The 57,219-nt window shown below is 58.0% G+C and carries 52 protein-coding genes and 1 tRNA gene (1 of these 53 only partly in view); 30 read left to right on the top strand and 23 right to left on the bottom strand.

What is annotated here, in order from left to right; genetic code table 11:
• Positions 1-252, bottom strand: the beginning of a protein-coding gene (locus COA55_RS07570) for an alginate export family protein (protein ID WP_290501248.1). It extends 927 nt beyond the left edge of the window; only the first 252 of its 1,179 coding nucleotides appear in the window; the start codon lies at positions 250-252; the stop codon falls past the left edge of the window.
• 486 nt (positions 253-738) lie between these two features.
• On the opposite strand from COA55_RS07570, the gene COA55_RS07565 reads away from it, so the two are divergent.
• Positions 739-1,893 carry a YbfB/YjiJ family MFS transporter gene (locus COA55_RS07565; protein ID WP_290501247.1) on the top strand — a complete coding sequence of 385 codons (1,155 nt, stop codon included), beginning with the start codon at positions 739-741 and terminating at the stop codon, positions 1,891-1,893.
• A gap of 695 nt (positions 1,894-2,588) precedes the next feature.
• Here the strand turns inward: COA55_RS07565 and COA55_RS07560 are convergent.
• Both COA55_RS07560 and COA55_RS07555 read right to left on the bottom strand, forming a co-directional pair.
• A complete protein-coding gene (locus COA55_RS07560; RefSeq protein WP_290501246.1) occupies positions 2,589-3,587 on the bottom strand; it encodes a DUF2914 domain-containing protein in 999 nt (332 codons plus the stop codon).
• Positions 3,588-3,720: 133 nt separating this feature from the next.
• A complete protein-coding gene (locus COA55_RS07555) occupies positions 3,721-4,653 on the bottom strand; it encodes an IS110 family transposase (protein WP_063519264.1) in 933 nt (310 codons plus the stop codon).
• A gap of 533 nt (positions 4,654-5,186) precedes the next feature.
• Here COA55_RS07555 and COA55_RS07550 point away from each other — a divergent pair.
• Genes COA55_RS07550 through COA55_RS07535 form a run of 4 tightly spaced genes read left to right on the top strand, consistent with a single transcriptional unit; the run spans position 5,187 to position 6,774 of the window.
• On the top strand, positions 5,187-5,540 hold the full coding sequence (locus COA55_RS07550) for a hypothetical protein (RefSeq protein ID WP_063518850.1): 354 nt from the start codon (positions 5,187-5,189) through the stop codon (positions 5,538-5,540).
• Complete coding sequence (locus tag COA55_RS07545) at positions 5,524-5,853, top strand: hypothetical protein (RefSeq protein WP_063518851.1); 330 nt, start codon at positions 5,524-5,526, stop codon at positions 5,851-5,853. The genes COA55_RS07550 and COA55_RS07545 overlap by 17 nt, the downstream gene beginning before the upstream one ends.
• A 1-nt stretch (position 5,854) precedes the next feature.
• Positions 5,855-6,565: a SprT family zinc-dependent metalloprotease gene (locus COA55_RS07540; protein ID WP_290501245.1), complete on the top strand. Its 711-nt coding sequence runs from the start codon at positions 5,855-5,857 to the stop codon at positions 6,563-6,565.
• Positions 6,526-6,774 carry a YhfG family protein gene (locus COA55_RS07535; RefSeq protein WP_290501244.1) on the top strand — a complete coding sequence of 83 codons (249 nt, stop codon included), beginning with the start codon at positions 6,526-6,528 and terminating at the stop codon, positions 6,772-6,774. Before COA55_RS07540 ends, COA55_RS07535 begins: the two co-directional genes overlap by 40 nt.
• 26 nt (positions 6,775-6,800) lie before the next feature.
• Here COA55_RS07535 and ylqF read toward each other — a convergent pair whose 3' ends face one another.
• Positions 6,801-7,883 (bottom strand): ribosome biogenesis GTPase YlqF, encoded by a 1,083-nt coding sequence (ylqF, locus tag COA55_RS07530; RefSeq protein ID WP_290501243.1) that lies wholly within the window; start codon positions 7,881-7,883, stop codon positions 6,801-6,803.
• Positions 7,884-7,945: 62 nt separating this feature from the next.
• Here ylqF and COA55_RS07525 point away from each other — a divergent pair, with 62 nt between their 5' ends.
• From COA55_RS07525 to COA55_RS07470, 12 genes are all read left to right on the top strand, one after another.
• A complete protein-coding gene (locus tag COA55_RS07525; RefSeq protein ID WP_290501242.1) occupies positions 7,946-9,148 on the top strand; it encodes an acyl-CoA dehydrogenase family protein in 1,203 nt (400 codons plus the stop codon).
• A gap of 144 nt (positions 9,149-9,292) precedes the next feature.
• A complete protein-coding gene (locus COA55_RS07520; RefSeq protein ID WP_290501241.1) occupies positions 9,293-10,417 on the top strand; it encodes an acyl-CoA dehydrogenase family protein in 1,125 nt (374 codons plus the stop codon).
• Positions 10,418-10,566: 149 nt separating this feature from the next.
• Complete coding sequence (locus COA55_RS07515) at positions 10,567-11,193, top strand: TetR/AcrR family transcriptional regulator (RefSeq protein ID WP_290501240.1); 627 nt, start codon at positions 10,567-10,569, stop codon at positions 11,191-11,193.
• A gap of 149 nt (positions 11,194-11,342) precedes the next feature.
• The gene (locus COA55_RS07510; protein WP_290501239.1) at positions 11,343-12,233 is read left to right on the top strand and encodes an oxygenase MpaB family protein; all 891 of its coding nucleotides are present in this window, start codon (positions 11,343-11,345) and stop codon (positions 12,231-12,233) included.
• Between the two features lie 11 nt (positions 12,234-12,244).
• A complete protein-coding gene (locus tag COA55_RS07505) occupies positions 12,245-13,915 on the top strand; it encodes an AMP-binding protein (protein ID WP_290501238.1) in 1,671 nt (556 codons plus the stop codon).
• Between the two features lie 32 nt (positions 13,916-13,947).
• Entirely contained in the window at positions 13,948-14,550 is a 603-nt protein-coding gene (locus tag COA55_RS07500) for a lipoprotein insertase outer membrane protein LolB (protein ID WP_290501237.1), read from the top strand.
• Positions 14,477-15,610 (top strand): oxygenase MpaB family protein, encoded by a 1,134-nt coding sequence (locus COA55_RS07495; RefSeq protein ID WP_290501236.1) that lies wholly within the window; start codon positions 14,477-14,479, stop codon positions 15,608-15,610. The genes COA55_RS07500 and COA55_RS07495 overlap by 74 nt, the downstream gene beginning before the upstream one ends.
• The gene (locus COA55_RS07490; RefSeq protein ID WP_290501235.1) at positions 15,610-16,167 is read left to right on the top strand and encodes an FMN-binding protein; all 558 of its coding nucleotides are present in this window, start codon (positions 15,610-15,612) and stop codon (positions 16,165-16,167) included. The genes COA55_RS07495 and COA55_RS07490 overlap by 1 nt, the downstream gene beginning before the upstream one ends.
• A 71-nt stretch (positions 16,168-16,238) precedes the next feature.
• Positions 16,239-18,905: a YdbH domain-containing protein gene (locus COA55_RS07485; RefSeq protein ID WP_290501234.1), complete on the top strand. Its 2,667-nt coding sequence runs from the start codon at positions 16,239-16,241 to the stop codon at positions 18,903-18,905.
• Positions 18,902-19,096: a YnbE family lipoprotein gene (locus COA55_RS07480; RefSeq protein ID WP_363969928.1), complete on the top strand. Its 195-nt coding sequence runs from the start codon at positions 18,902-18,904 to the stop codon at positions 19,094-19,096. Before COA55_RS07485 ends, COA55_RS07480 begins: the two co-directional genes overlap by 4 nt.
• 12 nt (positions 19,097-19,108) lie before the next feature.
• Positions 19,109-19,432, top strand: coding sequence for a YdbL family protein (locus tag COA55_RS07475; RefSeq protein WP_063520372.1), 324 nt, complete (start codon positions 19,109-19,111; stop codon positions 19,430-19,432).
• Between the two features lie 205 nt (positions 19,433-19,637).
• Positions 19,638-20,744 carry an OmpA family protein gene (locus tag COA55_RS07470; RefSeq protein ID WP_290501233.1) on the top strand — a complete coding sequence of 369 codons (1,107 nt, stop codon included), beginning with the start codon at positions 19,638-19,640 and terminating at the stop codon, positions 20,742-20,744.
• A gap of 223 nt (positions 20,745-20,967) precedes the next feature.
• Here the strand turns inward: COA55_RS07470 and recD are convergent, their stop codons facing one another.
• From recD to COA55_RS07450, 4 genes are all read right to left on the bottom strand, one after another.
• Entirely contained in the window at positions 20,968-22,905 is a 1,938-nt protein-coding gene (gene recD / locus COA55_RS07465; RefSeq protein WP_290501232.1) for an exodeoxyribonuclease V subunit alpha, read from the bottom strand.
• 186 nt (positions 22,906-23,091) lie between these two features.
• Positions 23,092-26,685: an exodeoxyribonuclease V subunit beta gene (recB, locus tag COA55_RS07460; RefSeq protein WP_290501231.1), complete on the bottom strand. Its 3,594-nt coding sequence runs from the start codon at positions 26,683-26,685 to the stop codon at positions 23,092-23,094.
• Positions 26,682-30,083, bottom strand: a complete 3,402-nt coding sequence (gene recC, locus COA55_RS07455; protein ID WP_290501230.1) for an exodeoxyribonuclease V subunit gamma — start codon at positions 30,081-30,083, stop codon at positions 26,682-26,684. Before recC ends, recB begins: the two co-directional genes overlap by 4 nt.
• A 256-nt stretch (positions 30,084-30,339) precedes the next feature.
• Positions 30,340-31,041: a LysE family translocator gene (locus COA55_RS07450; RefSeq protein WP_290501229.1), complete on the bottom strand. Its 702-nt coding sequence runs from the start codon at positions 31,039-31,041 to the stop codon at positions 30,340-30,342.
• 154 nt (positions 31,042-31,195) lie between these two features.
• On the opposite strand from COA55_RS07450, the gene COA55_RS07445 reads away from it, so the two are divergent.
• Together COA55_RS07445 and COA55_RS07440 are read left to right on the top strand one after the other, a co-directional pair.
• On the top strand, positions 31,196-31,429 hold the full coding sequence (locus tag COA55_RS07445; protein WP_290501228.1) for a winged helix-turn-helix domain-containing protein: 234 nt from the start codon (positions 31,196-31,198) through the stop codon (positions 31,427-31,429).
• Positions 31,426-32,595: a PLP-dependent aminotransferase family protein gene (locus COA55_RS07440; RefSeq protein WP_290501227.1), complete on the top strand. Its 1,170-nt coding sequence runs from the start codon at positions 31,426-31,428 to the stop codon at positions 32,593-32,595. The genes COA55_RS07445 and COA55_RS07440 overlap by 4 nt, the downstream gene beginning before the upstream one ends.
• Before the next feature lie 158 nt (positions 32,596-32,753).
• Here the strand turns inward: COA55_RS07440 and COA55_RS07435 are convergent, their stop codons facing one another.
• Positions 32,754-33,185 carry a DUF3332 family protein gene (locus COA55_RS07435; protein WP_063520745.1) on the bottom strand — a complete coding sequence of 144 codons (432 nt, stop codon included), beginning with the start codon at positions 33,183-33,185 and terminating at the stop codon, positions 32,754-32,756.
• 229 nt (positions 33,186-33,414) lie between these two features.
• A complete protein-coding gene (locus tag COA55_RS07430) occupies positions 33,415-34,806 on the bottom strand; it encodes a lysine 2,3-aminomutase (protein ID WP_290501226.1) in 1,392 nt (463 codons plus the stop codon).
• Between the two features lie 368 nt (positions 34,807-35,174).
• Between COA55_RS07430 and COA55_RS07425 the strand changes: the two genes are divergently transcribed.
• The gene (locus COA55_RS07425; protein ID WP_290501225.1) at positions 35,175-36,626 is read left to right on the top strand and encodes a phospholipase D-like domain-containing protein; all 1,452 of its coding nucleotides are present in this window, start codon (positions 35,175-35,177) and stop codon (positions 36,624-36,626) included.
• Positions 36,627-36,890: 264 nt separating this feature from the next.
• On the top strand, positions 36,891-37,649 hold the full coding sequence (locus COA55_RS07420; RefSeq protein WP_290501224.1) for an START domain-containing protein: 759 nt from the start codon (positions 36,891-36,893) through the stop codon (positions 37,647-37,649).
• Here COA55_RS07420 and COA55_RS07415 read toward each other — a convergent pair.
• The 3 genes from COA55_RS07415 to COA55_RS07405 all read right to left on the bottom strand — a co-directional run bounded on the left by COA55_RS07415 (position 37,606) and on the right by COA55_RS07405 (position 39,269).
• Entirely contained in the window at positions 37,606-37,782 is a 177-nt protein-coding gene (locus tag COA55_RS07415; RefSeq protein WP_007149801.1) for a PLDc N-terminal domain-containing protein, read from the bottom strand. The genes COA55_RS07420 and COA55_RS07415 overlap by 44 nt on opposite strands.
• Positions 37,783-37,864: 82 nt before the next feature.
• Entirely contained in the window at positions 37,865-39,076 is a 1,212-nt protein-coding gene (locus tag COA55_RS07410) for an MFS transporter (protein ID WP_290501223.1), read from the bottom strand.
• 116 nt (positions 39,077-39,192) lie between these two features.
• Positions 39,193-39,269 (bottom strand) — tRNA-Arg (locus COA55_RS07405).
• A gap of 264 nt (positions 39,270-39,533) precedes the next feature.
• On the opposite strand from COA55_RS07405, the gene arsS reads away from it, so the two are divergent.
• From arsS to COA55_RS07385, 4 genes are all read left to right on the top strand, one after another.
• Positions 39,534-40,490, top strand: a complete 957-nt coding sequence (gene arsS / locus COA55_RS07400; RefSeq protein ID WP_290501222.1) for an arsenosugar biosynthesis radical SAM (seleno)protein ArsS — start codon at positions 39,534-39,536, stop codon at positions 40,488-40,490.
• Complete coding sequence (locus tag COA55_RS07395) at positions 40,487-41,173, top strand: TIGR04283 family arsenosugar biosynthesis glycosyltransferase (RefSeq protein ID WP_063520377.1); 687 nt, start codon at positions 40,487-40,489, stop codon at positions 41,171-41,173. Before arsS ends, COA55_RS07395 begins: the two co-directional genes overlap by 4 nt.
• Positions 41,170-41,796 (top strand): TIGR04282 family arsenosugar biosynthesis glycosyltransferase, encoded by a 627-nt coding sequence (locus COA55_RS07390; RefSeq protein WP_063520376.1) that lies wholly within the window; start codon positions 41,170-41,172, stop codon positions 41,794-41,796. The genes COA55_RS07395 and COA55_RS07390 overlap by 4 nt, the downstream gene beginning before the upstream one ends.
• 110 nt (positions 41,797-41,906) lie before the next feature.
• On the top strand, positions 41,907-42,251 hold the full coding sequence (locus tag COA55_RS07385) for an Hpt domain-containing protein (protein WP_290501221.1): 345 nt from the start codon (positions 41,907-41,909) through the stop codon (positions 42,249-42,251).
• Between the two features lie 605 nt (positions 42,252-42,856).
• On the opposite strand, the gene fdxA is transcribed toward COA55_RS07385, so the two are convergent.
• Both fdxA and mutS read right to left on the bottom strand, forming a co-directional pair.
• Positions 42,857-43,180, bottom strand: a complete 324-nt coding sequence (gene fdxA, locus COA55_RS07380; protein ID WP_063519003.1) for a ferredoxin FdxA — start codon at positions 43,178-43,180, stop codon at positions 42,857-42,859.
• A 342-nt stretch (positions 43,181-43,522) separates the two neighbouring features.
• Positions 43,523-46,108 carry a DNA mismatch repair protein MutS gene (mutS, locus tag COA55_RS07375; protein ID WP_290501220.1) on the bottom strand — a complete coding sequence of 862 codons (2,586 nt, stop codon included), beginning with the start codon at positions 46,106-46,108 and terminating at the stop codon, positions 43,523-43,525.
• A gap of 265 nt (positions 46,109-46,373) precedes the next feature.
• Here mutS and COA55_RS07370 point away from each other — a divergent pair, with 265 nt between their 5' ends.
• The gene (locus COA55_RS07370) at positions 46,374-47,723 is read left to right on the top strand and encodes a site-specific integrase (protein ID WP_290501219.1); all 1,350 of its coding nucleotides are present in this window, start codon (positions 46,374-46,376) and stop codon (positions 47,721-47,723) included.
• Positions 47,724-47,759: 36 nt separating this feature from the next.
• Here COA55_RS07370 and COA55_RS07365 read toward each other — a convergent pair whose 3' ends face one another.
• Positions 47,760-48,464 (bottom strand): hypothetical protein, encoded by a 705-nt coding sequence (locus COA55_RS07365; RefSeq protein WP_290501218.1) that lies wholly within the window; start codon positions 48,462-48,464, stop codon positions 47,760-47,762.
• Positions 48,465-49,051: 587 nt separating this feature from the next.
• Between COA55_RS07365 and COA55_RS07360 the strand changes: the two genes are divergently transcribed.
• The 3 genes from COA55_RS07360 to COA55_RS07355 all read left to right on the top strand — a co-directional run bounded on the left by COA55_RS07360 (position 49,052) and on the right by COA55_RS07355 (position 51,303).
• The gene (locus tag COA55_RS07360; protein ID WP_290501217.1) at positions 49,052-50,161 is read left to right on the top strand and encodes a hypothetical protein; all 1,110 of its coding nucleotides are present in this window, start codon (positions 49,052-49,054) and stop codon (positions 50,159-50,161) included.
• Between the two features lie 192 nt (positions 50,162-50,353).
• A complete protein-coding gene (locus COA55_RS16945) occupies positions 50,354-51,031 on the top strand; it encodes an inovirus Gp2 family protein (RefSeq protein WP_363969913.1) in 678 nt (225 codons plus the stop codon).
• Between the two features lie 68 nt (positions 51,032-51,099).
• Positions 51,100-51,303: an AlpA family transcriptional regulator gene (locus COA55_RS07355; RefSeq protein ID WP_290501216.1), complete on the top strand. Its 204-nt coding sequence runs from the start codon at positions 51,100-51,102 to the stop codon at positions 51,301-51,303.
• 139 nt (positions 51,304-51,442) lie between these two features.
• Here the strand turns inward: COA55_RS07355 and COA55_RS07350 are convergent, their stop codons facing one another.
• On the bottom strand, positions 51,443-52,168 hold the full coding sequence (locus tag COA55_RS07350; protein WP_290501215.1) for a hypothetical protein: 726 nt from the start codon (positions 52,166-52,168) through the stop codon (positions 51,443-51,445).
• 343 nt (positions 52,169-52,511) lie between these two features.
• On the bottom strand, positions 52,512-52,877 hold the full coding sequence (locus COA55_RS07345) for a hypothetical protein (RefSeq protein ID WP_290501214.1): 366 nt from the start codon (positions 52,875-52,877) through the stop codon (positions 52,512-52,514).
• A gap of 224 nt (positions 52,878-53,101) precedes the next feature.
• Between COA55_RS07345 and COA55_RS07340 the strand changes: the two genes are divergently transcribed.
• Positions 53,102-53,341: a helix-turn-helix transcriptional regulator gene (locus COA55_RS07340; protein WP_290501213.1), complete on the top strand. Its 240-nt coding sequence runs from the start codon at positions 53,102-53,104 to the stop codon at positions 53,339-53,341.
• A 24-nt stretch (positions 53,342-53,365) separates the two neighbouring features.
• On the opposite strand, the gene COA55_RS07335 is transcribed toward COA55_RS07340, so the two are convergent.
• From COA55_RS07335 to COA55_RS07315, 5 genes are all read right to left on the bottom strand, one after another.
• Entirely contained in the window at positions 53,366-54,235 is an 870-nt protein-coding gene (locus tag COA55_RS07335; protein ID WP_290501212.1) for a hydrolase or metal-binding protein, read from the bottom strand.
• 72 nt (positions 54,236-54,307) lie between these two features.
• Positions 54,308-55,315 (bottom strand): lambda-exonuclease family protein, encoded by a 1,008-nt coding sequence (locus COA55_RS07330; protein ID WP_290501211.1) that lies wholly within the window; start codon positions 55,313-55,315, stop codon positions 54,308-54,310.
• 91 nt (positions 55,316-55,406) lie between these two features.
• Entirely contained in the window at positions 55,407-55,832 is a 426-nt protein-coding gene (locus tag COA55_RS07325; protein ID WP_290501210.1) for a hypothetical protein, read from the bottom strand.
• Between the two features lie 62 nt (positions 55,833-55,894).
• Positions 55,895-56,863, bottom strand: coding sequence for a DUF932 domain-containing protein (locus tag COA55_RS07320; protein ID WP_290501209.1), 969 nt, complete (start codon positions 56,861-56,863; stop codon positions 55,895-55,897).
• A gap of 46 nt (positions 56,864-56,909) precedes the next feature.
• Positions 56,910-57,219: JAB domain-containing protein (locus COA55_RS07315; RefSeq protein ID WP_290501208.1), on the bottom strand; the 310-nt coding region annotated here is incomplete at its 5' end.

Genomic DNA, 57,219 nt, shown 5'->3' with positions numbered 1-57,219 from the left:
ATCTTCAAACTCCCCCATCACATCAAAACCGTGGAGCTTTCCGCTCTGGTAACCCAGGCGGGTACGCAGGGTCAGCGCCTGGCCGTCTTCAGTGAAGGCATCACTGTTCACTTCTTCATAACGCAGGCGCATGTTCAGCAGCGGTGTGCCGTCTTTCAGCGCCGTAATGAATGCATCGTCTTCCGCGTTGGCGGTTCCCGTAAAGCCCAGCGTGGAGAGAATGACGCCGGCGGCGATGGCAGAATGTTTCATGGTTTTCTTCCTCACCTTAGTGTGTTTTATCGCTCTCGTTTCGGAAAACGCCTATCTTTGAAGGCGGTGTGCTCACGCCTGCCCCCTTTATCCCAGGCATAAAAAAACGCCCATGGAACAACGCCGCCGTTGACGACATTCCATGAGCGTCTTTGCTCAGATTCTTTCGCGATCACCATTGATCGCTAGCAGGATAGCGTGACGAATCATCCTGCTAATGTGCTTACGTTAGGCAAGCGCCATGCCAATTCCTGAAATGCGAAGGAAACAGCCCGCCGGGGAATAAAACAGGCCAAGGCAACTACCTGCAGGTGCCCTCAGATGGTCCAGTGGCACCGGGATAGCGCGCACTGTCTACGACCAATGGGGAATTATCATTCCCGCGAATAGTGAACATCATTCGAAGACTACAGCCGCAACGCGGCCAGCCTGTTAGGCTTGCGTTCTTTTATTGATTCTGCCCCTTGGCGCCCCACTGGAGTCACTGTGACCCACTCTGATTCAGATTCTCTGCGCATCGCCATCGCTGGCGCATTCAGCCTGGTTATTGCCTTGGGCATTGGCCGCTTTCTGTTTACCCCAGCCTTGCCCGACATGATTGCCGAGACCAGCCTCACCGCCATTAGCGGCGGCTACCTGGCAGCGATCAATTATGGGGGCTACCTGGCCGGCGCAATGCTCGCCATGCTGGTTCCCGCCCACCGGGCACGCACGGCTTTCTGGTTGGCCTTATGGGTGAGTGTTATCAGCAGCGGCCTGATGGGGTTAAGCGAGACCTTCACGCCCTGGGCCATCAACCGGTTCCTCGCCGGTGTGGCCAGCGCCATCATTATGGTCAACGGCTCCGCGCTGGTACTGGGCGCCATGCCCAACCATCTGCGTGCCCGGCTGGGCAATATCCACTATGCCGGCATTGGCCTGGGCATCAGCATCGCCGCCCTCACCGTGGCCTTTATTGAAACCCTGCACGGCAGCTATGCCACCATGTGGCTGGCCTGTGGTGCACTGGCGCTGATCCTGCTGCCACTGCTGCGCCGCATACCCGCCCTGCCCCACGCCAAGCACAATCAGCACGAACGGGCGCCGGTGAACCGCTCGGCCCTGGGTTTTCTGATCGCCAGCTACACTTTGGCCGGCTTCGGCTACATCACCAGCACCACCTACCTGCCAGTAATCGCCAAAGCGCAGCTGCCAGGCCTGGACAGCGCCGCGTTCTATACCTGGCTGGCCGTGGGCCTGGCCGCCGTGCCCGCCAACCTGCTGTGGGGCAAGCTCGCCAGCCATGTCAGCGAACGCAACGCGCTCATGGCCGCCCTGGTGGTACAAGCAGTGGGCGTCAGCGCCCCCGCCTGGCTACCCGGCCTCACCGGGCTGGTCGTCAGCGGCCTGCTGGTGGGCGCCACCTTCACCGCCGTGGTCGCACTGAGCATGTACTGCGGCCGCCAACTCGCCCCCCACGCGGCCAGCGCGGCCCTGGGCGCACTGACGGCATGCTATGGGGTCGGGCAGATACTGGGACCCGTGGTGACGGCGCGGTTACTGGAAAGCAGCGGGAGTTTTGCGCCCGGGTTGCTGGGGGCGGCGGCGGCGCTGATTGGAGCGGCGGTGTTGTTGGTGCCGTTGGGGAAGGTGCGGTTTTAGGGTTTTGATCAAGAAGAAGGTGTCCGCTAAAAGGGGGGAACTACAAAACATAACGCCGCGAGCAGCAGCGCGGCTTTTTGCGTCTGCTGCCTTGCCTGGTTAATTGGCGACACACCAGCCTAACCAAAGACCACGATGTGAGCCTGCGAACCAGACTACATTTATGGCACCCGCAAGGACTCAAGCCTTGAAGACACCCCCAACCTGGAATGTGGCCGCCCACAACAAACGGGAAAGCCGAACCACACCCTCTTATTTTTCTAACGGCACCGTAAATTTTGATGGTGGTACCGGCTCAGAATCTCGCTCCGCCATAAATAAAGCAGAGCCATTTAACAGCGTATTCAATCGAACGGTTCGACATATCTTTCTTCGACATAATTCTTTTATGAATTTCGGGGAAAACACAGAAATTCGCAAGACAGTCAGGCTCTTACAGTGAAAACAAGAACTCTTCTCGTCTGAAAAAACTCGAAGAAGCGGCCTATTTCCTGACTTCCCCGATATCACCCCGTTCCGAAACTCACTCTATATCAACCATTTAGCATTTTCTGTAAGCCATATCCTACAAACATATGGCTCGTTCTGTTGAGCACGGCAGTGACTTCAGCTCCTTCGCCTTGCAAGCAAGGCTCCAACGAGGGTTGAGGCGATGGAGGGCTTGGGGGTAAGGGGCGGCTGGGGAGCCGTGGGGCTCAGGGTGTGATGGTGAAGCGCATCACGCCGATGATCTGGTTATCCCCGGTACGCACTTCTACCCGCCAGCGCCCCTCTGATGGCACAGGAATATGGCGCTTGTGAGACCAGGTGCGAAACCCGGATTCGCGGCCACCAAAGACCTTCAAGGGAATGCGGTCCACCTGTTCGCCATCACGAAACCAGTAATGGTAGACCTCCTGCCCCAACCCTAATGGCGCCTTGATGGCGGTGTAGGCATACAAGCCGCCTGCCACTTCGTCGGCACTGAATACTTCACCGCTGACCAGCGGCTTGCGCTCGGCGCGATTGAATGACAAAGCCACGGCGCGTTCCTGCAGCGAAAGGGTCAGCGGTGGCACCAGCGGGGCCAGCCAGCGCGGGGACAACGCGATCAGGCACGAGACCAGAATCAGCCCGAGCCAGCGAAACCATTTTCGCGGCCCGCCAAATCGCCAGAAGCTGGGCAACGCAAACAGGGCCGTGAGCCAGCCCGCCCAAGCCAGTGCCGAATCCGTGCTCCAGTGGAAGATCAGCGGCAACAGCACCAGCAACGCCACAAATAACGCCCAGGCGTGAAAGCCGAAATACAGTGCCCGGTGTCGGGCCAGCCAGAAATAAACCGGGTCGATGATGCTGATGGCCGCCGCACTGACTACCAGGGTGGTGAAGAAAATATATTCCGCGCCACCGGACCATTGCAGCAGCACGAACGGCAGGCTGAAAAAGAACGCCTCTTGATGCACCGCCTGCAACAGCAACTTGAGCATGCCCTGGGGCAGGCCATCAAAGCGGGTACCGATCACCTTGTTCTGCCAGATCCCCTCGGTGAGCAGCAAGAGCCAGCTGAACACCAGCAACCCGGTCAGCACCGCCGCTAACCACGGTTGGCGCTCCACCAGAAAATAGCTGCTCAGGCCCAGCGAAAAGCTGATCAGCGCCCAGACATGGCGAATCTGATAGAGCTTTTCAGTGAGGGTTTGTAGCGTCAGCGGCAAAGTGTGGCTCCGTCGAGGGGTTGCGTCTTCGACGTACTATAGCCCTGTGGGTTCCCGATGGCAGCAAAGGCTCTCTCGTTTCCCGATGGCCACCTGGCACTTGTAGGAGATTCTATGTTGTCCACCCCAGTCTTCATGAGGCAGGGGCCGGCTGATAGTCGGTGCCATTTTTCATGAGCGCGAAGGCGATACGAACGAGTTTGCGCGCCAGGATGACTAACGCTTGGGTAGTTGCCAGCCCTCGATCCAGATAAGCCTGATAGACCCCTGCCCAACGCTTGCTCCGGCGAGCGGCCATGGCCGCGCAGTAAAGCAGCCTGCGAGCTTCTGAGTCCCCTTTCTTGGTCAGTTTTCGCTTGCCGGTTTTGGTGCCTGAGTCTCTCACGTGAACGTCCATCCCCAGGAAGGCCACGAAGGCATCACTGTTCCTGAAGTCGCCCCTTAAGAAGGCCATGACCAGAGCGTAGGCGGTCAGATCGCCCACGCCCTCCAGGGCCTTGCACCGTTGCACCTGTTCGCTGAGCCCAGCGTCTCTTACCGTGTCGCGAAGGTGTTTCTGGATCTGTGCATCCAGCGTGTTGATCTGAGAGATCAACCTCTTCAAGCCCGCTTTGAGTAGCGGCTCTGCACCCAGGCTTTGCTGGATAATGGTTCGCGCCTTGACCAGTGCCGCACGGCGGCGCAGCAGGGTCTGCAGCGTCCGATACGCCTTGGGTGGCGGACTCCAGCGGCGCAAGGCCCCTTTTTCATTTTGCAGATGGCGGGCAAGTAGCTGCGCATCAGAGGCGTCCGTTTTTGCGCGACCCCCTGTGCCCTTGCGGTAATGGTGGAGGCGAGAACCATCAATCACGTAGATGTGGTGGCCTTTACGGTGGGCCAGCTCAATGACATCCATGTGATAAGTGCCAGTGGCCTCGATGGCTATCTCGCAGAGGGAAGGCAGATCCTTGAGCCAAGCCCGAATGGCTTGGGGTGTGTTCTCAATGGAATAGGTCTGGCCCAGGAAATAGATGACCAACTCGGCCTTGGCCACGTCGATGCCGATAATGGAGGGTTCTACTTGCATTGCCACTGAACAGCCCCTTGCGCTAGGTTACACATGCTTGTCGGGGCGCACCTGAACGCTGGCTTGCTAGGTATCGTCGGTCTGAGGTGCAACTCAGCCGATGGATTCTTTATCGGCGTATGAATAGGTGCGGGGTGGGGCCAAATCTCCTACCGTCTGTACCCTTGGGTCAGATGCTCCTTTGGTCCCTCCACCCCGGCAAGTCCTGCATGGTTGCAGGAAGAGCATTCAAACATACAAGCCCCACTTGAGGGGCGAATGTGGTGGAATGAGAGGTCAGTGCTGAACTCGGTTGGGGATGCAATCTCACCCTGTGGGAGCGGTGGTTCCACCGCGATTTTGGGTTTCAAGGAGGCTGCAAGCACAGATGGATCTGGTGCATCGCGGTGGAACCACCGCTCCTACAAGGAAGGTCTGGCTAACTGATTGAAATACAAGGAGCCAAGGATGGCTTTGTATGCTGATGGGCTGTCGCTGACAGTCACAGGCTTGCCGTCATACGCGAATCGCGTATACTTTGGGTCGAGCACCCCATGAAGGCGCTGTTTGTCGAGCTGCCGCCCTTCAGCCGCCACCGGGCGGACTACCTGAAAGACGAGGAATACCGGTTGCTCCAGGCCATGTTGCTGGAATCGCCCCACATGGGGGATGTGATTCAGGGCACGGGCGGGCTGCGCAAGGTGCGCTGGGTGGACAAGCGGCGCGGCAAGGGCAAGCGCGGTGGGGTGCGGATTATCTATTACTGGTACGCCGGTGGCGCACAGTTCTGGTTGTTCACCCTGTATGACAAGGATGAGGCAACCGATTTGACCGCTGACCAGAAGAAAGCCCTCAAGGCGCTGCTGGCGCGCGAGGTGGAGGCGAGAAGCCATGGCAAAGAAGACTGACAACAAGCGCGATATCTTCGGCGAACTGACCGAAGGCTTTGAGGCGTTGCAGGATGCCCGGGAGGGCAAGCAAACCCTGCAGACCACTGAGCTGGAACTGAAAGACCCGCTGGAAATTACCGCTGCAGAAATTCGTTCGCTGCGCGAAAGCCTGAAAGTGTCCCGCCCGATCTTCGCCAACATGCTACGCATGAGTGTGCGCACGCTTGAGCGCTGGGAGCAGGACCGTGGTAAACCGGACCAGGGCTCGACCACCCTGATGCGCCTGATTCAGCGCCACCCGGAAACGCTGGACTGGATCAGAGAGCTATAGCTTGAAGCATCCTGAATTTATCGACGGCAACGGCTTTATTGCCGAAGTGATCCGCACCAGTCGCCGCAAGTCTGCCGATATCCGGGTGGAAGAAGGGGCGGTGTCGGTGGTGGTGCCGGCGGACGTTTCTTTGGAGCGTATTGGCGAATTGCTGGCGGCCAAACGCCGCTGGATCAAGGAAAAGATCGCGCTTCATCAGGAGATGACCCCGCCCAGCAGCAAGCGCTACGTCTCCGGAGAGTCCTTCTCCTACCTTGGCCGCAACTACCGGCTGAAAGTGGAAAAAGGCCTCTTCGCTCCGGTGAAATTGGTGCAGGGGCGTTTGCTGGTGTCCGTGCCCCAGGGCGCGGAACAACCCCACATGATCCGCAATGCCCTGATTCGCTGGTACAAGCGCCAGGCCGAAACGAAACTAAAAGATAAAGTCGCCCGCTGGGCGCCGCAGGTGGGCGTCACTGTCCCCAATGTGTCTATCAAAACCTTTAAATCCCGCTGGGGAAGCTGCACCGCGAAAGGTGAGCTGCAATTCAACTGGCAGATCATGATGGCCCCGAACCGTATGGTGGATTACGTGGTTGTCCACGAGTTATGTCATTTGATTCGCCATGATCACTCGCCGCAGTTCTGGGGTGAGGTGGGCAGGGTGCTGCCCGATTATGAAGAATGCCGGGAGTGGCTGAAGCGGCATGGGCATGTGATGGTTGTGTTGTAAAAGTCACTCAACAGCATAATGAATTTGACCGAGGTGACGTGATGATTTCTCCCTCTTTAAAAACCAAAATGGCATACTTCGCCAGCGTTCGCCGTCGCAATTATGCAGCGGGCTTGAGGCTGGAAGGTTTTGATGTTCCCGAAAAGGCGTCTGAACCACGGTTTTCTTCGAAAGAAGAAGCGGTACGTTTTCATTCCCGACAGCGATAATCTCTAGCCATTTTCGCTGGGATAACCTATTTCTGCCCCTTCGCCTTATACGCCGCCTTCCTGGCCTTCTTCTTCGCCTCCTTCTCCTCCTCTTTCAACCTGCGTATCTCCGCCACCTTCACATGCTCTTGCTCCGCCATGGCCGGGGTTTCCAGGGTGAGCTGGCCCAGTCTGCCGCCGCGGTATTCGCTGATCAGCAGGGTGGCGGCGCGGTCGAAGTCCACGTGGCCGCCGCTGCCCAGGCAGCCGCGCTGCTTGCCGATGGTTTCCAGGAAGGGGATGCCGTCTTCGGGCAGGTCGTCGCGTTTGAAGCGTTCTTTCATCTGTTGGGGGTAGGCCTGCATGAAGTATTCGGCGGCGTACAGGGCCACGTCGTCTTCCTGCATGGCGGTGGCCTTGATGGCGCCGGAGAGAGCCAGGCGGTAACCGCTGTCCGGGTTTTCGATTTTCGGCCAGAGGATGCCGGGGGTGTCGATGAGCACCAGGCCGTTGCGCAGGTCGATGCGTTGCTGGCGCTGGGTGACGGCGGGTTCGTTACCGGCTTTGGCGATGATGCGGCTGGCCAGGTTGTTGATCAGGGTGGATTTGCCCACGTTGGGAATGCCGGTGATAAGGGCGGTAACGCTGGTGGCTCGGTCGGTCCGCTTGCCGGCCATTTTCAGGGCGGTGTCCACCAGTTTGCGGATCTGTTCCGGTTTGTCGGTGGTGATGGCCAGAGCACGGACTTTCGGGTCCTGCTCCAGGTGATCAAGCCACTGCCGGGTGACGGCCGGGTCGGCCAGGTCGCTTTTGCTGAGCAGTTTCAGGCAGGGCTTGTCGGCCCGAAATTGTTCGATCACCGGGTTGGCGCTGCTGTAGGGCAGGCGCGCGTCCACCACCTCGATGATCAGGTCCACCTTGGGAAGAATGTCGCGGATTTCGCGGATGGCCTTGTTCATGTGGCCGGGGAACCAGTTGATGCTCATGGGGACGCCGTGTCGTATCGATTGAGTGTGGTGGGGAGTATAAACCAGGTGGGCGGGGGAGTGTTGCGGGCTGACTGGCGCAGGCAGGGTAAGGGCTCTGCCTGTTTTGACGGTTTTGGCCATCCGGGTGAAACGAATCGTCATTATTGTCTCAAGTCGCCTCCCGTACACTGGGCTGATTGAGTCTATATATAGTGGAGTACGTCATGGATCTGCAGGTGCCGGAACAGGAAGCATCATTTCGGGATGAGGTGCGAACCTTCCTGGAAGAAAGCCTCACCGATGAAATTCGCGAGGCGGGCAAGATGGTGACATCGGTGTTTTCACCGGTGAAAGAGGCCATGGCCTGGCAGACGATCCTGAACAACAAGGGCTGGGCGGCCCCGCACTGGCCAAAAGAGTTCGGTGGTACCGGCTGGAGCGTGACCCAACGGGCCATTTTCGCCGAAGAGCTGGTGCGTGCGGAAACCCCGCCACTGGTGCCCATGGGCTTGCACATGTGCGGGCCCTGCCTGATTGGTTGTGGCACTGAAGAGCAGCAGAAGGCATACCTGCCAAAGATCCTCAGCGGTGAACATTTCTGGTGCCAGGGTTACTCCGAGCCGGGTGCTGGCTCCGATCTGGCATCGTTGAAAACCTTCGCTGAGAAAGACGGTGATGACTACATCATCAATGGCACCAAGATCTGGACCACCTACGCCCATTACGCCAACAAGATGTTCGCGTTGGTGCGCACCCGCAAAGACGGCAAACCGCAACAGGGCATCACCTTCCTGTTGCTGGATATGGACCTGCCGGGTATTTCCATTGAACCCATCGTTGGTCTGGATGAAGTGACCGAGCAGTGCCAGGTGTTTTTCGACAATGTCCGCGTACCGCAGAAGAACCGTGTTGGTGAGGAAAACGATGGCTGGACGGTGGCCAAATACCTGCTCACGTTCGAACGCGGTGGCCAGGAGTATGCTCCCGGCCTTCATGTGCAGTTGGAAAAGATCAAGGTGATGGCATCCAAACAGCAGACCGCGTTTGGTGCCTTGCTGGACGATCCGGTATGGCAGCACAAGCTGGCCCAGCTGGAGGCGGATGTGCTGGCCCTGGAGTTTACGGAAATGCGTATCAAGTCGGCGCTGTCAGCCGGGAAGGATCCGGGGGCGCTGTCGTCCATGACCAAGATTCTGGGTACCGAGCTACTGCAGAAAGTGACGGAACTGCGCATCGAAACCCTGGGGGCGCAGGCGACGATCTGGCAGCCCCAGGCGCTCGTGCCCGGCGACGATCAGCCGATTACCGGGCCGGAATATGCGCTCACCGCCATGCCCCATTATCTCAATTCCCGAGCCTGCTCCATTTACGGCGGCTCCAATGAGGTGCAGCGCGGGATTATCGCCAAGGCGGTGTTGGGGCTTTGAGGGTGACTGAGGGCCGGGATTCGTCATGCGAGCATGACTTCCCACAGGGGCTCTCGGCGGTGTCAGGTTTTGTGGGAAACCATGCTCGCATGGTGAAGGCTGGAACGGTGAAAGCCGGCAGCTACCCGGGAATGGAGAACAACGATGAATTTTCAGTTGAGTGAAGAACAGCAAATGCTGGCGGATAGCGCCAAGCGGTTTGTGCGCGACAACAGTGATGTCGAAACCCATCGGCAGAATAAAAAACTGATGCCCCTGGATACAGCCACCTGGCAGAAGCTGGCTGAACTGGGTTGGTTGGCGGTGCCGTTTGAGGAAGAACACGGGGGCATGGGCATGGGCCCGCTGGAAACCATGGTGCTGCTCGAGGCGCTGGGTGAAGGCCTGATCATGTCACCGTATATCGCCACCGTGGTGTTGGGGGGCGGGTTTCTGCGCCGGGCCGAGGCGGCTCAACAGGCGGAAACCATTCCCGCATTAATCGAGGGACGCTTGCAGCTGGCGTTTGCCGCTGAAGAGTACGAACGGGTTTTTAGCCTGGAAAACACCGCCCTTCAGGCCACAGTGAAAGGCGATAATGTGGTGTTGAATGGCACCAAGGCATCGGTGATGAATGGTGACCAGGCGGACCTGTTGGTGGTGCTGGCCCGTACCGCTGGGCAGCCGGGTGATAAGGATGGTTTGTCTTTGTTTCTGGTAGATGCCAATGCCGAAGGAATCGCGCGTGTGCCCCATCGCATGGTGGATGGCCGCCAGGGGGCAGAAATTCGCTTCTCAGACGTGACGGTGCCTGGTGCGGCTCGCATCGGTGAGCTGAACAAAGGCTATGATGTGGCCAAAGCCGTGCTGCATGAGGGGCTGTTGGCCTTGTCAGCAGAGAGTGTGGGAAGCATGTCCGTGTTACTTAACGATACGGTGGAATACACCAAGACCCGCAAACAGTTCGGCTTGGCTATCGGTAAATTCCAGGTGCTGCAGTTCCGCATGGCGGATATGTTCATCGCTATGGAACAGACCCGCTCCCTGTTGCTGGCGTCCACACTGAAATACGTGGAAGGCCACGAGGATGCGGATAAGGCGGTGTATGCCATGAAGGCCCAGTTGGGCCGTGCCGGACGCAAGATCGGCCAGGAAGCCATCCAGATCCATGGTGGCATGGGCATGACCGATGAATTGGGTGTGGGCCATTTCGTCAAGCGGTTGACGGCAGCGGATGGACTGTTTGGTAATGCGGATATGCATTTAAGGGCGATGGTGCAAGCCGCTTGAGCCGATACTATGGCGGGGCTTGTTGCTTGGTCATGGAGGCATTGCGATGAAACGGAATTTGCGGGCTGGGAAGCCATGGGGTATATACCCTTGATAAGGGTATTCGCGCAGGTTGATCGCGTATCCGGTTCATATCACAGGGAGTTGGAATGTCTCGCAAAAATATCGCGTCGGCGGCGCTGCTCAAGAATCTTCAGGTTCCCCAGGGCGATAGAACCTACGAGAAAATTCTTGATGCCGGGTTGGCATTGTTCGTGGAATTCGGTTTGCGACGTACCACCATGGAAGATGTGGCCACCCGTGCGGGCATTGGTCGGGCGACGGCCTATCGTCGTTTTGCGGATAAGGACCAGTTGATTCAGGTGGTGATTCTGCGCGAATGCCAGCGACAACTGGCGATGATCGAAGATGAACTGGAGAAGCTGGACAGCGGTCTTGAACGTGTTCTTGAATCCTTCGTGCTGGCGGTGACCCGGGCCCACCGGCATCCGTTGCTGAAGCGGCTGCTGACTTCCGAACCGGAGACCATTTTGCCGCTACTGACGCAACGCCTGTGGCAAATGATGGGGTTCTTCCGTATCTATCTGGCGGGGTTGTTGCAGGAGGAGCAGGATAGCGGTGCTATTCGTCAGCAGCCCATGGAGCCCATGGCGGAACTGATGTTACGGCTTATGCAGTCCATGGTGCTGTCCCCTGATGGCGTATTGAACCCGGCCGATGCTGACAGCGTACGCCGGGTGGCGGAAGACTACCTGCGCCCGCTCCTGACACCTTGATTGTCTTCCTGACCCTCCTGACCCAATGTGACGGGTAATTGATCATTTTGTCCTAAACATAACAGTGAAAGCTGTATGCATGGGTTGCCTCTCGGTATGAGTGAGACGTATTTTTGTATTTGTCTCATAGCCAGTTATCGAGCTCCCCCATGACACAGACCGCTGAACAGACAGAACGACACCTGGACCTTCAACCGTTGGGACCTGACTCCCTGACCTGGCAGGACTTCGGTTCCTGGCGTTTTCACATGATGCTGCCGCAGGCTTTTGTGCTGCAGGTGGCGCATCCGATTATCGATGCGGGCGTGGGAGAACACTCGGTCTATAAAACCGACCCCTGGGGCCGCGCCAAACGGTCTACCGAATTGCTCTGGCCCATTGTGTATGCGCGGCCCCAGCGTGCTATCGAGATGGGTGTGAAACTGTATGACCTGCATCGCTCCATCAAGGGGGTCGACAAGCAGGGAAAAAAGTACTTCGCGCTGGACCCGGAAGCCTACAGCTGGGTACACATCACCGGCTACGATGCCACCATTCGTATGCATGAGTTCTTCGGCACGTCGCCTACCACCCGGCAGCGCCATGCGATGTTTGCCGAATGGCGGCAACTGGGAAAGCTGATGGGCATCCGTGACCAGGACTTGCCCGCCACGGAGAGTGAATACTGGGATTACTTCCATGGCATGATTCGCGACAAACTGGAGTGGGGAGACGTGGTGCAGGATCTGATGCGCCCCGAGCATTATCTGGAAATTCCCAAGCCCCCAAACAGCAAGATACCCGATGCCGCCTGGCGCATGATCCTTGCCGTGATGGGGCGCTTCATGCGATTCAATCTGCGCGCAACACTGCCCGTTGCGTTCCGTGAAAAATTCCAGATCCCCTGGACCACCAGAGATGAACGCCTTTGCCGTCTGTGGTGTGGCACTTACCGTGCCATGCACGCCCTGACACCGAAAAAGTGGCGACTGATTCCACTGGCCCGCAAGGCCTACTCGGATGCGCAGCGCCACCCTGAAGCCTATAACAGCAATAACTGAAGGTGTTTTTTATGAAGTCGGATACCCGCCCCTGGCTGTCTATCTACGAATCAATGGGCCATGACTGGCACAGCCTGCCAGAGCTGCCCGATAAGACCCTGTCTGACTATGTGCGGGGGTATGCGGAGCAGTTTCCGGATCGTGAAGCCCAGGTGTTCCTGGGCCAGGCCATGAGCTACCGGCAACTGGATGAGATGGCCGATCGCATGGCGGCGTTGTTTGTCGCGCAGGGCGCCCAGGCCGGCGACGTCCTGGGCCTGCAGATGCCAAACACCCCGCAGTATGTGGTGGCTTTCATCGCGGCGGCGCGTCTGGGCATGGTCAGCACCAGCATTTCGCCTTTAATGACGCCGCCGGAAATTATTCACCAGGCCAGCGATGCCAGAGTGAAAATTCTGATGACACTGATGCCGTTTTGGCAGACTTCCATTCCACCGGTTTTGGGCAAGGTTGAAAGCCTGCAGACCGTGATTGTGTCCGGCCCAATGGACCTGGTCTCCGGTCAGGGGGAAAGCGTGGAGGAATCCCGTGACGGTGTGAATGTGATGTCGCTACATGATCACCTGCCGGCCAGCGCGGATCCAGTTAACACAAAGGTAGCCATGGATGAAGTGCTGTATCTGCAGTACACCGGCGGCACCACTGGTATGCCGAAAGGGGCCCGGCTTAGCTCATCCAATCTGTTCATGAATAACCTGCAGGCCAATGTGTTTTACGGCTACCGCACCGGTGAAGAAACGGTGGCCTCGGCGTTCCCGCTGTTTCATATCGGCGGGGCGGCCGTGTTGTTCAATGCCCTGCGTACAGCGTCCACCTTCCTGTTGATCCCGGATCCCCGGGACATTGATCATTTTGTTGGTGAAATGCACAAGCGCACACCGACGGTGCTGGCTGCGGTGCCGGCGTTGTACCAAATGCTGTGCGCTAACGACACCTTCAAATCACTGGATTTCAGCGGCTTGCGTATGGCTATTTCCGGTGCCGCACCGTTTGCCAAAGAAGAGGTGCAGAAACTGGAAAGTGTGGTCGGTGCCGGCAAGTTTTGTGAAGTGTACGGCATGACTGAAACCAGCCCGGTGATCACGCTGAATCCGGCGTCACACTTCAAGGAAGCCCACGTGGGGATTCCGCTGCCGGGCACGGATGTGCGCATCGTCGATGCTGAAGACGGCACACGCCCCATGCCACAGGGCGAAGCCGGGGAGATCATCGCTTCCGGCCCGCAGGTGATGCAGGGGTATCTGGCGATGCCGGAAGCGACCCGGAAAGCACTGCGGGTGATGGATGGCCAGACGTGGATGCATACCGGCGACATCGGTGTGATGGATGAAGAGGGTTTTATCCGTGTTTGTGATCGCAGCAAGGACATGCTGATTGTCGGTGGCTACAAGGTGTTTTCCGTGGAAGTGGAGGGCAAGGTTCAGAGTCTGCCATGGGTTGCCATGTGCGCGGTTGTTGGCCGCCCGGATCATGACCGGCCGGGCAATGATGTGGTGCAGCTCTATATCCAGCGCATGCCGGACAATCAGTCGTCCGAGTCAGACCTTAAAGCCGAGTTGTCCACGTTCTGCAAAGCCAATATGTCGCCTTACAAGGTACCCAGAGAGGTGTTCTTCATTGATGCCATTCCTCTTACCTCCGTGGGCAAGATCGACAAGAAAACCTTGCGTCAAAGCGCATAAAAGCAGTCCGAATACCAACAACAATCAGGTGAATGATGATTTCCTTGCTGCTTGAACAGGGTAAAAAGCTGCTGGTGGTCCTGCTGCTTGCGCTGCAGGGCTGCTCTTCTCTGCAAGAGTCGAGCTATGTGCCCACCTCCCCGGAAACACTGAGTGAATGGATGGTGGAAGGCAGGTTTGTGCTCCGTGCGGAGGGTGTAAAAAGCAAAAGTTATTTTTACTTCAAGCAGCTGGGGGAAAATTATCAGCTGGCCGTATTGATGGATGACCCGGTGGGCGTCCCCAAGGCGGTGATCAGTGGCAATGTCTATGCGCCGCAAGAAGAACCCCTGGATGTGATGGGCGGGGTGGAGGCCAAGAAGGTGGCTGAGCACCTGCACGCCCAGCTCCAGGCCGGCGATTTGTCCTATTGGGTGCGCGGGCTGCCTGCCACGGCCAATGCGGTGATCTATCAGGAAAATATGTACGTTCCGGATTCTATCGAAGAAAAAGGCTGGAACATTGCGTATCAGGATTACATGTCCGTGCAGGGGGGGGTATCGCTTGCCTGCAGATATGGAAATGAAATCCGAGGCCGCATCTCTGGATCTGGAACTGGTACGAGCGGAAACCGGGTTTCTCACCAACCCCTGTGATCAGGGCATCGCTGATGACCTGGAAACGGGTAATCCTGACGGTGCCTATGACTATGCCAGCGATGATGCGGTGAAACGGTTGGTGCCCGAAGATGGCAGTGCGCCGTTGCCGCTGTGGATTGATGAAGCCAACTTCTGCAAACAGCTGGCCAAGGTCCATAACAACACAATGCCCAATCCCCGGGAGGGGCTTTTTGGCCCGGATTCCATGATGTGGAAACTGGATGGTTTGAGCGCGCCACCCGCCTTTGGTGCCGGTCGTGCACTGTTGCTGCAGGTGGCTCATCCCTGGGTAACCGCAGGTATTGATCAGCACTCGCAAGTGCGTAATGACCCCATGGGGCGGGCCCGCCGCACTTTCTATCATATCTCCAGCATGGTGTTTGGCAGCATGCCCCAGGCGATGGCTTCGGCGAACCAGGTGCGGGATATCCATGAGGAAATTGACGGTGAAATGACCGAAGAGGCCGGTGCTTTCCATCGGGGTTCCGAATACCGGGCCAACGAAATCAACGCCATGATCTGGGTGCATGCAACACTGTGGGAAACCATCGTTCACATGTACGGGAAACTGGAAGATGACCTGACCCTGGAAGAGAAAAACCAGTTCTACGAAGAAACCAAACTGTTTGCCATGTTGTTCGGGATTCCGGAAAGCGCCTTGCCCACCGACTGGGACGCGTTCATGGACTATAACCGCGCCATGTGGGAAAGCCCGCAGCTGACGGTGACTCCCAATGCCATGCAATTGAAGGAAGACCTGTTTGACGCCAAATCCATCTGGATGATCGCACCACTCTGGGGGCAGAAAATCATCACCGCCGCAGAGCTGCCACCACGTATTCGGGATCAGTACGACATGAAGTATGGCTGGTGGCAGAAGTTCAACTATGGCTGGATTCGTGGCGCCACCTGGACCGCCCAGGTGTTGATGCCCAAGAGCATGGAGCATCACCCGATTTATCATGAAGCACAGGCGCGCCTGGCAGGCGAGCGGCTGGGCGGTTATAACCAGTGGTTGATTGAAGCCTTCTTCGATAAGGAACGGTTGGTGAATTGATGGTGCGTGGGGTTGTCCTGTTGATGGTGGCGCTGTGGTGCGTCATGAGCGCCCCGGCGCAGGCGATCAGCGGCTATGACGAAACCGAGTTTATGACGGTGGATACTTTTTTGTCCCAGGTCTATGGCGAGCCATTGCCGGGAATGTCCTTGCTGCCGTTACGTGGCGATCTGCGTGACCGGGTAGAAACGGCACTGGGACACCGGTATCGCGGCTTGCGATTGCGTTACTGGCAGCAGGGAGGCGTGACGACCTGGATCATCGACGAAAAAAGCAAGGACATGCCAATGACGCTGGCCGTGGCGGTGGGGGCGGCCGGCATTACTCACCTGAACGTGTTGGTATACCGCGAACCCCGAGGCGGCGAAGTGCACCAGGCATTTTTCCGTCAGCAATTTGTCGGGATGACCCTGCAGGATGACCTGAGCCTGTCCCGTGAGGTGGATGGCATTACCGGAGCCACCCTGTCGGTGGATGCCGTCAGCCGCGTGGCGGCCATGGCCCTGTTGCTTCATCAACACGTCATGGCCTCGCAGGCAGAACCGGCCACAGACTGAATCCCGCCCTTCCCAAAGCCGTCCTCACGTCTCACTATCGAACCATTGACGCTGCCGGCCCTCTAACGTTTATGGCTCGATTCTCCCCACGCATGCTTCGCCGCTGGGCATATGGCTTGCTGTTACTGCTGGCCACCATGCTGCTACTGATTCTGGTGGCGGTGGGGTGGGCCTATGGTGCAGGCGTGCGCGTCAGTGAACCGGGTTGGCAGCAAGGCCTGACACTGGGTCAGTGGCGCCTGATACGCGACAACTGTGTGGCCGTCCGTGGCACGGACCTGACGCTCGAGGACGTCTGGCCGCTCAAGATCAAGCAGCGGCTGCTTGCCGTCTACGATTGCAGAGCCGGGAACGCCCCGGAGTCATCCAGTGAGAGCTTCCCCGACGGGCTTCCCTGGACCCCGCCCTTTGATCTGCAGGTCGCCGAACTGGACCTGTCAGGATTGATTGATAGCCCCCTTCCCGTCATGGCGATGCAGCTTCATCAACAGGAGCAGCACTGGCAGCTGCAAGCGTCTGCGCCGCAGGCGGCGCTCCAGGCACAATATCAGCGAGCCCAGGGGCACTGGATGATCAATAGTGAAGGGGCGCTGAGCACGGTATTGCCGGATTGGCAGGGCCAGTGGCAACTGCATGGCGAGGGGAGCTGGCAAGGAGAGCCAGACGGGAAGATACGGCTGGATATGCTCTCGGCGGGACCGGCTACGCAATCGCAACGGGCGGACCTGACCGCGCAAGCCCATTTTCAGGGAGCCGATTGGCAGCTGCAGGCGGATCTGGCACAACCATTGGCGCTGAACAATGACTGGCAACTGACCGCCGCAGAGCCCCTCGCTGTGGCGGGCAGCGGCGTGGCATTGGTTCAGGCCAGTGCCGCGCTGCAATTGGCAGGCCCGCCGGGCAAGGTGACATTGCAGGCTCACAGCGACAGCGAGGCAACAATCCCGGCAGGGCTTGAACAGGGCCGGGGGACGTTGCGGTTGCAGGGCGACAGCCTGGGCGGTCAGGTGGACTTTCATTGGCAGGATCGTGTGCTGGTGCTTGAGCCGGCGTCGCTGAGCTTGCCGCAAAATCTCACCGCGCAGTGGCAGGAGCCACTGCAGATACCCATGGCCCGTTCCGGCCGGACCGATCTGCCGCTGCGGTTGGGCTACGACGGTTTAAATATAAAAACCGGTTCCAGCCAGGTTCGGTGGCAGCTGGCGGCGGCCGAAGGCGCGAGTCAGGTTGATTGGCAGTGGGCCGGTGATCTGGTGCTGCGCGGGCAATGGCAGGGCTACCAAGTGCAAGGGGAGTGGCAGGGCGCTGTCGGCAGCCATGGGCTGGAGGGGGACCCCATTAGGCTCACGGCGCGGCAAGGGAATGATCGGCTGGCTTTCCTGATGCCGGTAAGTACCTTGCAGCAGGCCCCGTATGGTGCCGAGGCCAAGGTGACTGGCAACATGTCCGGTTACCCACTCGACGGCACCCTGGCTTTTGCCCAGTCCGACGTCGGCTGGGCCGGTACGCTCCAGGCGAGCACCACCTTGCCGCAGTTTGAGCGTGGCGGGCAGGTAACGGTAAAGGCGCCCTGGTCGTTGGCGGATGGCACGGTCAGCATGGCGGCAGGGAGTCAGGCGTCAATTTCCGAGGGGCTTATCGGGCAGGCCCTGATCCGGCCGGTATCGCTGCGTGCAACGGGTCCGTTGCAAATCAATGGACAGGGCATTACCGGCACTGTGGCCATTCATGGCGGTGGCTTGCTGGCCGCCCGCTGGCGCCTGCCGCCGATTTCGGGAACGGCGACGATGAAAGGTGAACAGGTTCAGGGTCGGTTAACCGTCAGCGAGTGGCAAAGCGAATTGCGGGCCAATGGTGCGCTTGGAAAAAACGGTGGGGCGAGTGGCACTCTGACCATGCGCAGCGCGCTGGTGCCTGCCATGGGGGTGGGCCTGGATGCCACTCCACGGCAAGGTCAGCTGGAAGGCAAAGGCCGCTGGCAATGGCGGCAGACGCTTAAAGCCTCAGGCGATATCACGCTTACCGGTGCGGACCTGGACTGGGGCAGCGTGACGGCCCGTGGCGCTGCCGGGGTGATCCATGGTGAATACAATAACGGCGACGTGCAGCTCAGCAGCACCGGACCCGTGACCGTGGACACCCTGGATATCGGCACGCCGATCACTGATCTGACGCTCACCGTGAATAGCGACCTGTCGCAATGGCAATTTACCGATGTCCGTGCCGATTTGCTGGGTGGCTACTTGCGCTCTCCGGCACTGGACTGGCCCTCCGCTCGGCCTCAACCTGTGGTGATAAGCCGCATTGATCTGGCTCAGGTCGCGGCGCTACAGAATCCTCCTCCGGTCTCGCTGTCCGGTCGAATCGGCGGTTATGTACCGCTACAGCTGGGCGCGGATTTCCTGACGATTGAAGAAGGGCGGCTGGCCAACGAAGAGCCGCTATCCTTGATTATTCCTGCGTCGTCCAGCGTGCAGGCCATGGCCGACTCCAATCAGGCAGTGAAGTTGGCGCTCGACAGCCTCAGCTCCCTGTTGATAAGTGATTTCCAGGCGCGCATGGCCATGGATAAAGTGGGTTGGCTGGATGCGGCGATCACCATTAAAGGGATAAACCCGCAAAGAAAAAATCTGCCGGTAGTGTTTAACTACACACACCGGGAAAACGTGTTGGCGTTGATGCGTAGCTTGCGCATTGGCGATGAAATCACCGAACAACTGCGTACGGAGAATCGATGATGAAACAACTCGGGCTGGGCACGGTGTTGCTGGCCGGGTGGCTGTTGGCGGCTTGCACGCCCACGGTGGCCCTGAAAGCACCGGAAGAACCCATCACCATTAATCTGAACGTGAAGATCGATCATGAAATCCGTTTGAAAGTGGAAAAGGATATCGATCAATTATTCAGTGAAGAAAGCGACCTGTTTTAAGGAGTAGGGACAATGAAAATTGTAAAGACCATGATTGCCACCCTGACCCTGCTGCTGAGCATGGCGGCGTTTGCGCTGGATCTGGATGCGGCGAAAAGCCAGGGGCTGGTCGGTGAGCAGACTGATGGCTACCTGGGCGTTGTGAAGGCAACACCTGCCGCCGTTGAGCTTGCAGCAGAGATTAATCAGAAGCGTCGCGATGCCTATGAGCGTATTGCCAAACAAAACGGTATCACGCTTGATCAGGTGGCCAGACTGGCCGGGCAAAAAGCCATCGACAAGACCGCGACCGGGCAATATGTGAAAACACCTGATGGTCAGTGGGTGGAAAAATAATGCTGTAAAAATATTTTTTCTACCAAAGTATTGGGATGGAAGTTCCAACTCATTATTTCGGGCTATATTTATGTAAACCATTGATAGTATAGGGGTTAAATTTAAGTAAATTAACCCCCTGATACCTGTTTAAGTGGCTGCTTGTTTTCCTTTCCGGTGTTTAAATTCCTGAAGAAATTCAGAAACAACGGGAAAGGAATCTGCCATGAAAACATTTTTGCGTATGACGGCCGCGGTGCCGCTGCTGATGAGTCCTTTTGCTTTCGCTGGAGAAAATGTTCCAGACCAATACGGCTACATTGGTGGGCACGCCAGCTACTACACTTTTTACGACAATGATGTGATTGGTAACGGTGGCGATGGCCTGGATGATGTGCCGTTTTATGGTGCTCAGCTCGGTTGGCGCTTTGCCCCCAACTGGTCCGTTCAGGGCTGGTATGAAGAAGTGGACGGTGACGCGGAGAGCAAGTACAACTCCGGTCGCCGCCTGGACATGAAAAACTATTATGTCAGTGGGCGTTACCACTTTGATGATCACGGCCTGTTGGGTTTCGAACCCTATGCCGGCATCAATGTGGGTGAGCAGCTGATTGAAAGCCTGAATAATCCCAACAGTGACGATAACGACGAGCTGATGACCGGTGTGGAGCTGGGTGTGCAGCGCGCGTTCTTCAAGCATGTGATTCTGGATCTGGGTACCCGTCAGGCTTACAGCCAGGATCGGGAATACTGGGAAGGCCAGGTTTATGCCGGCGTGAATCTGGCCTTTGGTATCAGCGATGACGACGGTGGCAGCAGTGACGATGAAGTGGTTGCTGCAACCCCCGCGGAAGTGGTGACTGGTGACAGCGATGGCGATGGTGTTAACGACGACAAGGACCGTTGCCCGAACACTGCTTCTGGTGCAGTAGTGGATGCGGACGGCTGTCAGGTCTACGAGTCCATGCAGAATCGGGAAACCTCGGTGATTTACTTCGGCTTTGATCGCGACACCATTCAGGGTCAGTTCAGCGATGAAATCAAAGGTGTGGCGGATCGCTTGAATGCCGGTGAGCAAGGGCGCATCCGTGTGGAAGGCCATGCTGACAGCACTGGCCCGGCAGACTACAACCAGGGCCTGTCCGAGCGCCGTGCTCAATCAGTGAAAGATCGCCTGATGAAAGACTTCTCGGTTGGTGCCGACAAGATCACCACGGAAGGTTTCGGTGAGAGCAAGCCGGTGGCCGACAACAGCACTGCTGACGGTCGTGCCAAGAACCGTCGTGCGGACATCATTGTGGAAACTGAAGAGAAAGAAGCGCAGTTCAAATAAACGCAAGATGGTGAAACAAAAAACGGGATGCTTCGGCATCCCGTTTTTTTAGTTAAAAGTGTAAAGTTCAAAGTTTAAAAGTGCGGGATAGCATAGCGTGCAGCCAAACGATCAACGTTGATTGCCGCGATTCTCTTGTATGGGGTTTCAATTCTAGGGCGGCGCGGGTCAGGATTGTGTCGCATGACTCCAGAGCTTCCCCGCGCTTTTAAACTTTGAACTTTCAACTCAGCCGCTCTGCCAACCCCGACGCCCGCCAGGTGCGTTTTTTCACCGCACTGTCCAGTACCGCCGGTTTGCCGAATTCCAGCAAGGTGAAACGATCACGGGCACGGGTGACGGCGGTGTAGATCAATTCCCGGGTGAGTAGCGGGTGGGGAGCATCAGGCAGTACCAGCAGGGTATGCCGGAATTCCGACCCCTGGGATTTGTGCACCGTCATGGCATAGACGGTTTCCACCCCGTCCAGGCGGCTGGGTAGGACCCATTTGATGCGACCGTCTGGTAATTGGAAGGCCACTCTTAACAACCGCTCCGTCTTGCCGTGTTTTTCCTCAAGTAATGGCAGGGTCAGCCCCACATCGCCGTTCATCAACCCCAGCTGATAATCGTTGCGCGTCATCATCACCGGGCGGCCCGGATACCATTCCCGTTCCGGGGCCAGGTCCTGTTGTTGCAGGTGGCGGGTGATGCGCTGATTCAGTTGCTCGACCCCAAACGGCCCGCTGCGCAAACCGCTGAGCAGTTGCTGGTGGGTCAGTTGCTTGAGCAAGGCGGCCGCCCAGGCATCGAAGTCCTGCCGTTCCGATGGCGGTGTCGCCACCGCCTGAAACAGCGCTCGCAGACCTTCCTGATTGCCGCTGCCGTTGAGCAGCAGGTTTTCCAGTTGCCGGTCATCGCTGCGCAGTGGATGGCGATGCAGGCTGTCGCCATAGTGTTGAAAGGCCTTACGTACCAGGGGCAGGTTTTCCTCGTTCACGGCCCGTGCCAGTTCGCCGATGCCGGGGCTGTCCTTGGAGCGCCAATTGGTGCGCAGCATGGCGGTCTGCTGGGCCAGGGCGTTGCCCGGTGCCTGGTCGGTTTCCTGATGGTCGCTGATGTCGGCGCCACAGGTGTCCTTGACGAAATCGATGGTGCTTTGTTGATAGCGGCCCTGGTGGGCATGGCGACAGAGGTCGCCCATCACCGCGCCGGCTTCCACGCTGGCCAGCTGGTCCTTGTCGCCCAGCAGGATCAGCCGGGTGTGGGGGCTCAGGGCTTCCAGCAGGCTGGCCATCATGTCCATGTCGATCATGCTGGCTTCGTCCACCACCACCAGATCCGCGTGCAGCGGATTATCAGCATGGTGACGGAAGTGGCGGCTGTCCGGGCGGGTGCCGAGCAGGCGGTGCAGGGTGGTGACGTCTGTGGGAATGGCGTCGCGTACCGCGACGTCCACGTCCAGTTGTTGCACCTGTTCGCCGATGGACTCGGTGAGCCGCGCCGCCGCCTTGCCGGTGGGCGCAGCGAGGCGAATTCGCAGTCGCTGGTTGTCCGCCATGGCCAGGCTTTGCAGCAGCCCCAGCAGGCGTACCACGGTGGTGGTTTTGCCGGTACCGGGGCCGCCGGTGATGATGCCGATACCGCTGCGGCTGGCCAGGGCGCAGGCCACTTGTTGCCAGTCGGTTTGGTCGCCGGCGTTCGGGAATAATCGGGCCAGGGCGTCGCGCAGACGCTCGGCAGGCAAGGGGCTGACCGTGGCCAGTCGCTGGCTGATGGCCTCGGCGACAGACACCTCCCGGGCCCAGTTGCGACGCAGGTAAAGGCGGCTGCCGTCCAGCACTAGCGGCGTGCTGCCGTTCTGGCTCACCAGTGGACTTTGTTGCAGGTCATGCAACCAGTCGTCCGGCTTGCCGGGCAGCAGGGTCACCAGTTCCGGCGGTGGGCTGGTACCCCACAGCTGGGTGGCCAGCTCCCGGTTTTTCAGATCCAGACAGAGATGGCCGCTGGCTTGTTGATTGCTGGTGAAAGCAGCGAGCAGCAGCACTTCGTAGCTTGCCTGCGGGCATTGCTGGTTAAGAAAGCGGGCAATGGCCACGTCCAGATCGCGCAGCAAATTGTTGTCGCGCAGTAGGAGAAGAGCGTCTTCCCAGGTGAGGGCGGAGAACAGGTCAGTTTGCATGGGTAGCCCTCCGGGAAGAGCAGCTACGAGCTACTAGCTGCGAGCTGCTAGATGAAAACCTGAGAAAACAGGGGGCATACAACAAAGCGTGTTGCAGTGATTCAACAATGTTGTTTCGCGAGCACGACCGTCCCCCTAAAGATTGCCTATCTCGCGTCTCGTAGCTAGTCGCTCGCAGCTCATAGCTCATATCTTTCCCCCAAACATCGCATCCAGCGCTTCAATCAACCCGGTCGCCGGTCGATCAAACACGGTGCCTGCCGCCGGGCCTTGCAAGCCCCGCAGGAACACATAGACGGCGCCGCCAAGGTGCTGGTCAGGATCGTAATCCTGCAGGCGGCTTTTCAGCAGGCGGTGCAGGGCCAGCAGGTAGAGTACGTATTGCACTTCGTAGCGTTTTTCCAGCACGGCGTCGGTCATGGCGTCCAGGGTGTAGGCGCTGTCATCCACGCCCAGCCAGTTGGATTTGTAGTCGAGCACGTAGTACTTGCCGTCGTGTTCGAACACCAGATCGATAAAGCCCTTGAGCATGCCGTTCAGGGTATCGGCTTCCAGTCGCGGGCGCGGGTGCTGCGGGTGGATGTGCTGGCGGATCAGGGTGTCCATCTCGGCCACTTTCACCTGGTGGGCGGGGAATACAAATTCCAGTTCCGGCACATAGGTGTGCAAGGTGTTGAGGGCGATCTTGTCGCTCTCAAGCGGCAGGGCGGTGGTGACTGCCTGCTTCCACCAGTGACGGATCACGGCCATGAAATCCTGCCAGCCCCGGGCCTGCAGTTTTTCTTCCACGCTGGTTTCAAACTCGGCCGGGTCAGCCAGGGTCTGTTCGAAGCCCTGGTTGGCCGCCTGTTCGAGAATGTCGTGGAGCAGGGTGCCCGGTGCGGCACCACGGGGGAAGGCGTGGATGGTATCCGCTAACGGTTCCGCATCATCGACGAGGGTGTCGTCCTGCTGCTCGGCCAGTTGATCGCCGCGCGGGTCGGCCGGGGCCAGGGTTTCCTGTACCTGTTTGAGGGCACTGTAGCTGGCAATCCACCAGGGTTGCCGTTGTCGTGCCGCAGGAATCAGCGGCGTGCGCAGGGTCCGTGATTCCGCTTTGGGTTGATAGCATTCCGGGTTGCTGTCCGGCGCGTTGATAATGGTGACCGCATCATGGGCTACCGGTGCCAGCGCGGCACGCAGGCCGTCGTTGGCCACGCCGTTACCGAACAGCAAACGGCCGATGGCGCTTTTCTCCAGTTGATTCTGTTTGCCGCGGCCCTTGATGTAGGGCGCGATCCCCAGGGTGCAGGTGTGGCAGGCACGCGTCAGGGCCACGTAGAGCAGACGCATGTCTTCGGCGAGTCGTTCGTGGTCCGCCTTGTTTTCCACCGTGTCGTCCGGTTCCAGCGACACATTGAGATGATCGTTTTCATGGTAGCGCAGCGGCGGCTTGTTCTTGTCCGCCGGGCGGAAGCTGCAGATAAAGGGCAGATACACCAGCGGGTATTCCAGGCCCTTGGACTTGTGGATGGTGATCACCTTGACCCGGTCGTCGTCACTTTCCAGTCGCAGGATACTTTCCTTGCTGCTGCCACGGCCTTCTTCAACTGTGTCTTCCAGATAACGAATCAATGATTGTTCGCCGTCCAGCTGGGTGGCGGCCTGCTGCAGCAGCTCTGCCAGATGCAGCAGGTTGGTCAGGGCCCGTTCGCCGTCCAGGCTCTGGCTGAGCCGGGCGGGCACATGAAAATCCATCAGCAGGCTGCGCAGCATGGGCAGCACGCCCTGGCTCTGCCATTGATGGCGATAGCCGTGAAACTGCTCCACGGTTTCTTCCCAGCGCACTTCATCCTGATTGAGGGCATCCAGTTCCGCGTAGGCCAGATCCAGCACTGCGCAGGCCAGGGCGCTGCGCACCCGGGTGTCGGATTCCGGGGTGGCGCAGGCGTGCAATATCAGCAGCAGGTCATGGGCTTCCGGCTGGGCAAACACGGAATCCTGGTCAGACAGATAGACGCTGCGCACCTGCCGTTCCATCAGCGCATCGCGGATGGCTTTGGCCTCGGTGCGATCGCGTACCAGGATGGCAATGTCGTTGGGATGCAGGGGCCGGAAGCTGTCGCCTTTCTGGAAGCCGGTAACGCCTTTAACGGCACCGTTAAGCAGATGGGCAATTTCGCTGGCGCAGCGTGCGGCCTGCTCGTCCCGGTATTGGCCGGCGCTGACTGGTTTTTCCTGCTCGTCTACCCACAGGGTAATGCCGGATTTTTCGTTGCTGTCGACTAACAGAACGTCTTTGCGACCGTTGGCCTTTACTGCTTCAAAGGGAATGGCGTTGTCCATCATGAACACATCGCCAAAGGTATTCTGGCTGTAGCCGAACAGATGGTTCACCGCGCTGACCATGGCGTCGGCGCTGCGGAAGTTTTTATCCAGGGTGTAGTGGTTGCCGGCGGTGGCCCGGCGGGCTTTCAGGTAGGTAAAGACGTCGGCACCGCGGAACGCATAGATGGCCTGCTTGGGATCGCCGATCATGAACCAGCCGGTGCCTTCCTGCCCTTCATAAAGCGCGGAAAAAATGCCGTACTGGGTCGGGTCGGTATCCTGGAATTCGTCGATCAGTGCCACCGGAAACTGGTCGCGGATAACCTGGGCCAGGCGTTCGCCGTTGCCGCCTTTCAAGGCATCGTGCAGGCGGCTGAGCATGTCGTCGAAGCCCATGGTGGCGGTCTGGCGACGGACCTGATCCACCCGTCGGTCGATCCAGGCGGCGGCATGGGCGAGCAGGTCGGTGCGGGGCAACTGTGTATTTGCCCGCCCTTCCATGACCGCGTCCAGCTGCTGGCAGAAGGCAAAGTCCGGCCGATGCGCCTGGCCGGCCTTGGTGAGTTTCATGCCTTCATGGGAAAACTTTGCCAGGGTGTCGTAGGCCTTGTCGTTAAGCCGTTCGCCATTGGCGTAGCGCTGCAGGGTTTGCAGCATGCCGGGCAGGCTGGTGGTGCGGTAGCTGTTGCCGTTGAGCCATTTGTTATCGCGGGCGGCGCGCACCCATTCGAGAAAGTCCGGCAGTTCGGCGGCCAGTTGCCGGCGGGCGTGTTGATCCTTGTCCGCCTGGGGGCCGGTTTGCGTGAGCCAGTGTGTGACGCTTTGCGGTAACGCTTCCGGGTCAGCTTCTTTCAGGCCGAGCAGGGGACGGCAGGCGTCCAGCAGGGCATCCGGGTTGCCCAGGTTGTCGCTTTGCAGGGCATTGGCGGCGCTCACCGGGAAATCGGCAATCACCGAGCGCCAGTAATCCCGCGCTGCCATCTGCTGTTCGTCGCTGGCGTCTTCCTGCAATTCCAGGCTGAACAGGCTGCCGGAATCGAAGGCATGCTGTTTGAGCATGCGATTACAGAAGCCGTGGATGGTGTAGATGGCGGCTTCGTCCATCCACTGGGCGGCGGCATCCAGACGCTGGGCGCAACGGGCCCGGTCGTCCGGGTCGCTATAGTCATTGAGCAATTCAGCCAGCACCGGGTCGTCGGCTTCTGCATTGGCATCGGCAAAGATACGCGCGGCATCGGCCAGGCGGTCGCGGATCCGTTCACGCAGTTCTTCCGTGGCCGCTTCGGTGAAAGTCACCACCAGAATTTCCGGCGGCAACAGCGGGCGCGAAAAAGCATTCTCTTCGCCGTGGCCAAGTACCAGACGCAGGTAGAGAGCGGCCAGGGTAAACGTCTTGCCGGTGCCAGCACTGGCCTCGATCAGCCGGGTGCCGTGCAGTGGGAAGGTAATCGGGAGAGGACGTTCAGTGCTCATACGTCGTCTCCTGGCTCTTGCCACTGTACATGTTGATAGAGCGGGGCATAGAGTTGCTCGGTCCAGTGGGCGAAGGCGCTATTGTCGCCATGGCGGACAGCCAACATAGTGTCGAAGTCGGCCCAGGCCCGGGCAATGGCCGGTTCCTTGTCCTGTTCGCCGGTGTGCATGAATCCGGATTCGAACACCTTGCGGGCCTCGTTGTCGCCGTTGTCTTTTTCTTCCCCTTTCAGCCAGGCAAAGGCGGTGGCGCAGGCGATGGGTAACGGTTCGCACAGGGCCTGTTGCCAGGCATGGCCCAGTTGATCCAGGCAGTACTGGGCGTCGCTGCGGTTCAGGGGCGGCAGGGTGATGCGGCCATCCTGCCCTTGAATGTGGGTGGTCAGCGGATGCCCGGCGGCGCAGGCGGCCAAGTGCAGGGTCCAGTCCCGGGTGAGTTTGTCGAAGCGCTCTTTCAGCTTGCCGGTGTGCAGGACCAGACGCTGGCTATTCGCTGCAGAGCCGCGCACATCCGTAAGCCAGTCTTCGATCTGCAGGGGGCCGGCGCTGAGGCGAATTTCCTGTTGCGGTTGCGGCGCGCCGCTCTCGGCCAGCAGGGCAAAATAGTGTTCCAGTGGCTGCGACAGGGGCATCAGCAGGCTGTCACGGCTGCCTTCATCGAAGGGGGCCAGGGGCAGATCGCCGCTGCCGGCCAGACGATCCATGGCCTCGGTCATGGCCTCGCCAGCATGTTCCGGGCCAGCGCGCAGGGCGTCGCTGAGCAACTGGTCCTGCAGCTGGAAACGTTGCAGGCCATCGAAGGAAAAGGGCTCGCTGTCGTCCAGTACCTGGCGTTGCTGTTTCAGGCGGGCCTTCAGCCGTTGCTCGAAAAAGTGCGCCACCGGTTGCTTGAGAAAACGGCCCAGGGCGGCGCAGGTAATTGGCTCGTCGCTGTCCAGTGGCGGTAGCGGTTGGTCGTTGCTGACAGCGGGCGCCTGGCCATCGTGGAGGGCGCGCCATTCGTTGGCATAGGTGTGTAGCGAATCGCTGGCCGCATCCTGGTGGGTGTGGAAGAAGTAGCGGGCGCTGAACGGTTGCAGCGGATGGGCCACGGTGAGCGCATCCACCGGTTCGCCCTCGTCGGTGTGCCAGCGCTGGTTAATGTGGTCACGCAGTTGCGCCACCAGCACCGAGGGTGGGCGCTCGCTGTTGTCGCGCACGTTGCGGCCGGTCCAGCTGATGTAGAGGCTGTCGCGGGCGCTGAGCAGGGCTTCCAGAAACAGGTAGCGGTCGTCGTCCCGGCGGGAACGATCCCCCGGGCGATAGTTACCCCATTGCCGCATCAGATCGAAATCCATGGGCTGCTGTTGACGGGGGTAGTCACCGTCCTTCATGCCCAGCAGGCAGACATGGCGAAAGGGAATGGCGCGCATGGGCATCAGGGTGCAGACGTTGATGCGCCCGGCCATGAATCGTTGCGACAGGCTTTCCGCGTTGAGGGCATCGAGCAGGGGGCGGCGGGCCACGGTAAGTGGCAGGGAGCTGTCGAAATCGGCTTCGGCGCAGGCGGCCAGCCAATCGTTGAGGGCGTCGCGCAGGCCCGCATCCAGGGTCTGGTCGGTTTCGTCCACCGGGGCGAACAGGTCGTCCAGTAACCGGGTGAAGCGTTGTTGCCACTCCCGGGCGCTGGCGTCCTGACGGGACTGTTGCCAGTGGTGTTCCAGGGTATCGAGCAGCCGCGACAGGCGCCCGGCCAGCTCCGCGCCCAGGCCGGCCACTTCGTCCAGGGGCTCGATGTCCATCCAGGCCGGGCCGTCGCCGAGCAGGTAGCCGGCCAGCATCCGTTTCAGGCCGAAGGCCCAGCTGTTCTGTTCGAAGCCGGGCACGTCCAGGGTCTTGCGTTGCTGGCTGTTCAGGCCCCAGCGAATGCGCGCCTGGTCGATCCAGCGGGCCAGTTGCGGCAGGTCGCCTTCGTCGATGCCGAAGCGTTCGCGCACGGCGGGCACATCCAGCAGATCGAGTATGTCGGTGGCAGTGAAACGCCACTGGGGAAGGTGCAGCAGGGATTCCACCGCCTGGGCCAGAGGGGACGCGGCACCGGCACTACGGTCGCTGAGGGTGTAGGGCAGATAGCGGGGATCGTCCCGGTCCAGTCGGCCGAACACCGCATCAATGTGCGGTGCATAGGCTTCGATGTCCGGCACCATCACGATTACGTCCCGGGGCTGCAGGTTCGGGTCGTTGCTGAACCGATCCAGTAATTCATCCTGCAGAATTTCCACTTCCCGCTGGGCGCTGTGACCGATGCGGAAATGCAGGGAGCTGTCCACTTCCAGGGGTGGACGTTGGTCCGGCGCCGGCAGGGGTTCCAGATCAAGAATGTCCTGCTGCAGGTGTTGCAACAGGGTTTGCGGTTCGCGGTTTTCAAACAGATCGATCTGGTTCTGGAAGTCGCTGCGATAACTGTCCGGATCGTCGTGATCGTAGAGCAGGCCGATAAAGTCCCGGCCCTGTTTGCCCCAGGCGGCCAGCAGCGGATTAACGCGGTTTTCCGGCAGGGCGGTCAGGTGGCGTTTGCGGTTGTCCAGTTGGCGGCGCAGCAGTTGTTTGTCTTCGACAATATCTGCCCAGTAATGCTGGCAGGGGTTCTGTACCAGCATCAGGATTTGGCAGTGCTGACTCAGCGCGGCCAGGGCTTCCAGGGCCTGCTGGGGCAGGGCGCTGATACCGAAGATGATCAGGCGGCGGGGCAGGCCCGGCGGTGGCGTGCCCTGTAGCTGTTGTTGAGTGAGTGTGGCGATAAAATCCCGGTGGATGGCGCTGCGGCTGAGGCCCTGTTTGCTGTCATCCATGTCCGCCAGCAGGGCGCGCCACAGATGCGCCTGCCACAGCTGGCTGCTGGGAAACTCATCAAAAGCGTCGCGATCCTGGGCCGTGCGCAGACGGTCGTTGCCGTTTTCCCAGTCCGCCAGCCAGTCCGCCCGATAGACCTGATAGGCATCGAACAGATCCGCCAGCCGCTCGGCCAGCTGATGGCGTTTGCGACCGTCCACATCGTCGGCGAGAAAGTGCCGCAATGGGCCGAAGTGGTCGTTATTCAGCAAGGTAGGCAGCAGACGGTAGAGCCGCCATAGCAAGCGGGATTTATCGAAGGGGGAGGTGCGCGGCACCTGGCTTTCGCCGAGCACGGTGCGATAGGCGCTCCACAAAAAACGGGCGGGCATCTGAAACTGGAAGCCGGCGCTGATTCCCAGGGCATCCGCCAGTTGCAGTTTCAGCCACTGGGCCATGCCATTGGATTGCACCAGGAAGGTTTCCGTTTCCAGCGGTGACAGCGGCTCACGCTGCAGCCAGTCGGCCACCAGCTCGGTGAGGGTTTCCAGACGGTTGCCGTGCAGCACCATCAGCCCGTTTTGCATGGACATTCCTTGCGCGAAATTGCGTTTGTGCGAAAGGGTCTAGCCTAAGGGAGAAGCGCTTGCCGTGCTACAACAGCTAGCCACATGTGGTGCAAAGGAGAGGATGCTAAAGGAGGGGGCGGCCAGATTGTGTTGTGGGGAAATAATTGGGTGGCAGGGGCGAGTAACGAGTTTCGAGTCTCGAAAAGCAAAAACCATTCTTCGGTTGAAGGTTTTGACTTTCGCAACTCGCTCCTCGTCACCCGCTACTGAATCGCTACAGCACGCTCATCCACCAGTTTAGTCGTTCACGCTTTTGCGGTTGCGGTGTTTCCTGTCTTTCTTGCGCTGGCGGGGTATCGGCTTCACTGGCCTGACTGGGCTTGATGCCAAAAGTGGGATAGAGCGATGCTACCAGCAGCACCGCCATGGCCTGATTAAAGGCGCGCAGGCGCCGGCCCCGGTGCAGCCAGTTTTTCAGCACCGCGCCAAACAGGTTCCAGCTGCTGATCAGCGGTAATCCGACGATCAGGAAGGTGCCGGCCACAATGGCCACGCTCAAGGTAAAGTCCTGCGGTTGGGTAAAGGTGGCTACTCCGGTGAGAATCATCATCCAGGCTTTGGGATTGACCCACTGGAACAGGGCGGCCTGCATGAAGGTGAGCGGTTTGGCGTTGTCGCCATCACTTTTCAGCTCGCGGGTGCGCACTAGCTGCCAGGCCAGATACAACAGGTACAAGGCACCGCCCACACGCAGTGCGGTAACGGCCTGCGGGAAGCGGGTTAGTAGCTGACCGAGCCCCAGCGCCACGCACATCAGTATTACCTGACAGCCGATGGCAATGCCCAGAATGTGCGGCAAGGAACGGCGGAAGCCTGCGTTGGCACCGGATGCCATGAGCATCAGGTTGTTGGGGCCGGGGGTGCCGGTCATCACGGCGACAAAGCCGATAAGTGCCACTAACTGTTCCGTCGACATGACGCGATCCTTCTTTTCTGAAGATGGTTCAACAGACTAGATGGACAACGCATGCCAATACAGATATAAGAAAATAATATTGAAGCGGTACAGATTGTAAGAATAGTAATCTGTACTGGTTATTATGCGAAAAACTGTATCGGGTATTTATCTCATGACGTTGTATCAAAGCCTGGCGGATCGTCTGCAGGTCCTGATCCGGGATCAGGTGTACCCGGTGGGCAGTCGCCTGCCCGGGGTGCGGGTGCTGGCGGAGCAGCAACAGGTCAGTGTGTCCACGGCGGTGAATGCCTGCCGGGAGCTGGAGCAGCGTGGTGTGCTGGAAGCCCGTCCGCGATCCGGTTACTACGTGCGCCAGCCGCCGGTGGTGCGCGAGGCCCCCGGGTGACCACGGCAAGTCGGCGGCCCCGCCGAATTACCGGTCAGGAGCGGGTGCTGCAGATATTGCAGAGTGTGAATAACCCGTCGGTGGTGAACCTGGGAGCGGCGGTGCCGGCGCCGGAATATATGCCGGTGGCTACCATGGAAAGGATGTTTCACAGCGTGCTGCGTGAGGAGCGACGTCGCTGTGTGGGCTATGCCTTTCCGCCCGGGGCGCCGGAACTGTGTACCCAGGTTGCCCGGCGGCTGGCGGGGTTGCAGTGCGAGGTGAGCCCGGAGGATGTGCTGATTACCAATAGCTGCCAGGAATCCGTGGCCATTGCGCTCAAGCTGACGACCCAACCTGGCGACACCGTGGCGATTGAATCGCCCACCTATTATGGCCTGTTGCAGGTGATCGATTCGCTGGGCCTGAAGGCACTGGAAATTCCCACCGACCCGGTGGAGGGGATTTCCCTGGAAGCCCTGACCCTGGCGTTGGAGCGTTGGAAGGTATCGGCCTGTGTGGTGGTGTCGAATTTTTCCAATCCGCTTGGGGTGAGGCTTTCCGACGCACGCAAACAGGCCCTGTTGGCGCTGTTGTCGAAGCACAAGGTGCCGCTGGTGGAAGATGATATCTACGGGGATCTGCCGCTAAGCGGCCCCCGGCCCCGCCCGGTGAAGAGCTGGGACAAAAATGGTTTGGTGTATTACTGTTCGTCTTCGTCAAAAACCCTCTCTGCAGGTTTGCGGGTGGGGTGGCTGGTGGCGCCGGAGCGTCATCGGGAAAAGGCCCAGCATCTGCAATTCATCAATACGGTATCGGTGGCCACACCCTCACAGCTGGTGCTGGCACGCTATCTGGAACGCGGCCATTACGACCGGTTTCTGCGCCAGCTGTGCGGTGAGCATGCGCGGGGTGTGGCAAGAATGACCGAGCGGGTGACGCAGTTGTTTCCGCAACAGACCCGGGTGAGCCGGCCTGCGGGAGGGTTCGTGTTGTGGGTGGAATTGCCGGGTGAGGTGGATACCACCGAGCTGATGGAAAAGGCTCTGGAAGCCGGGGTGAGTTTTGCGCCCGGCTCGTTATTTTCCGCCTCCGGAAAATTCGCCAATTGCCTGCGGCTCAATTGTGCCGTGAAGTGGGATAACCGGGTGGAGCAGGCGCTGGTGAGGCTGTCGCGGTTGTTGTAGCGGCGGAATGGAAGGTTGCTTTTAGCTACGAGCTACGAGCTACGAGCTACGAGCTACGAGCTACGAGAAGCTAAAACTGGTTTTGCATTTCGCTTTTTTTCAACTCGCAACTCGCGACCAAGGTTTTTATGCCCTCGGCGATGTCGCTTGGGCTTGGCTTACATCATCACCGAGCCAAGCACTTCGCGCTTGTCGTCCTGCACTTTGATGACCTTCCCGTCCTGTTTGATCAGGGTGTAGCTTTCCTCAGCGGCCACCACGGTGATGGAGCCGTCTGCGTGGTAGGTCAGTTCGGCTTCATTGCCCAACCCGTCGGTCACGGTTTCGGTTGTCCCTGCGACCTTGGCGCCTTCCTTGCTGATCGGGTTGGTGCCAGTCCAGAACTCGATGGAGTTAAAAATGATGATGTCGCCCAGCAACGACAGGCCGTAAACCGGCACCCACCAGAACACAAAAGAGATGCCCTGGTTGACGAATTTGTTGTTGGTGGCGGTGGCATTCCAGTCCTGGACGGTATCGAACAGGGCGTTCTGACCAAGACAACCGGTCAGCAGAGCGGCAGCAGATGCACTGGCGAGAATTTTCTTCATCGGACTCTCCTTGAGTTGGGTGAATTCATTATTGCTGTCATTCAGCGGTAAGGGGAAGCAGAGCACTGAATAGTGAATAATTAATAGTTAATAACGACGCGGTTGGAGTGTCGTGCTGTTGTAAACGCAGAGGCCGCGCCCGGACTCCGGGCGCGGCCTCTTGCATTTCAAAATCAACAACGCGCTCTCGCGCCGTTATTAACTATTCACTATTAATTATTAACTAGATTTACTCGCTTTCCATCTCCGCCAGCTCGTCTTCAAAGAAAAACTTGTCTTCGCCGAAGGCCGGTTCCAGATGGTTGAGCCAGGTGGCTTCCTCGTTGTACTTGGCGAAGAAGGGGCGCTGTACCCAGTCGTGGTTACGGCCCTGGATGAAACGCAGGGCGAAGACTTTCTCGCCGTTGATTTCGGTCACGCCCTGGATTTCCACCTTGCCCGGGTGGCTGGACATGCTCGGGCCTCGCGCGGTGCGGGCGATGCCGGAGACCTGTTTCATGGCGTCGCGGTAGATTTCCCAGGCCTTGGCCAGGGGCACTTCAAAGTAATGGCGGGCGCCGGTGTCACGCTCCACAAACATGTAGTAGGGGATGATGCCCAGCTCGACCTGGGTCTGCCACAGGCGCGCCCAGTCGTCGGCGTTGTCGTTGATGTGTGCCAGCAGCGGGCCCTGGGCGCGGATCACGGCGCCGGTGGCGCGTACCCGGCGTACGGCTTCCCGGGCGATGTCCGTTTCCAGTTCCTGCCAGTGGTTGTAGTGCGCCATCAGTGCCAGGTGTTTGCCGCTGGCGATCACTTCCTCGAACAGGTCCAGCAGGTCCTGGGCGTCGGCATCGGACACCACGCGTTGTGGCCAGAAGGTGAGTGCCTTGGAGCCGATGCGGATGGTGCGGATCTGTTCCAGTTCCAGCAGCGGTTCGATGTGGGCGCGCAGGTTCTTGGTCTTCATGACCAGCGGGTCGCCGCCGGTGATCAGCACATCGGTGATTTCCGGGTGGGCCTGGATGTACTTCTTGAGCTGGCCGGCTTCCTTGGTGGCGATTTTCAGATCGTTGTCACCGATGAATTGGGCCCAGCGGAAGCAGAAGGTGCAGTAGCTGTGACACACTTGACCCTGGCTGGGGAAAAACAGCACGGTCTCATTGTACTTGTGCTGAACGCCATCGATCTTCTCGCCGTCCACTTCCGGCATGTTGTGTTCCATCTGCCCGGCGGGGTGCGGGTTCAGGGCGTCACGGACCTCGGCGATGGCGGCCTTGATCTCGGCCTTGTCGCCGCCGCGCATGGCCTCGGCCACCTTGTCGAAGTGTTCCGGGGCCAGCATGCCTTTCTGCGGGAAGGTGAGCTGGTAGATGGGATCGTTGGGTACGTTGTCCCAGTTGATCAACTCATTGATGACGTACTCATTGACCCGAAACGGCAGCACATTGGCGACCACATCCATGGCAAAGCGGGTCTCGTCGTCCAGGCGTTTGAGCGGCTCGATCTTGTCGAGCTGGCGGGCCGTGTAGACCTTGAACCGGCGGGGTTCGTCGTAACCATGTTCAAAAGATTGAGCCAGCTTGTCGGTGCTCTCGCGAGTGTCCTGGTGCAGCGGAATAACCGTATTGGTTTCGGGCATGGTATCGCTCCTCATCATGCGCCGGCATGACGATAACGCCGTCAACACCGGTACACTGGTTGCCTAAACCAGCGGAATTAGTCGTTACTACTGATGGCCAGCGGCGGCTGGCGCTGAGTTGGACCTGTTTGGCCCGTTTAACGTGCGTCGGCGAGGCGACGCAGAGGACTTGGAACGGATCGCCCCCCAGCCTGATCGGGGAGGAGAGTGGTCATTTTCTGCACGCTGTTTAATAGGCGCCAGCCGACCAGTGTTCCAAAAGAGAGCGTATTCTAGGGAAGCGGCGCGCAAAGCGCAAAGCCCGGCGGACGCGGGGCCCGCCGGTTATGCTATCGTTGGGCGGATACCCGTTTCAGGGACGGAGCTGAATGCCTTTAGATGTCACTTACTGGACCGCTGAAATCGACGCATTATTGACGATGCTGGACCCTTATTGGCCCTATGTGGCGGCGGCTATCAGTATCGGTTTGGCGGTGACGGTGACGGTGCATGTCGCTCAGAATAAACGCGATGCCCGTGCCGCAGCGGCCTGGACCGGGCTGGTCTGGCTGGTGCCGGTGTTGGGCGCGCTGCTCTATTACATGCTGGGGGTCAATCGCATTCGCCGGCGGGCACGCCAGCTTACCGGTGGCCTGATTGACAGCAATGATGGCTGGCGCATCGCGGCCGAGCCGGAACCGGACCTGAAACACCTGAAAATTCTCAGCCGCCTGGTGGGGCGGTTGACCCACTTGCCACTCACCGATGGCAACCGTATTACCCTGCTGGATGCCCCCAGCGCCTACCAGTCCATGTTAGATGCCATCGACAATGCCAATGAAAGCATTTATCTGGCGAGCTATATTTTCGGCAACGATGCCGCCGGCAAACCGCTGGCTGATGCGCTCTGCGCAGCAGTGGCTCGCGGCGTCAAGGTACGGGTGTTGGTGGACGGCGTCGGCGCTCTGTATTCCCTGCCATCGGTGGTCTGGCGCCTGCGCCGTGGCAAGGTGCCGGTGGAACGTTTTCTGTATTCCCTGGCCCCTTGGCGCATGCCGTATCTGAATCTGCGCAATCACCGCAAATTCATGGTGGTTGACCGCCGTTATGGCTTTACCGGTGGCATGAACATCCGGGCCGGTTATATACAGCAGCCGCCGAAAATTACCGATTTACATGCCCGTATTGAAGGGCCGGTGGTAGGGCAGTTATTGCGCAGCTTTGCCGCAGACTGGTATTTCACCAGTGGCGAGTTGCTGGACACCAGTTACCGTGGTCCGGCCTGGCTGGGCAATGTGCAGTCGCGGGGCATCAGCGCCGGGCCGGACGCGGATTTCGACAAGCGCCGCATGACGCTGCTGGCGGCTATTGGCAGCGCCGAATCCCGTATTCGCATCGTCACCCCGTATTTTGTACCCGACCTGACCTTGCTGGCGACATTGCAACTGGCGTTGCTGAAAGGGGTGCGGGTACAAATTGTGATTCCTCGCAAAAACAACCTGCGGCTGGTTCATTGGGCCAGTCTGCATGCCTTGCACTGGCTGGTATCGGAGGGGGCTGAGTTGTACCTGTCGCCACCGCCTTTCGACCACAGCAAGGTGATGACGGTGGATCAGCACTGGGTCATGTTGGGGTCCGGGAACTGGGATGCCCGCAGTCTGAGATTGAACTTCGAGTTTGATCTGGAATGTTATGGGGAGGAGCTGGCGGAGCAGATTGATGACGCGCTGGATCAGCGGATCGCGCTGTCACAGCGGCTTGATCAGGCCGGCTTTCGACAAATGGCGCCTTGGCGGCGGGTGCGCAATGCACTGGCTCATATGATGGAGCCCTATTTATAGCGGCTCGCTGCTTGGTTGCCCAGAGGAGAGGCGGCTATGGCAAAATGCCATTATTTGTGTGGCCTTGATCACGAACTGCCTGTTTGCCGGGATACAATCGTTACTCTCTTGGTTATAAAGTAGCCGCTTAAACAGGCTGTTTAATATCTTGGCGCAGCGAGATAGTTCCAGTACAGCGAAGAGCGCCTGTAGAAAAAACAATAAAGACAGAGCGGTAAAGATAGCGCAATACCGGGAAGGTCGTGCGCCATATTGGTCAGGATGATGATGATAAAAAAACTGACAATCCTGCTGGTGTTATCACTGGTCGCCTTGCCGGCGTTGGGCGAAGAGGGGGAGTGGGTGCTGGTCACCGATCGGGACGCGATTCAGGTGTTTCGCCAGGACGATGATACCTCACGCCTGAAAACTTTCCGGGGCGTGGCCGATTTGCGGGTGAATGACTTCAATGCCATCGGTGCTTTGCTGGATGATTACGACGCCGTTGCTTCGTTTATGCACATGGTGTCGGAAATTCGCGACCTGAAGCGCAATTCCCCCTATCAACGCGACGTCTACGTAACTACCCGCTTGCCGTGGCCGGTGAAAGACCGTGATGCTCCCCTGCGGGTGACCTTCTACCAGGAGCCGGACACGCTGGATCTGGTAATGCCCTTCGCCTTGCATTCAGGTGCTTATCCGGAGCAGGCCGGCTACGTGCGTATGCCGCAGATGGAGGGCTATTACCGCTTTTCGCCGGGCGAACCGGGGAGGGTGAAAGTTACCATTGAGGTGGTGCTGGATCCGGGTGGAGCCTTGCCGGCCTGGTTGGCCAATATCATTCTTCGGGATATTCCCTATTTCTCACTGCGCCGTTTGCAGCGCGTGATCAATCAGCCCCGCTTTCAGGGCATTGCCCACGGCTACTACCAGACGCCGGGCGCCTGGCAGCAATCCGCTGAGGTTCGCGAGCTGGCCGATGCCTCCGGTGAAGCCAAGGCTAGCGCTTCAGGGGTGAACCCGGGCCCATCAGCGCCCAGATAATCAGGCCGATCAGCGGCACAATCAGCACCAGCAGCACCCACAGCACCTTGGCGCCGGTTTCTGCGGATGACTGGATAATCATTACGATGGCGTAGATCGCCACGGCCAGTTGTAACAGTCCCAGTAATTTCATCGAAATTCCCTTTTTATCCGACGCGAGACCTTAATCTAGAGGACTTGGGCGAAGCGGTAAATCACCGGGGTGTAAAACCCGGTCAACTTTCCGGGTGACGGCTGTGCTGGCGGCGTGCCTCGGCCAGCATCAAGCCGCTATAGAGCAGAGCCACCACAGCCAGGCCGGCCCCCAGCATGACAACGCCGGACCAGCCGTGTTCATCGTAGGCGGCGGCAGAGGCCAGTGAGCCGAAGGCGCCGCCCAGGAAATACAGGAACATGTACCCGGAGTTGAGCCGGTTGCGGGCGCTTTCATCCAGCGAAAACACCATGTTCATATTGGTAATGTGAACCGCTTGCAAGGCCAGGTCCAGCAGCACAATACCGGCGAGCAGGGCGATGAGCGACGTGCCGCCCAGCCCCAGCAATCCCCAGGACAGCAGCAGGATGACAATACCGGCGATCGTCAGCCGGTGGCCGTGACCCCGGTCGGCCAGTACGCCGGCGTGGCGAGCAGACAAGGCGCCGGCCGCCCCCGCCAGGCCGAACAGGCCGATGGTGGCATCATTGAAGGACCAGGGTTCAGCGGACAGCAGGAATGCCAGCGACGTCCACAGCACGCTGAACATGGCAAAGCCCAGAAAGCCGAGCACGGAACGTTGGCGGTACACCTTGTGCCGCGCAAACAGCCCGATGATGGAGGTAATCAGCTGGCCATAATGGAGCGAAGCGGGTTGATGGTAGCGGGGCAGCAAGCGCCACAGTGCCAGGGTGTTGAGTAACATCAGCGCAGCGGCAACCCAGTAAACGGTATGCCAGTCGCCCAGGGTGGACAGCGCTCCCGCCACGGTGCGTGCCAGCAGAATGCCCAACAACAGCCCGCTCATCACCGTGCCCACCACCTTGCCGCGGGTTTCCAGGGGCGCCAGTGTGGCCGCAAAAGGAACCAGCACCTGCGCAACCACGGAAAACGCCCCGGTCATGGCGGTGCCTGCCAACAGCATCGGCAACGAACGGGCGCTGGCGCTGACCAGCAAGCCGACCATGGCCAGCAGCATCATGATCACAATCAAGCGGCGGCGCTCGACCAGATCGCCGAGTGGCACCAGCAGGATCAGCCCCACTGCATAGCTGGCCTGGGCGGTGGTCACGATGATGCCGGCCTTGGCATAACTCAGGCTGAGTTGATCTGCGATGGTATGTAGCAGCGGCTGGGCGTAATAGTTGCTGGCGACCACCAGACCGGTAGTGGTCGCCATCAGCAACACGAGAAGCGGGCTGAGTGGCGAAGAGGAGCGCGTGTCGTGGGTCATGCTGAATCCTGGTATCCGTGCGCGGCGAGATAGTGTCCGGCAAAGGGAAAAAGGGAGCCAGAGCAGTTAGTTGATCGGATTGATGCAAAAAGGTGATGCAGGCAATAAGGGAAAGATGGTGCCCCGGAGACGATTCGAACGTCCGACCTAGCGCTTAGGAGGCGCTTGCTCTATCCAACTGAGCTACCGGGGCATGGCTGCTGATTGTAAGGACTTTCAGCGGTGGCGCCAGTTTTCAGGAAACGGGTGGTTGTTTTTTATGCGAGAGGCGATAAGCAGTCGTTCCGTCAGTTGAGTCTCCTGCAGGCTCCACCAGGACCACTTCATGCTTGTTATCGTCTCGGGGGCACAATCTTGTCGAAACTCGTAGCTCGTAGCTCGATTCCCCCCTTCACGTAACGTTTGCGACAAGCCTGCATCCAATTGATAGCATTAAGGAAATTGAAACAGGTGAAATATGCAGGACACCCACGATTTATTGGTGCGAAGCAGCACGGATTTTCCGCCACTGCGTCGCCATGCCACTTCCGTGTTGCAGGTAAACCTGGGTTATCTGTGCAACCTGAGTTGTGTGCACTGCCATGTGAATGCCGGCCCCACCCGCACCGAGCTGATGGACAAGGCCACCATCGATCTGATTCTTCAGGTCATTCGCAAGCGGGATATCAAGGTGATCGACCTGACCGGCGGCGCGCCGGAGATGAACCCCCACTTTCGTTACCTGGTGCGCGAATGCCATGCATTCGGTGTGGAGGTCATCGACCGCTGTAATCTCACCATTCTGCTCGAGCCGGGCTACGAAGATTTGCCTCAGTTTTTGGCTGACCACGACGTGCATGTGGTGGCCTCCCTGCCGTGCTATTCCGAAGAAAACGTGAACAAGCAACGGGGCAAGGGCGTGTTTCAGGGCAGCCTTGAAGCCATTCGCCGCCTGAACGAGAAAGGCTACGGGGACGACAAGGTGCTGGACCTTGTCTATAACCCCACCGGCGCGACGTTGCCGCCTCCACAGGCTGCCCTCGAAGCTGACTACAAGCGTGAATTGATGACGCATTTCGGTTTGCGTTTCAATCATTTGCTGACGATTACCAACATGCCTATCAGTCGTTTCGGTGCGGTGTTGCTGGCCCATGATCAGTTCAACGACTACATGCAGCTGCTGCGTGACAGCTACAATCGCGACACCCTGCCGGCCTTGATGTGCCGCTCCATGGTGAGCGTGGATTACCAGGGCTATCTCTACGATTGTGACTTCAACCAGATGCTGGACATGCCGCAAGGCCACCACGAAGGTCACCAGCATCTGTCGAGCTTGCTGAAAGACGATATTGAGGGCGAGCCGATTTATGTGGCCGACCACTGTTTCGGTTGCACGGCAGGGGCGGGAAGTAGCTGTGGTGGTTCGCTGGAATGAGCCGCATTAGTGTCATCGTACCGGTGCTGAACGAGGCGGATACCCTGGCCGGGTCACTGGCACGACTGCGCGCTGCGCTGCGTGACGGTGACGAATTGATCGTGGCGGATGGCGGCAGTAGCGACTCCAGCATGGATATCGCCCGGCAGCTAGCGGACACGGTGCTGGCCAGCGAGCAGGGGCGCAGCATCCAGATGAATACCGGGGCGGTGTGTGCCAGCGGTGTGTGGCTCTGGTTTGTTCATGCTGATACCGTGCTCGACTCGCGGCATCGCGACGCCCTGAATGGGGTGGCCAGCACCGCTGTGTGGGGGCGGTTCGATGTACGCCTCAGTCGGCCGCGGCCGCTGTTTCGTGTTATCGCCTTGATGATGAACTGGCGCTCCCGTGTTACCGGGATCGCCACCGGCGACCAGGCCCTGTTTGTGCGCCGTGATGTGTTTCGTGAACAGGGCGGGTTTCCCGAGCAGCCATTGATGGAAGATATTGCCCTGTCGCGCCGGTTGCGTGCGCTGGCGCGCCCGGTGTGCCTGCGCCCGCCCTTGACCACCAGCAGCCGCCGCTGGGAGGCCAACGGTCCCTGGCGAACCATCTGGTTGATGTGGAGCCTGCGCTTTCGCTACTGGCGCGGAGCCAGCCCGGAGTCGCTGCACCGCGACTATTACGGGGGAGATGCCAGGTGACCGCCACGCCATTGCTGATTGTTTTCGCCCGTGCCCTTCACCCAGGCCAGGTTAAAACCCGTTTGATCCCTGGTTTCGGTGCCGATGGTGCCTTGCAGATTTATCAGCAGTTACTCTGGCAGACGTTTGCTGCCGCTGAGGCGTTTCCCGGTGATGTGCAGCTGTGGCTCGACAAGCCGGATGCGCAGTTGCAGCAGGAGGCGGCGGCACGGGGCTGGTCCTGTTTTTTGCAGGAGGGTGAGGATCTGGGTGAACGGATGGCCGGGGCATTATCGCGTGGCCTGTCGCTCACTTCCCGGGCTTTACTCATCGGAAGTGATTGCCTGTTGCTGGATCAGTCTTATTTTGAACAGGCGCTGAATGTGCTGGATCACACCCCCGTGGTGTTCGGGGCCAGTGAAGACGGTGGCTATGTACTGCTGGGAAGCAGCCAGGCATCGCTCTGGTCCGCTGGCCGCTTCAGCGGTGTGCGGTTTGGTGGCCCCCACGCGTTACAGGACAGCCGATCCTGTTTTACCCCGGAGCAGACCAGGGTTTTGCCACCCCTGTGGGACGTGGATGAGCCGGAGGATGTGGCGCGGGCCCGCTCATCCGGACTTTTACCGCCCGTCACTTTTTCCTGATTTGACGGGTGCCATGACGGGCTGTGGTTGCTTAAATTTCTACCCTGTAACACAAACAGGCTTTCTGTAGCTGCTATGGTAGCCGCCGTAAAGGATGACGGAGCAGGTTGATGCACGATAGATCGGTCCTCGATGTCGAGGTCGTTTCCGAATTGCAGGATATTATGGGCCAGGATTTCCAGATGCTGGTCGAATCGTTCCAACGCGATGGCGAACAACGCCTGGCCGCGCTGGATCAGGCGTTCGCGCAGGGTGATGCGAATACCCTGCGCAGCCAGGCACACAGTTTCAAGGGCAGCAGCAGCAATCTGGGGGCAACATATGTTGCAGGTCTGTGCATGGATCTGGAAACGCTGGCCTCCAGCGGTGACCTTGCCAGTGCGCCGCCCTTGATTCATTCCCTGAAAGAGCATTTCCTGCAGGCCTGTGCGGCGTTAAACGCCACGTTGGCGTGAAATGGGGCTGGCCAAGGGCGAATTTCAGGCAAAAAAAACCCTCTTCCGAAATTGGGGTGGAAGAGGGGGGTTGTGAGCGCTATTGCTAGCGCCTTGGGGGGATACTGGTTGGCTAGGCGGTGTGCGTAACACCACGTTTTCCATAGAATTAATGCTACCCAGAAGTGTGACGCCGTGCTGTAAAAAGCAGTGAGGAAATGTAAAAGATTGGGCGCCTTTTAGCGTCGGGATGTAGCCCTCTGGGGGCAGGGGGCTGGTGCGGTGGCGCGAGCTTGTAAGAGATCTCTTACAAGGCTGTAGGAAAAAACAGTGTTTTTTCGCTGTTTTTGACCCTTAAAAGCGAGCATCAGAATATTAACTCATTGTTATATTTGAGTTTTTTGGGGTTTGTGTGGTTTTCACCCAGACTTTTAATATTTATTTTACCCACAGAGCAAAATACGGTTGATATAGTGTTTCCGTGCTTCAGGGAATTGAGCACAAGGATTTGCAAGGAATGCAGTACAGGGATGTTGCGGTGAGCGCAAAAGGGTCAGGATGACTCGACGCAAAAAGGGCGGCAGGATGCCGCCCTTTTATTTTGCCTGGAGAAAAGTGATCCGCGCTTATCGGATCAGCTTCTCCCGCTTGTTCGGCACACCGTCCCACTCTTCAGCGTCGTCCGGCGCATCTTTCATTTCGGTAATGTTCGGCCACTTCTCTGCCAGATCCGCGTTGATCTCCAGGAACTCCTGCTGGTCGTCCGGCAGTTCGTCTTCCGAGAAGATCGCGTTAACCGGGCACTCCGGTTCACACAGTGCACAGTCGATACACTCGTCCGGGTGGATGACCAGAAAATTTTCGCCTTCGTAGAAACAGTCTACCGGGCACACTTCCACACAATCGGTGTGTTTGCAGTTAATGCAGTTCTCACCTACTACGAACGTCATATCCTGTCCTCGCCAGGTGTCTTCATTTTGTACAGCGCCAAGAGCTGATTATAGCAGCAACAGGCACGGTCTCGCTTGGGGTGGCGCTAGTCTAGCGATATGCCCAGAGGCAGGCAAACGCAGCGTTGATATAAGGATATAGCGCATGCAGTCAGAAGAGGACACGGGCGGGGGGATGGAGCACCTGCAGGAGCACTTCTCGAGGTGCGAACCCCCGAGTGCCGGTCGAGTTGCGAGAAGCGAGTTTCGAAAGGCAAACCCGAAAACAGGGTAAAGTCTGACGGTTTTCGCTTCTCGTCACCGGGCTTGTCGTGCCACCAACCCAGCGCTGTTCCTGCAGCGCTAAAGCAGTCCTCTCAGCTTGTAGAGTGCCTCCAGCGCCTGCTTCGGCGTCAAATCATCCGGGTCCAGTTCCTTGAGGGCGTGCTCCACGGCACTGGGCTCACTGAACAGGCTGGCCTGGGCCGGCATCGTTGTCGGGGTGCGGGCGGTGGGGATGACCGTGGGCGGTGCATCGTTCACCGTCAGGTTTTGCCCGGCTTCCAGCTCGCGCAGCTTCTCGCCGGCCTGCTGGATCACCCCCGCCGGCACCCCGGCCAGCTGGGCCACCTGCAGGCCGTAACTGCGGCTGGCCGGGCCTTCCTGTACCCGGTGCAGGAACACAATGCGGTTATCGTGTTCGCTGGCAGTCAGGTGGGCGTTGTAAATCCCTGGCAGTTGCTCCGGCAGTTGAGTCAGCTCGAAATAGTGAGTGGCAAACAGGGTAAAGGCCTTCAGGTTGCGGGCCAGGTGCTCGGCCGCCGCCCAGGCCAGGCTCAGGCCATCAAAGGTACTGGTGCCTCGGCCGATTTCGTCCATCAGCACCAGGCTCTGGGCGGTGGCGTTGTTGAGGATGTTGGCGGTTTCGGACATCTCCACCATAAAGGTAGAGCGGCCACCGGCCAGGTCATCGGAGGAGCCGATACGGGTAAAGATGCGGTCCAGGCTGCCGATGCGGGCACTGGCCGCCGGTACGCAGCTGCCCAGGTGGGCGAGCAGGGCAATCAGCGCGGTTTGGCGCATATAGGTGGATTTACCGCCCATGTTCGGGCCGGTGATGATCACCATGCGGCGGGCATCGTCCAGGTGCAGACTATTGGGCACAAAGGCATCGTCCAATACCTGCTCCACCACCGGATGGCGGCCATCCACGATCTCGATGATGGCTTCTTCATCGACCAGTTGCGGGCGCACCCAGTTCAGCGCTTCGGCGCGCTCGGCCAGTGAGGTCAGCACATCCAGCTCGGCCACGGCGGCGGCGCTGCGCTGCAGGGCATGCAGGTCGGCGGCGACTTTTTCCAGCAATGCTTCGTAGAGACGCTTCTCCAGAGCCAGCGCCTTGCTGGACGCGGACAGGGCCTTGTCTTCGAATTCCTTCAGCTCCGGGGTAATAAAGCGCTCGGCATTTTTCAGGGTTTGGCGGCGTTGATAGTCCGCCGGCGCCTGGTCGGATTCCCGGCGTGACAGTTCGATGTAATAGCCGTGCACGCGGTTGTACTTCACCCGCAGGGTGGAAAGCTGGGTGCGCTCGCGCTCGCGGGTTTCAATATCCACGAGAATAGCGCCGGCGTTTTCGCTGATGGAGCGCAGCTCATCCAGCTCTGCGCTGTAGCCGGGGGCAATCACGCCGCCGTCTCGAATCAGCATGGGCGGGTTTTCAATCACCGCAGTGCCCAGTAATTCCACCTGATTCGGAAACTGGCCGATACGCTCGATCAATTCGTAGAAGCAGTCGGCGGCGGGCAAAGTGCCAATCAACGGCGGTAGCGCCTTGAGGCTGGCATGCAAGCGAGTCAGGTCACGGGGACGAGCGGAGCGCAGGGCCACCCGGCCGAGGATCCGCTCCATGTCGCCGATGTCATTAAGCACATCGCGGGCAGATTCGAAACACCAGCCCTGGCGCAGAGCGTCGATCTGGTCCTGTCGCTGGGTGAGGGTGGTGCGGTTACGCAAAGGCTGGTGTACCCAGCGTTTGAGCAGGCGCGCGCCCATGGCGGTTTGGGTGCTGTCGAGTACCCAGGCCAAGGTGTGTTGTTCCTGGCCATCCAGGGTTTCGGTCAATTCCAGATTTCGGCGGGTGGCCGCGTCCATGGCCACCGCGTCGTCAAAGCTTTCCACGGCAAGGCCGGTAATGTGCGGCAGCTCACCGCGCTGGGTCTCCTTGGCATAGCCAAGCAGGGCGCCGGCAGCGGCGACCGCCACGGCGGTTGGCTCACCGAAACCGGCCAGATCCTGTACCTGAAATTGCTGACACAACTGACGGCGGGCGGCGTCTTCGTCAAACTCCCAGCCGGGGCGTTTGCGGGTGCCCGGGCGCTCGGCCCAGCGGCCTGGCAGGCCGTGTTCCTCGCTGAGCAGCAGCTCAGCAGGTGACCACCGCTCCAACAGAGCCTGCAGTTGTTCGGCACCTTCTACCTGGGTGACCACAAATCGCCCGGCGGCCAGGTCCAGGCTGGCGCAGCCGTACTGATTATTGTGATCAAAAACCGCGCACAGAAGATTGTCGCGGCGCTCTTCCAGAAGCGCCTCGTCACTCACGGTGCCTGGGGTAACAATGCGCACCACCTTGCGTTCCACCGGCCCCTTGGCCAGGGCGGGGTCACCAATCTGCTCGGCAATAGCTACCGATTCACCCAGCTTCACCAGCCGCGCCAGGTAGTTCTCAGCCGCATGATAGGGGATCCCTGCCATGGGAATCGGCTTGCCGGCACTCTGGCCGCGTTGGGTCAGGGTAATGTCCAGCAACCGCGCCGCTTTTTGCGCATCCCCAAAAAACAATTCGTAGAAATCCCCCATGCGGTAGAACACCAGCTGGTCCGGGTGCTCGGCCTTGATCGCCAGGTATTGCTGCATCATAGGTGTGTGTGCGGATAAATCGTTGTGCGTCATCTCTGCGTTTCAGCCTGTTTTTTCCTTTTATTTCGCTATAAATTCAAATTGTTAGCGAAATGTGTGATTTCCGGTAGTGTCCGTGGTTGTCCACGGAAATCCACCCCAATCCGCAAAATAAGTGTAGGTTTTAGTGTAGGTTTTCGTGCCGGGCCGACTCCCCGGTGATATACTTCTCAAAACCTACACCAAATCCTTTGCAGGCCAGACGGAGCCTGCGATGCGGGGATTTGCTTGAAACCGTTAGTGTTGGTGGATCAAAGCGATGGAGCATAGCAAACAAGGCAGTAAGCAACTATCGGTCCGTGCCATTGAGGCAATGCGGCCTGGTGACAAGGTTAAAACGGATGGTGCTGAGAACGCGGGACTGCGGGTCAGCTGCGGCTCGTCGGGTCTGAAAACCTTCACTTATCGTTATCTAAGCCCTGAGACGGGAAAGTTGGTTCAGGTCAAGATAGGTAACTTCCCTGGGGTGAAGCTTGCCGAAGCTCGCCTTGAGCTTTCCAAAATGAAGGAGCTCAGGGCAAAAGGGATTTGCCCCAAAGCTGAGCGGGATCGTCAGCTTCAGGCGGAGAAGGAAGCCAAGGCTGCACAGGCGGAGGCTGAGGCCGTTGCTGCCTATACAGTGACGGATCTGGTTGAGCAGTATCTGACAGAGGTGATCGAGGACCGTTCGGTGACTGATCCCAGAACCGGTGAGAAAAAGCGGGTACCGGGCGCCAGAAATCCAAAGGGACAGTGGGAGGTCCGCAGAACCCTGCACAACGATGTCGTCCGGGTGCTTGGGGAGAGACCGGCGGCGGAGGTGAAGCGCAAGGATGTGGTCGACCTGATCAAGGAGATCCTGGATCGAGGGGCCAGGGTCCAGGCTGGAAATGTGCTCAGGGAGTTTATTGCTGCCTATGAGTACGCGATTGGGTTGGAGCGCCTGCCTGACGACTTCCCCAACCCTGCATGGTTGGCCAAGGCGAGTTTGAAGACGGCACGGGTCCGCATGAGCCCGAATAAGGGTAAACGGGTGCTTTCCGATAAAGAGCTGGCCGCTGTCCTGGCCTGGTTGCCGGGGTCGGGCTACTCCCCAACGCAGAAGAGCGTAATGAGATTTGCTCTCTGGACGGGCTGCAGGACGGGGGAGGTGTGCAATGCCGAGTGGAAAGACGTGGATCTTGAGGCGGGAACCTGGCACCTGAAGGATTCAAAGAACGGTGCCGAGCGCTATGTGCAGCTGTCTAGGCAGGCTGTAGAGTTTCTGAGGAATTTGAAGCTGAGTACGGATGAGTACCTGTTTCCATCAACCCGTACCAAGAAACCGATCCAGCAAAAGTCGCTAACGGAGACCAAATGGCACCTAAAGAACCCGGAAAAGGTCAAATATGGTCGGAGTTATACTCCTGCCCAGCTCTGGCTCGACTCCATCCCAGACTGGTCGCCTCATGATCTCCGGCGCACGGTGCGTACTGGATTGGCGCGTATGGGCTGTCCCAGTGAGGTAGCTGAAGCAGTGCTGGGTCATTCTCGCAAGGGAATTGAGGGTACTTATGACTTGCACAGCTATGAGGCTGAGTGCCGGCATTGGCTTCAGCGGTGGGCGGATCATATCTCAGAACTGAGCTGAGCCGGCCTAATTTGATTGATGCTGGGTTGTGGTGTTTCACTTCAGTGTGTTTTTTTTGAGCAGCTCAGTAAGCCCGTAGCGACTGGGAGATCCCATTAATCTGTTGGTATGTTCTGGTGGCTCCAGGGGCACATCTGAGGTTGGCTGGTCCGTTCTGAGGGGCTCTTTGTCTTGATGTTTTGTCGATGTAAGATTGGCTATTCTCTCTTTAAGTTTATGAATTTCCTTGTCTTTATTGAATATTTCCTCCTTGAGGGTTTCAAAGTTCGTGGTGGTTGAGAGATCGAGAGGTCGCCATGTTGTCGGCGACTTCTTGTTGCTCATGAGCTCCTCAGCTTGCTGGACGGCCTTCTCGACAGCTGCTTTCTTGTCATCTTCCGTTTGAAGCCCTTCTTCGATGAGCTTCTCCAGCGTGGCTTTTAGCGTTTCCCCCCTGGCGTTGGCCAGCTTTTTGAGCGACTCGCGAGTGCGTTTGTTCACGCTGACTGAAAGTGTGGAGGTCTCGTTCTTTTGGGTGCATTTAAAGACTCTCCAACGCAGTTTCAATCTACGGATAGCTTCTGCTCGGTCGGCTCCTTCCGGAAGGGCCTGATTAAGATCTGAAATGAGTGAATCAACTCGGCTCTGCCCAACTTCGGTAAATCGTCGTAGCCCCTCATTGTGCAATTCCTGATCAATCCAGTCCTGCCTCTCTTTATGTCCTTTCAGCCATTCTTCAATGGACTGTGGTTGCCTGGCCATGCTCCCTCCCGTTTCTATGTTCGCTTCTTCATCGGCCTTGAATCGAAATGATTGTAACCGGTTAAGAGTACATTTTAACGTTAAAATTAACATTAAAAGGTACTATTTGAAGTTGGCGCTAGAAAAATGAGGGGGGTACTATTGCGAAAAACTAATAGGATTTGAGTGAATTTATGGGGATATGGTTGGTTCCTCTTCAGGCATCCAGTCAGGAATCCAGCAAATTTCGTAAGCAGTATTCTCTGGATCGACTTAGTGCAGCGACCCGTTATTTCTTATGTAGGTTCCTTAAGGGCCATGGAGATGAGGAAGAAGCTCTAAGGCAAAAGGAGGACTATTCTCGGGATTTCTATCAGTCCGACCGATCTGTGAGTCGGGCGATTGAGGAGCTGGTCGGCGCTGGGATCTTACTTGAGAAGAGAACGAAAAGTGGGGTGGGGCGGCCTTCGCTGCGTTTAAGTGTATCGCAAGATTTTTTGGGGGAATTGAGGGCATCAGCGGCTAATGAGGATCCCCTTCATGAACTAAAAATTGAACGTGTGTTCACTGATAGATTCCCTCCCAGAAAGGGTGAGCGGAGGACTCGGTTGAGTCCGGCGAATCGTGTTCTTTTGGCGGTATTGCTTTTGAGTGCGGATAAGAATGGAGCAGTTCAGATTGGGATGGGCAAGCTTGGGAGGGTCGCAGGTCTCAGTGAAGATCAGCTCAAGTCTCAATTCACGAAGCTGGCTGCTGAAGGGTATCTGAGGGCGAGGGTTTCGGGCTTCTCTGGGAGGTGCTTGTTTGGCCGAGTGGCGGGATATGTCTTTCTTAATTTGAGGCACGTAGATCTGGGAGGAGGCGAGGGTGGTCAAATAACGATCATTCAGTGCTTTCCGGGGTTTGGTCAGGCTGTCGAGCTATATCGAGATTCATGGGATGTTCATCGCGACCTAAGAAAATACCGGAATGATAGCTCGCTTTTGGCTGATTACCCTCCATCTCACTATCCCGCCATTAAGAGCGCTATCTCGTTTGAGTCTCGATGGAATGAAGGCTGCAGAAATCAGTGGGATGGTAAGGCGTCAAAAGTGCTGCCTAAGCTGCAACTCGATGGGTACTTTCAGGAGTTGCAGCCTTCACAAGCGGCCTCATATCTGCAGATGAGAATCAATCACTATGCATCATTGCTGTTAACCAATGGGGATTTCGAAAATACTATCTCGGATGACTATCGAGTGAAGTTAGAAGATTCAATCCGTGGCGAGCTTGTTTCGCCAGAGCGGAGTGGGGTTGAGCCAGCGCTGAAAGCATTTCTGACCGCTGTTTGGCAGCAGGTCAAATCTGCTAGAGGCATGATAGATCTGGTGAAGGGAGTCGATAGATGCCTGGTAAGCGAGTTGGAGGAGAAGGGGGCCGAGTACCTCATTCTCCCAATGGAAGCGGTATTGGGGGGTCAGCATGCACTTACCTTGCAGATTTCTACAAAAGAAAAAATAGGCCCCGGAGACGGGAGCTGCTGGGTTATTGATATGCCAGGTCACGATTCGCAACCGGATGTAGTGAATGCCTATGAGGACGTAACGACATCATTCCCGAAACGGGCACCTAGGCACATAGTCAATCGATACCCCAGTGAGCAAGACCTGAGTGAGGAAGAGCAGATAAGCTATGGCTTGAGATTGCGAGGGCACAAATATCCAACCGGGAATGCATAATATTTTTCCAGAGTGGAAAGAGATATTTCCCACCATACTTTTCTTTGAAAACAGTGGCCTGGGGGATGAAAAAGGACCGATTTAACTGTCGGTTATAGATATATAGGGTTTATTGATCCATCCCTAAGAGGGCTAAATACCCAGTAAGAAATTACATACATGCCTGTTCTTGTGTTCAACGACACATAGGACATGGACATGCAAAAGCGACATCCTCACAACCCTAACCTGACTTTGATTGAAGGGACCGAATGGAACGGTCTTCCCCTGCTTCGAAAACACTCCCCATACATTGAGCAGTATCTAGAGCAAATTCTTGAAACCATGAGAAGGTCTGTTGATCGTTACCGAAGAACGACCGCATTACGGATAGACCTACGAATACCTGTCGATTCCATTACTCCAGATTCTGATGTGATTTCCCGTTTCTTTGCCTCTCTGCAAGCCAAGATCAATGCTCACCAGCTTCGTAAGGCGAGGTTCGAACAGAGAGTTCATTCCTGTGAGCTCAGATATATCTGGGTCCGAGAGAGAAATACCGCGCATCACCGGCACTATCATTGCTGCCTATTCCTGAACGGGGACGCCTACCGTCATTTGGGTTCATTCATCAAGCAGGAAGAGCAAGAATCAACTAGGAACATGGCTAACAGAATACGTAGTGCCTGGGCGAGCGCGCTTGGTTACTCTTGGGAGGAGAGTCAGGGGCTCGTCAACTACACGAGGCGTGGGATATACAGGGTTGATGCAAACTCTCCGTCCTTGTGGGGGTCGTATTCTGGGTTATTTAAACGGCTTAGTTATTTTGCGAAAGCTAGGACCAAAGTCTTTGGTAGTGGAAAGAACAATTTTGGTTGTAGTCGGAGGTAGGTAGCGCCAAGTACACCTGCTCATTTTTTACAGCCATGGCTCATCTCATGAGCAGAAGGAGATACCTCATGAGAATCATTCGTTTGAAAGACGTCATGGCAACCACTGGCCTAGGCCGGTCTTCCATCTACAAGTACGCCCAGGATGGCTCGTTCCCGAAGCCGGTGAGCCTGGGAGGGCGTTCATCAGGTTGGGTGCTGGATGAAGTGGAGGAGTGGGTGATCGAGAAGATTGCTCAGAGGGATGAAAAACTGAGAGAGGAGAGAAAATAGGCGTTTTCCGCGATGAGGTCATTCCTGATGATGACGCAGGCGGGGGGCCATGTAAGAAAAAAGAAGGCCTGTGCATCTAAGCAATAGAATGCACAGGCTCTATATTGTGTAGATAGCAACTTCACTCAAGAGAGATAAGCTACTGAAACTCCCATGTCCAAGTGCCGTTATCATCAGTGACAGACACCTCGATGATATTGCAGCCAGGTTCTGCTTTCGCTGTTAGTTTTTGCCCAAACTTGGCCGATGCTGGAAACAAACTGGCTCCTTCATGGAAGGTTTCGGTGGCGGGGTTGTACACCATATTTATATTCAGTTTTCCCAGATCAACCATCTTTGTTTCTTTCAGTGTGAGTTCACGGCCAGCCTTGAAAGATCCATGTCCGCAATTACCTCGGTTGAATACAACGTCATGCACGGTCACTTCGTCTTCCTTGGCAGTAAGATAGACCGTACGTCCGTTTAGTCTGATATCCACCGAGGGGTGGCCTGAACCCGGAGAACCACCGTTGCCGTATATTGCAGGGTCGACATAGTTGCCATCATCATCAATGGTCGCCATCTCAAACCCTTCGAACTGCACAAAATCAATGTGGTTCTTGAGTTCTTGGAGTATTTCCTCGGCGTTCATGCCGTCCAGTTTGGCAAAGTCAGGCTCTATGACATTCCCGTCATGGTCCACATAGCCTCTCAGATAAACATCCCAGAGCTCGAAAAGGAGCTGCGTATCAGTTTCAGGGGGTGCGTTATTGGCGAGCTCAATAAAGCTATCAACATGGTTGTCGGCGTCGAATGTGGTTTCGCCGCAGCCTGATAGCGTGGAAATGACCATGATAAACAGGCCCAGTCTGGCTAGTTTGTACATTTGATTACCTTCTTCGTGTTTTGGAATGAAAGGCCCTGGCCCCGTTTTAGGGTTGGGCCTGTTGAGGGGTTACCGTCGGCAAGCCATGGCTGCTTCTGCGACGCTGGTGTAGAAACGGTTAATGTCACCTTTGCCTTTGCTGAACGCTGCCAGCTCTTGAGGTGAATATTGCTGGGCGAGTTTGTCGTAAGCGCATGCACACATGTCTTCCGGGGCATTTTGCGTGCACCCAAGCATGAACTCGTCTCTTGCCTGGTTTGGCTGACTGTCGGAGCAGGCGGGTAGTAAGGTGACGCTTGAGAGGAAAGCCAACGGCAGCAAGGCGCTTATCCTGCGTCTGGGGTTATAGAACAAGGCCTGCCCCCAAGGCTGTTCCTAGGAATACCCCGATGGATTGAGGCCCAATCATCCAGAAAAGCTTTGTCTTGAGGAGTGCTCCGAAGCCGCCGCTGGTGAACATCATGTCGGGCCTGGCGAAGCGTCTGATGGCGTCACCCAGCATGGCGCCCGTTATGCCACCGATAAGCCCTGTAATAGTGGCGAGAAGTTTTAGGCCCATCCCAGCAGCAGCAATCTCAGGTGTGCGGTTGTTGCTGAGTAGAACGAATACGATGACTAGCGAGACGATCCCCCACCCAATGGCGGATTTATATACGCCGCTGGTTCCTTCTGGTTCTTCGGAATGGTTGTGCCCTTCAAAGTTTTCCACGGTCTTTCTCCTTATTGGGTTTGATCTTGCTGGGGAGCGATTAAGGCAAGTCTCCCCATTTGCCATGGGTGGCCAACACTTAAAGAAGCATGGCAGGCTGGTTTGTAGGTTCTTATGGGTTGCACAAAGGTATAAATAACCTTTATACAGGTCGAAGTGTCTTGTATGGTGCGTGGATGGTCAACCCCTGAGTAGCCACTCTCTCCGGTGTATATCGGAGGGGCATGCGAGTGGATATCCAGAAGGCATTTGGTAAGGCGGTTAAGCTGCGTCGGACGGAATTGGATTTAAGCCAAGAGGAACTGGCAGATGCGTCCACATTGGCACGCTCTTTTGTTTCCGGAGTTGAGCGGGGTGAGTCCAATGCTTCTACAGCCTCTGTCTGGAAACTTGCTCAAGCGCTCAAGTGCATGCCGTCGGATTTATGGTTGTCAGCGGAAAGGATTTACCTAGCAGCTCAGTAGACAGGTAAGAACCCTAATCCCACTTCATTGCTTGGCTAATCTGGATCTCAGGTTAGAGGGATCAACAGCATTGCCAGACACTGCGGGTTTCTCCTCTGGGATGAACTCCTCCACTACCTGCAGCCCCTCATCTTCCGCATACTCGAACTGAGCATTCATCAGACCCGCCTGAGCGACCTTATCCAGCTCGGCTTGGCTGATTCCTAGAGTCCCGCGCCCCTTCGCTTCTTCCCGAGCATGGGTGACGGCCTCTTTCATGTCCTGATCCGCTCTGAGGGTGAGATCCACATAGTAGATCGGTGCCCGATGGCTCTGGGTGGTGCTCTTGCCCCGCAGCTTGAGCTCCAGCGGTAGCGTGGCCAGGTTGCCGCCACTGATGGCGTGGAAGTAACGCAGGCGAGCGGCGAGGGTGCGGATGCTGTTGTAGCCGGTGGTGCGGAACACAAAACAGCCCAGCTCATCATCATCGCCGATCTGGACGTACAACCGGCCATAGGGCTTACACAGCCCATGGCTGCCGTAGTCACACAAATCGGGTGACGGACAGGGCAGGGACTCCAGACCCTTGTCGGTATGCCGGCGGCAGGCCTCCCCATCTCCGGCACACAGCGGTCTGCCACTTTTGCGCTCGAAGAAGGTGTACTCGGCCCTTAGGTTCAGGTCCGGGTCATTGAAGGGCAGGGTAATGGGAATGCTGCGCAGCTTGCTACCCTGGGTTTCCTTGCGCATGGCCTCATCGAGCGGGTGAGGTAGCCATCCTTCTTTAGTTTGGATCTGGGTGGTGATGGTGAATTGATCGTCTTTCTCCGGCAGACGCTTGCCGTTCTTTTCCACCACCCGGCCAATACTGATACGGCCGATCACGGGAGGGGTAATCGCGAGTCCTTTGATCATGAGATTCTCCTGATAGCAGACACAAACATGTAGCCGGGCTTGGCCCGGCTGTTATGCCGATTAAGGGTTGGGTTAGGGGTTGGGGCGCACCAGGAACCGGCGACTGCCTGCCTTATGCTTGGGGTAGTGCTTGAGCAGATCCGGCTGATCCTGCAGCAGAGCTTTACTGTCCAGGCTGGTGGAGTCCTTGCTACGCTTCCAGGTCACGGAGCCCTCGGTGAAGGTGGCCTTGCTGGCCAGCCCCATGGTCTGCTGGATACGTTGCTTGAGCGTGGATTCCCGGTCGGTCAGTCGGCCCAAGGTGTCCCGCAGATCCAGCAGTTCATTGAAGTCGCCTTCCATGGCCGGGTTATCCGTGAGATCCACGGTTTCCCCTTTATCCTGGGGGTAGAGGGCTTGCAGAGCGTTCCCGGCAGAGTCAGAGCCATCCGGATCCGGTGGGGTATCCGCTTCTACCCTTTGCCAGAACTCTCGCTCCAGCTCGTACAGGTGCGCGATCAGCGCTTCATCCCGCTCGATGCGATGAATCTGCAACTCCTGCCCACAGATCAGCACGGCCACATCGGCAGCCCGCTTGCCGGTGACGGCCAGCTGATGCTGCACTTGGCACTGGATGTACTCGGGAACACCGTCCGCCCACAGCTTGGCTCCGTATTGCCCTGTGGTCTTGCATTCGAGTATCTGCACATCGTCATTACCGACCACAGCGTAATCCAGGTTGGCGAGCATCCAGGGCTTGTCGTCATCTGGGTGCTGTAGCACGGCATTCACCCGCCGTACCTTGTTGCCGGTGATCTTGGCGTAAGCCTCGGCCACCTTCGGCTCCAACAGGGTGCCCCAGTACAGGGGGGATTGAATGTCATCAGGATCAGGGGCGGGTAACAGACCATCCCGTCCGGTTTTGATCATCCACAGTTCCAGAGGGGACTGGTACGGGCTGATACCTACCGCCGCAGCGGCATCACTGGCACCGATGCCCTGCTTACGGATCTTCAGCCAGTCTTCGCGGTTCATGCGTTTGGTCGACACCAGGCGCAGGGCTGGGCGCTGGCCGGGTGTCGTGCTTTTCGGTTGTGCCATGAGAATGCTCCAGACAAAGAAAAGCCCCGGCACAGTGGCCGGGGCTAGGGGTAAGGAATGAAAGGTAAATGAGGGTGATGGTGAAATGGCATTATGCGGCTCGACCTGAAGAGGAAGGGCCTTCCTCGCCAATCTCGAAGAAGTCATTCACCAACGCCTCAATGTAACGCTCCGCTTCTTTATTGCTGGGCAGGTGGCCGTGAGTCAGTAATTGCTCACCCAGCCACTCGCCAAGTTCGCTGACCACTTCGTACTCGAAGACGCCAGGACGACCACGGGGTTCGAACCAGATGTGGGAGACCGTCTGCCAGAGCGGTTCCAGGTACTCGCAGGTGGCGATGATCAACTCGATGCAACCGCTGTCCCAGGTCTCCAGGATACGACGAGTCCGGCCCGGATCGCCGGGATGGCACATCAAGCCTTCATGTAGAAACGCGCCCCACACCGCTGACAATTCAGCAGGCATAGGGCGACAGTCCCATACCGCCAACAGGCGGTAGAGCCATTTCAGATTCATGGTGTTCTCCAGGTTTTCTTTTAAAAGGAGGTAGAGAGAGGGGGGGGAGCGGTCAGAGTGCATCAGGCGACCAGAAGAGAGGTTTGCTCCAGAGCCCGTTGCTTGATCTGGGCACCCTTGCCGAACCAGGCAGAGTCCAGCCGGTTGTCTGTACTGCGAGCGCGGCGCTCGTGGTCCACGAACTCGGTGACCGCATTGAGCAGGCCATAGGCCGTGTTCTTGGCGGACGCTAACTCTGATCCGCGACCTGCACCGTCATACAGAGCCATGGCTTTCTTCATGGCCTGCTCGTTGGCCTTCACCGGCATACCGGGTGGCTGATAGCCGGTATCTGTGAAAATGGTCTGCATGACCTTCTCGGCGGTCTTGCGGGTGATGCGCCGTTTGCTCAGGGCTTTCAGGCGGTACATGAAGTCATCCCAGGCAGAGACCGAAATCCCCAGCTGCTGTTTCACCGCTTGCGGATCAAAGGTGGTGCTGTGGCGCACCTTCACCGCATGGGTATTGCCATTAAGCGCGACCGCGAGGGTGTTATTGCACACTACCCGAATACTGGTGAACTGCGCCGTGGTAGCCAGGGTGCCATCACAGGCCGTGGCAAGCAGCACGTAGCCATTGGTCTGATCATTGCCAGCCAAGGAGCCGGTTTGCCCGGTACGCGCCAGCGCCCACAGTTTGCGACCCCCTTTCAGGACGCCAGCGGTCTCCAGCTCAAAGCCGGACTGCTCGGTGAGATCCCGGTAGAACTCCAGCACCTCTCGGGGCTGAACCACCTTGAAGCGGTTGCTCACTACCGAAAGAGGCTCCTGATTGTCAGAACGGAACAGCACCTTCTGATCCGGGAAGGAGGAGATCTGCCCGAGAGCACCTGCTTCGCTACTGATAAAGCGAACCGGGGTCTCACGGATCTCCCAATCCATGCCGGCTTCCCGCATCCAGACATTGAGGGGTTGTTGGGCGGCAAGCTGGTTGCCCAGCCCATGCCAAGGTGTACGGCCCACATAGGCCATGTTTTCGACAAGATGTGCCATGGTGAATCTCCAATGAATAATGAGAGGGTGATGAGAAAGGAAGGGGTTAAACCATGCCGCGCTCTGCCAGGCTGACCCACTCGGAACGGGACACCACAAAGTGATCGAGTACCCGCACATCAATCAGTGCAAGGGCATCAGACAGACGCTTGGTGATCTGCTGATCTGCCCGTGAGGGCTCACAGCATCCGGAGGGGTGGTTATGGGCAAAGATCACGGCGGCGGCATTGCAGGCCAGGGCCTGCTGTACCACCACACGGGGATACACCGCCGCGCCATCAATGGTGCCGGTGAACAGGGTCTCGAAACTGAGCACCTTGTGTTTGTTGTTGAGGAAGATGGCGGAGAAGACTTCG

It is taken from the genome of Alcanivorax sp., from assembly GCF_002733835.1.
Taxonomy (GTDB): Bacteria; Pseudomonadota; Gammaproteobacteria; order Pseudomonadales; family Alcanivoracaceae; genus Alcanivorax.
This window is presented reverse-complemented; position numbering and strand designations above follow the sequence as displayed.

Coding starts and splice junctions, on each gene's coding strand:
- COA55_RS07555 (WP_063519264.1), bottom strand. CDS start 4,653: ATGCAAGTAGAACCCTCCATTATCGGCATCGACGTGGCCAAGGCCGAG.
- COA55_RS07550 (WP_063518850.1), top strand. CDS start 5,187: ATGAAGGCGCTGTTTGTCGAGCTGCCGCCCTTCAGCCGCCACCGGGCG.
- COA55_RS07545 (WP_063518851.1), top strand. CDS start 5,524: ATGGCAAAGAAGACTGACAACAAGCGCGATATCTTCGGCGAACTGACC.
- ylqF (WP_290501243.1), bottom strand. CDS start 7,883: ATGACGATTCGTTTCACCCGGATGGCCAAAACCGTCAAAACAGGCAGA.
- COA55_RS07525 (WP_290501242.1), top strand. CDS start 7,946: ATGGATCTGCAGGTGCCGGAACAGGAAGCATCATTTCGGGATGAGGTG.
- COA55_RS07520 (WP_290501241.1), top strand. CDS start 9,293: ATGAATTTTCAGTTGAGTGAAGAACAGCAAATGCTGGCGGATAGCGCC.
- COA55_RS07515 (WP_290501240.1), top strand. CDS start 10,567: ATGTCTCGCAAAAATATCGCGTCGGCGGCGCTGCTCAAGAATCTTCAG.
- COA55_RS07510 (WP_290501239.1), top strand. CDS start 11,343: ATGACACAGACCGCTGAACAGACAGAACGACACCTGGACCTTCAACCG.
- COA55_RS07505 (WP_290501238.1), top strand. CDS start 12,245: ATGAAGTCGGATACCCGCCCCTGGCTGTCTATCTACGAATCAATGGGC.
- COA55_RS07500 (WP_290501237.1), top strand. CDS start 13,948: ATGATGATTTCCTTGCTGCTTGAACAGGGTAAAAAGCTGCTGGTGGTC.
- COA55_RS07495 (WP_290501236.1), top strand. CDS start 14,477: ATGAAATCCGAGGCCGCATCTCTGGATCTGGAACTGGTACGAGCGGAA.
- COA55_RS07490 (WP_290501235.1), top strand. CDS start 15,610: ATGGTGCGTGGGGTTGTCCTGTTGATGGTGGCGCTGTGGTGCGTCATG.
- COA55_RS07485 (WP_290501234.1), top strand. CDS start 16,239: ATGGCTCGATTCTCCCCACGCATGCTTCGCCGCTGGGCATATGGCTTG.
- COA55_RS07480 (WP_363969928.1), top strand. CDS start 18,902: ATGATGAAACAACTCGGGCTGGGCACGGTGTTGCTGGCCGGGTGGCTG.
- COA55_RS07475 (WP_063520372.1), top strand. CDS start 19,109: ATGAAAATTGTAAAGACCATGATTGCCACCCTGACCCTGCTGCTGAGC.
- COA55_RS07470 (WP_290501233.1), top strand. CDS start 19,638: ATGAAAACATTTTTGCGTATGACGGCCGCGGTGCCGCTGCTGATGAGT.
- recD (WP_290501232.1), bottom strand. CDS start 22,905: ATGCAAACTGACCTGTTCTCCGCCCTCACCTGGGAAGACGCTCTTCTC.
- recB (WP_290501231.1), bottom strand. CDS start 26,685: ATGAGCACTGAACGTCCTCTCCCGATTACCTTCCCACTGCACGGCACC.
- recC (WP_290501230.1), bottom strand. CDS start 30,083: ATGCAAAACGGGCTGATGGTGCTGCACGGCAACCGTCTGGAAACCCTC.
- COA55_RS07450 (WP_290501229.1), bottom strand. CDS start 31,041: ATGTCGACGGAACAGTTAGTGGCACTTATCGGCTTTGTCGCCGTGATG.
- COA55_RS07445 (WP_290501228.1), top strand. CDS start 31,196: ATGACGTTGTATCAAAGCCTGGCGGATCGTCTGCAGGTCCTGATCCGG.
- COA55_RS07435 (WP_063520745.1), bottom strand. CDS start 33,185: ATGAAGAAAATTCTCGCCAGTGCATCTGCTGCCGCTCTGCTGACCGGT.
- COA55_RS07430 (WP_290501226.1), bottom strand. CDS start 34,806: ATGCCCGAAACCAATACGGTTATTCCGCTGCACCAGGACACTCGCGAG.
- COA55_RS07425 (WP_290501225.1), top strand. CDS start 35,175: ATGCCTTTAGATGTCACTTACTGGACCGCTGAAATCGACGCATTATTG.
- COA55_RS07420 (WP_290501224.1), top strand. CDS start 36,891: ATGATGATAAAAAAACTGACAATCCTGCTGGTGTTATCACTGGTCGCC.
- COA55_RS07415 (WP_007149801.1), bottom strand. CDS start 37,782: ATGAAATTACTGGGACTGTTACAACTGGCCGTGGCGATCTACGCCATC.
- COA55_RS07410 (WP_290501223.1), bottom strand. CDS start 39,076: ATGACCCACGACACGCGCTCCTCTTCGCCACTCAGCCCGCTTCTCGTG.
- arsS (WP_290501222.1), top strand. CDS start 39,534: ATGCAGGACACCCACGATTTATTGGTGCGAAGCAGCACGGATTTTCCG.
- COA55_RS07395 (WP_063520377.1), top strand. CDS start 40,487: ATGAGCCGCATTAGTGTCATCGTACCGGTGCTGAACGAGGCGGATACC.
- COA55_RS07385 (WP_290501221.1), top strand. CDS start 41,907: ATGCACGATAGATCGGTCCTCGATGTCGAGGTCGTTTCCGAATTGCAG.
- fdxA (WP_063519003.1), bottom strand. CDS start 43,180: ATGACGTTCGTAGTAGGTGAGAACTGCATTAACTGCAAACACACCGAT.
- mutS (WP_290501220.1), bottom strand. CDS start 46,108: ATGACGCACAACGATTTATCCGCACACACACCTATGATGCAGCAATAC.
- COA55_RS07370 (WP_290501219.1), top strand. CDS start 46,374: ATGGAGCATAGCAAACAAGGCAGTAAGCAACTATCGGTCCGTGCCATT.
- COA55_RS07365 (WP_290501218.1), bottom strand. CDS start 48,464: ATGGCCAGGCAACCACAGTCCATTGAAGAATGGCTGAAAGGACATAAA.
- COA55_RS16945 (WP_363969913.1), top strand. CDS start 50,354: ATGGACATGCAAAAGCGACATCCTCACAACCCTAACCTGACTTTGATT.
- COA55_RS07355 (WP_290501216.1), top strand. CDS start 51,100: ATGAGAATCATTCGTTTGAAAGACGTCATGGCAACCACTGGCCTAGGC.
- COA55_RS07350 (WP_290501215.1), bottom strand. CDS start 52,168: ATGTACAAACTAGCCAGACTGGGCCTGTTTATCATGGTCATTTCCACG.
- COA55_RS07340 (WP_290501213.1), top strand. CDS start 53,102: ATGCGAGTGGATATCCAGAAGGCATTTGGTAAGGCGGTTAAGCTGCGT.
- COA55_RS07335 (WP_290501212.1), bottom strand. CDS start 54,235: ATGATCAAAGGACTCGCGATTACCCCTCCCGTGATCGGCCGTATCAGT.
- COA55_RS07330 (WP_290501211.1), bottom strand. CDS start 55,315: ATGGCACAACCGAAAAGCACGACACCCGGCCAGCGCCCAGCCCTGCGC.
- COA55_RS07325 (WP_290501210.1), bottom strand. CDS start 55,832: ATGAATCTGAAATGGCTCTACCGCCTGTTGGCGGTATGGGACTGTCGC.
- COA55_RS07320 (WP_290501209.1), bottom strand. CDS start 56,863: ATGGCACATCTTGTCGAAAACATGGCCTATGTGGGCCGTACACCTTGG.